Raw genomic sequence first — 55,822 nt, forward strand, 5'->3', positions numbered from 1 at the left:
GGGTGAGGTGTTCCAGGCGGTCCTGGATCCGGTCGATCGACGACAGCTCCTCGTAGCGGTGCTCCGCGCCGCCCTCCGCGGCCTGCGCTTCCAGGAACTCCAGCGCGGCGGCCTGCCCGGCCGCGAACTCCTCCTGGACGCGGCGCACTTCCTCCTCACGGCGGGCCAGCAGGATCTGCACCCCGACGTCGAGACCGACCGGCCGCAGGACCGAGGAGTCGGAGAACCGGGGCCGGAGCAGCCGCAGTTCGGTCAGCCGGTCGAGGGCGGCGCGCACCTCCCCCTCGGACCTGGCCAGATGGACGCCGATCTCCGCAACGCCCCAGTCCGGCTGGTCGAGCATCGTGCGGTAAACGGCCTCCGACGTCGTGTCGACGCCAAGCGCGGACAACACAGAATCCCCCGTTGCCATGTACGTGTCGCGCGCCCGACGGAGATTTTTCCACGTCGGGCAGGAAACTGCCCAGCCCCTTCCTGCCAGGCAGGACCCCTGCTGCGACACGTACCGCGCGGACAGGCTGACGGTCATGCGTATTCCCGTCGTGACCATCGCCGATCTCCGCCGCACCGTGCCGCCGCCCCGCGGGCTCACGGACATCCTGTGGGCGCTGTCCCGCCCGGCGGACGGCATCGAGCACATCCACGTCGCCGCCGCCCCGGGGAACGCGGTGATCACGTACTTCCTGCGCGCCCCCGACGACCGGTCGGCCGTCGCGACGGCCAGAAGAGTGACGGACCGGGCGATCAGCCAGGCCCCGTCCCTCCACGGCTGGCACCGCCTGTGACACGGCCGGCCGCGCCGTGGAATCCGCCCGGTACGGACGACACCCGCCCTCCCCCGGGCGCCACCCTCGTGACCGGCCCCGTGACCGCCCTCAGTCGAGGCAGAACTCGTTGCCCTCCGGATCGGTCATCGTGATGTGGCCCACCTCCAGGCCGCCCGGCTCGATCCGGTACAGCCGCTTCGCCCCCAGCGCCTCCAGTCTGCCGGCCTCCGCCTCCAGCGCGGCCATCCGCTCGTCGCCGGTCAGGCCGGGTGCCGCGCGCACGTCCAGGTGCACACGGTTCTTCGCCGTCTTCCCCTCCGGCACCCGCTGGAAGAACACCCGCGGCCCCTTGCCGTCCGGATCGACGAGGGCCGACCGGCTGTCGTGCAGCTCCGGCGGCACCCCCCACGCCGTCAGCGCAGCCTCCCAGTCCGCGAAGCCCCCGGGCGGCGGCTGCACGACGTACCCCAGCGCCTGAGCCCAGAACTCCGCCTGCGCCGCCGGGTCCGCGCAGTCGTACGTCACCTGGAATTCCTTGGACATGCTCTCGCCTCCGATCACTCGAAACCGTCACACGCACCGGCCCGGGCCACCCCCCACCCGTCTCCCGGACCGCACCACCATCGTCACACCCCCCTCTGACAATCCACCGCCGACAGCGCCACGGGGCAGCAGAACCACAGGTCAGAAGGGGTACGGTGGCGGGCAGCGTGCCCCTTCCCTCAAGGACCCCGTCATGACCGACAGCATTGCGCGCCTCCTCGACATCGCCCCGGCACCCGGCGCTCCCCGGCCAAAGGACTGGGGCGAGATCGAATGCGGCCTGGGGTGCGGACTTCCCACCGACTACAAGAAGTTCATCCACCTCTACGGAGGAGGCCACTGGGACGAATACCTGTACGTCCTGGAGCCCGGCTGTCCCAACGTGCACTACGACCTCGTCACATGGGCGAGGTGCCAGGCCGAAGACCTGCAAGACCTCTGGGAGTTCGAGAGGAAGCCGGTGGAGCTGGAGGCCGAGGGGGCCCGGGTCGTCCCTTGGGCCACCACGGACAACGGCGAATGCCTCTACTGGCTCGTCCATCCGGGTCTCCATCCGGATCACTGGACGGTGATGGTGAACGAGGCGCGGGGCGAACGGTGGGAGCATTTCCCCGTCTCCTGCACCCGGTTCCTCGCGTCCTGCCTCGACGGAGAACTGCGCTCGGGACTCCTTTCCTCCTCGTTCCCGCTTGCCGTGCACGAGTTCCGTGGGTTGGGTGCGGCGTGACAATGCGAGGCGGCGTCACTGACCTCGTCCACACCTCCCGAAGGGAACCGGCAGTACGTACAGGCGGTTTGGACAGCACTTCCAAGGGCGCCCGACGTGGCATGGTCATCCGCTGCGCGCGGTTCTGCATCGTCTCCGTCTGCTTCTCGCCGCTTCTGAGCGCAGCCGTACGATGATGAGCGGAACGGGCGGGCGCCCGGCTGCGAGGAGCTCTGCCACCATGCCTCTGAACTGGGTCGACTTGCTGGTGGATCCGAGAGACCTGCAAGCGCTCTATGGAGCCTTGCCGCCGTCGGGGCCCCTCGTCGTCCGGTCCGTCCACCTGAGTCGATACGGGCCCGCGCTCACGCTGCGGGCCGACTTGCCCACTTTTCCTCCGCATCCTCTTCCGGAGTGGGAGGAAGCGGGCTTCGACCGCATTCAGTGCCATCTCCAGTTCCTCGCGGTCGAGCGTCTGGAGATGCGGGGGTGGGCCTCTTCGGCCACGACCGACCTCCGCATCGAGGAATCGGGCGTGCGCAGAATCCGGGTGACTGCGGAGTCGTCCTCGTTCGCCCTTTCCTTCGAGGCTTCCGATGACGTTCTCATCGGTCATCTGAGTGCCTTCTCCGTGGGGTCGGACGAAAGGGACAGCGGGCCCCGGGGGTTCTTCCGGAAGGTCGACTCCCGAAGGTTCGACACCCTGCCTGATCTCAGTGAAAAGACCTTCTATGAGCGGCTCTGAATGGGTCGGCCTGTTGGCCGGCAACGACGGTGTCCGGGAGAGGTTCGGGGCCCTTCCCGGTCTTGACGCGTGCGACCTCTTCCACTGCCTCATCGACGAGCGGGGTGTCAGCGTCACGCTCGGGTTCGACGTGCGCCCCGCGCCTCCCGCCCTCCTTGAGGAATGGAGGGAGAAGAAGGAGGCCAACGCCTTCGAGTTCTTCCTCACCTTCACGTCGGTCACCGATCTGTACGTCTCAGGGTGGGGAGGAAGCATGAGGCGATCGGTTCAGATCCTCCGCGCACCAGAAGACGGAGGGATCGCGGTGACGGTCGAGAGCCCGACGGAGCGTCTCGCGTTCCGCGCTCAGGAGGCGGCGATCTCCCGTGCCAGGACTTATCTCGCCTCCTCAGCGTCCATCGCCGAGGCGGCTTTTCGAGGGGGGAGTTGAGGTGGTGTCGGGGAAGGTCGTCATCGAGATGATCCCGGCCGGGGAACGGCTGGAGCTGGTGCCTCTGGAGGTGGGGCACGCCGAGGAGATGACCGTAGTGCTGGGAGATTCTGCTCTGCATGCGTTCATCGGGGGTACGCCGGAAAGCTTCGAGGAGTTGCGGGCCCGGTATGTGCGATGGGCCGCCGGGGCGCCCGAGGCCGGCACCACCTGGTGCAACTGGGTGATCCGGGCGCGGGACGAGGGGCGGCTCGTCGGGACCGTGCAGGCGACCGTCGCGGACGGCGTCGCCGAGGTCGCCTGGGTCGTCGGAGTCGCCTGGCAGGGTCGCGGGTACGCCTCCGAGGCGGCTCGCGCGCTCGTCGGGTGGCTGCGGCCCCGGGTCCGTACCGTCGTCGCGTGCATCCATCCCGACCACGCCGCCTCCGCCGCCGTCGCCCGCGCCGCCGGGCTCGTACCCACGCATGAGGTGTGCGACGGGGAGGTGCGGTGGGTGTCGGTGACCACGAGCGCAGCGGTGGACAGCGTGGCTTCCTGCGGCCGTGGGCCCTCCGGGGCGGGCCGTGCATCCCCTTGGTGAATCCCGTGCCGTCCGTGGGGCGGCCCGCGCTCAGCGGGCGAAACAGGCGCGGACGGAACCCTCTGGGGCATGAGGCCGCGGCCACCGGCGCCGGCAAGGCGGAGCCCGTTCGACGGGTCCTCGCCCTGCTTCTGGACTCCTCGCCCGGGGCACAGATGGGCAGCGGAGCGTTTCCCGTCTTCGACAGCGGACTTCCACAGTCCGCGGACGCCGTCCATGCACTCGTGGGGCCAGGCGGTGACGGCTGTCAGGCCCACGGGATCGTCAGCCACGGACTGGTCGGGTCCGTCATCAGGACGCGATGGGTGCGGAGGCTCTCCTCGTACCAGTCGCCGAACTCCTCCTCGTCGAACTGGAGACACCGGCCCAGTGCATACGACGCGGAGAAATCCGCCCACGAGCGGTAGTTGACCTGAACGAGGCGGCCGGCGCGGATGACGGCCGACTCGGCCTCCGCCACGCTGCCCAGCCGGGTGGCCACGCCCCACCGCGCCATCGCCGAGGCCCGGCCGTAGTCCCACGCGTCGACGCTGCGGATGTACGCGCCCTCCGCCAGGAGTCCGTCCGCGCGGAACCGCGCCTCGTAGCGGGTGATGCGGCCGATGAGCCGCTGGACACCCGCCACCTCGGATTCGAGCGTGGCGGTGGAGGTGACGCGGCCCTGCGTCACTCCGTCGGGCATGAGCCGCGGCTGCGCGGCCTCCTCGGCACGCGCGCGTATCACGCGCTCGGCCGCCTCCCGCCAGTGGTCGGTCGAGACCGGCCCCGCGAAGTCCCGCGCCATGGCGTGACGCAGTTGCAGGACGAACTCCCAGACGCTGCTGACCATGTCCGCCCGCAGCAGCCGTTCCAGCGCGTCGAGCCATTCCGCACGGTCGGTGATGCCCCACCACCGGTCCAGCGCCTTCTTCTCCTTCACATACCCCCCGCCGTGGTTCGCCAGCGAGTTCCAGAACTGGCCGTTCTGGACGAAGAGTTGCGCGCCGACTCCCAGCCCGAAGGCCACCTGCCCCTGCCGTGGTCCACCCACCTCCAACGTGTGAACGGCGTACTGGGCCAGCCCGTGGGTCCTTTGGCCCCTCGCGTCGTGGTGCCACCGCCACAAGGCAAGGCCTTCCGGGCTCGCCGGTATGACGCCCTCGCACGGGCTGCCCGGATTCACGACGAGGTACGGCGGCTTGGTGGGTCCCCACCTCTCTGCGAGCCACCCCAGGTCGCAGGTGTCGAAAACCGGATCCGGAACGGGTGCGGGCAGCATTCCGGCGGTGTAGACGGCCAGGCAGTCCGAACGTGTCCCGGGATTCCACGTGGGGTGCCAGTAGAACGTGTCGGGTTCGGCGTCCGACAAGGTGCGGGACTGCACCACGTACAGGTCAGCCTGCGCCACCAGGTCGTAGTAGGCGGGCCAGTCGCCGCGCACGCGCGCCTCGTACAGCCCGCGTTCGATGGCGCTGGGCGCCTGCCAGCCCTGCAGCGCGGGCTGCTGTCCCGGTCCAAGACTAGCTGTAGCGTCCATGAACCAGATGCTACGAGCCAGGGCCGAGCACCCGCGCCGCCGTTCTCGGTCAGGAGGCGAGGTGACCGTGTCCTCCGTCGGACCGCCCGCGCTGCCGGGGCCGTACCCCACCCACGGACGGGGGCCCGGAACCGTGCGTACGGTTCCGGGCCCTCGTTCACGCGTCCGTCAGGGTCAGCGCGCCGCGTCCGGGTGCACCGACTCCGTGATCGGGCGGTCTTCCGGCTTCGCGGCCGGCTTCTCGACCGGCTTGCGGAGCTGGATGTTCAGTTCGCGGAGGCGGGACTCCTCCAGCTCGGTGGGGGCGCCCATCATGAGGTCCTGGGCGTTGCCGTTGAGCGGGAAGGCGATGGTCTCGCGGATGTTGGGCTCGTCGGCGAGGAGCATGACGATGCGGTCGACGCCGGGGGCGATGCCGCCGTGCGGCGGGGCGCCGTACTGGAAGGCGCGGAGCATGCCGGCGAACTCGGTCTCGACGGTCTCGCGGCTGTAGCCGGCGATCTCGAAGGCCTTGAACATGATCTCGGGCTCGTGGTTCCGGATGGCGCCGGAGGAGAGCTCGATGCCGTTGCAGACGATGTCGTACTGCCAGCCGAGGACGTCCAGCGGGTCCTGGGTCTCCAGGGCTTCGAGGCCGCCCTGCGGCATGGAGAAGGGGTTGTGCGAGAAGTCGATCTTGCCGGTCTCCTCGTCCTTCTCGTACATCGGGAAGTCGACGATCCACGCGAAGCGGAAGACGTTCTCCTCGAAGCGGCCGGCGCGCTTGGCGGCCTCGACGCGGACCGGGCCCATGATCTTGGAGACCTCGTCGAACTCGCCGGCGCCGAAGAAGACGGCGTGGCCGGGCTTGAGGCCCAGGCGCTCGGTGAGGACCTCGACGTTCTCCTCGGTGAGGAACTTGGCGATGGGGCCGGTGAGGGCGCCCGCCTCGCCGACGCGGATCCAGGCCAGGCCCTTGGCGCCGAGCGAGACCGCGTAGTCGCCGAGGGAGTCGAAGAACTTGCGGGGCTGGTCGCCGGTGTCCGGGACGGCGAGCGCGCGGACGTGCTTGCCGGCGAAGGCCTTGAACTCGGAGTTCTCGAAGACGTCGGTGAGGTCGACGAGCTCCAGGTCGGTACGGAGGTCCGGCTTGTCGTTGCCGTACTTCAGCATCGACTCGCGGAAGGGGATCCGCGGGAAGGGGGAGGTGACGTGGCGGCCGCCGCCGAACTCCTCGAAGAGCTCCGTCATGAGCTTCTCGATCGGCTGGAAGACGTCCTCCTGCTCGACGAAGCTCATCTCGACGTCGAGCTGGTAGAACTCGCCGGGCGAGCGGTCGGCGCGGGCGTCCTCGTCGCGGAAGCAGGGCGCGATCTGGAAGTAGCGGTCGAAGCCCGAGATCATGAACAGCTGCTTGAACTGCTGCGGGGCCTGCGGGAGCGCGTAGAACTTGCCCGGGTTGAGGCGGGAGGGGACGACGAAGTCACGGGCGCCCTCGGGAGAGGTCGCGGTGAGGATCGGGGTCGCCATCTCGTTGAAGCCGAGGGCCGTCATCTTGGAGCGGATGGCGGCGATGACGGCGGAGCGCAGCATGATGTTGCGGTGCATGCGCTCGCGGCGCAGGTCGAGGAAGCGGTACTCCAGGCGCCGCTCCTCGTTGACGCCGTCGTCGGCGTTGATGGTGAAGGGGATCTGCTTGGCGGCGCCGAGGACCTCGACCTCGCCGACCTCGACCTCGACCTCGCCGGTGGGCAGCTCGGGGTTGACGTTCTCCGCGCCGCGCGAGACGACCTTGCCGTCGACGCGGACGACGGACTCCTTCGTCAGCTTGTCGAGGGCCTCGTAGGCGGGGGTGCCGGGGCGGGCGACGAGCTGCGTGATGCCGTAGTGGTCGCGCAGATCGATGAAGAGGATGCCGCCCAGGTCGCGCCGATTGTGCAGCCAGCCGCTCAGCCGGACGTCGGTGCCGACGTCAGAGGCGCGGAGCTCGCCGCAGGTGTGGGACCTGTACCGATGCATCGTCGTTCATCCAGTCTTCGGGATCGAGAGGGAAGTCTCGGCCCGGACAGTGCCAGGGCCGCCCCCAGCCTACCGGCCACCCAAAGATCGCGATTCGAATACTCTCGGTGGCGACCCCGAGTCCGATATTCATAAAGTAGGGCAATGCGCACCGAGGACGTCCTGGCCGCGATCGCCACCGGCCTGTGGCGCTGGGACAACGCCTCCGGGATCGTCTCGCTCGACGCCGAGGCCGCCCGGCTGCTCGGGCTGCCCGCCGAGCCGGTGCGGCTCACCGAGGCGGCGGTGCGGTCCCGTTTCCATCCGGTGGACTGGAACGAGATCGACGGCGTGATCAGCCTGGCGGTGGCCGAGGGGACGCTCGCCGAGTCCCGGCTGCGGGTCATGGACGGGCAGGGCCGGGTGCTCCGTACGGTACGGAGCCGGTCCAAGCCCCTGATCGAGGGAAACGACTACCGGCTGGTCGGCACGCTCCAGGAGGTGGCGGGCCCGCAGCCGGGGACGGCCGGGCCGCACACGCCGATCACGGGCGACTGGCGGCGCTCGCGCGAGGCGTTCCTGCTCGACGCGGGGCGGGCCCTCGCGGAGGCGCGGTCGACGGCGGAGGTGCTGCGGGTGGCGGCCTCGCTGTCGATGCCGGGGTTCTCGCCGGACGGGCTCGCCGTCTTCGGGATGTCGGGCGACCGGCTCACGGTGATCGGGCACCACGGGCAGCGGGACGGCGACGAGGGCCCCTTCACCTCGATGTCGCTGGCGACGGACTACCCGGCGGCGGAGGTGGTGCGGACCGGGCGGGCGGTCTACCTGCCGTCCCCGGAGGAGTACCGGCGCCGCTTCCCGACGACGTGGCCGCTGGCGGAGCGCTTCGAGCGGCAGTCGTGGGCGTTCGTGCCGCTGGTGGTGGCGGGGCGGACGATGGGCGCCTGGATGGCGGCCTTCAAGCACCCGGTGGCGTTCACGCCGGACGAGCGGTCGGTGCTGACGACGGTGGCGCGGATGCTGGCGCAGGCGCTGGCCCGGGCCGGGGTGGCGGAGTCCGAGCGGGAGCTGTCGCTGGGGCTCCAGCGGACGATGATGCCGGTGCTCGGGCCGGGAATCCCGGGGATCCGGGTGGCCGCGCGGTACGTGCCGACCGGCGGCGGGCTCCAGGTCGGCGGCGACTGGTACGACATGATCCGGCTGCCCGGCGGGACGGGCGGCGGCACGACCGGCACCCCCGGCCGGATCGCGCTGGTCATCGGCGACGTCCAGGGGCACGACGTGCGGGCGGCGGCGCTGATGGGGCAGCTGCGGATCGCGCTGCGGGCGTACGCCTCCGAGGGGCACCGGCCGGACGCGGTGCTCTCGCGGGCCTCGCGGTTCCTGTACGGGGTGAACGACGGGTACGAGGGCGAGGAGGGGGCCGCGCCGGGCGGCGGGCCCCGCTTCGCGACCTGCCTGTACCTGGAGGTGGACCTGGCGACGGGGACGGTGGACATCGCCCGCGCGGGCCACCCGGACCCGGCGGTCCGCATGATCGACGGAACGGTTCTGCTGAGGCCGACGGCCGGCGGCCTGCCGCTCGGCATCGACCCCGACACCGACTACCCGACCACCCGGCTCACCCTGGACCCCGGCGAGACCCTGATGATCTGCACCGACGGCCTCCTGGAGACCGGCGGGCACGACCTCGACAGCGGCTGGGAGCGGGTCAGACAGCTCCTGGAGCAGCACCGGGGCGACGACCTGGAGGAGCTGGCCGACACCCTCGTGGAGGCCGTCCACGGCCCCGGCTCCCACCACAACACCGGCCCGCTCGCCGACCGCCGCGAGGACGACATCGCCGTCCTGCTGCTCTCCCGTCTGCCGGCGACGACGGTACGGGAGACCCCGCGCCGCACCCTGATGACGATCGCCCAGGCGGAGCCGGAGCGGATCGCGGAGGCCCGCGAGCAGGTCCGGCAGCTGCTGCACGACTGGACCGACGGCGACCAGCTCGACGCGGCCGTCCTGATGGTCTCCGAGATGGTCACCAACGTCCTCGTCCACACGGACGGCGACGCCCTGCTGACCGCCGAGGTCGCCTGCGGCGAGAAGGCCCGCCGGCTGCGCGTCGAGGTCTCCGACACCAGCGACGAGCTGCCGCACAGGCGCCACCCCGGCGAGATGGCCTCCAGCGGCCGCGGCCTGGTCCTGATGGAGATGCTGGCGGAGGCGTGGGGCGTGGAGCCGCGCGGCGAGGGCAAGACGATCTGGTTCGAGCTGACGGAGCCCACGGGGCCGGAGGGGTGCTGCGGGTAGGGACGCGCCTTGCGGAGCTCGTACGGCCTCCGGGGCCGCGCTCGTACGGAGGTGATACTTGCCCCTCCGGAGCCGCGTCCGCACGGAGGTGGTACGGCCTCCGGAGCCGCGTCCACACGGAGGACGTACGGCTCCCCGCCCCGTCCGTACGGCTCCCGCCGACTCCGTACCGCTCCCGTACGCGCGCGCGTGCGTCCTCCGCCGCGCGGTCCCGCCGCCCGCGGCGGAGACTGGTGTCGTACGGCCGCCGGGGGGGACCACGGAGCTCGCCATGGACACCCACAAGGTCGGCGGTGACACCACCGTCCTGGCCGACAGCCTGGACATACCAGGAATCGGACATGTCCCCGTCAACGCGTACGTCCTGACAGCCGCCGAGCCCGTCGTCGTCGACACCGGCCTGTCGGTCGAGGACCGGGACTTCGTCGCCACGCTCGCCGGGGTGATCGACCCGGCGGACGTGCGCTGGATCTGGCTCACCCACCCGGACCGGGACCACACGGGCGGGATCTTCGCCCTCCTGGAAGCCGCCCCACGCGCGCGCGTGGTGACCACTTTCCTCGGCTTCGGCATCATGTCCACCGAGCGGCCGCTGCCGATGGACCGGGTGTACTTCCTCAATCCGGGGCAGTCCCTGGACGTCGGGGACCGCGCGCTGCACGCCTTCCGGCCGCCGCTCTTCGACAACCCGGCGACCGTCGGCTTCTACGACGACCGGACCCGGATCTGCTTCAGCTCGGACTGCTTCGGCGGCCCGATGCCGACCGCCGAACTCGCCGAGAGCGGGCACGCCAACGACCTGAAGCCCGAGGAGCTGCGGGGAGCGCAGCTGCTGTGGGCGACGATCGACAGCCCGTGGGTGCACGTGGTGGATCCGGAGAAGTACCGGGCGACCCTGGCGCCGCTGCGGGAGCTCGCCCCGGAGATCGTGCTGTGCACCCATCTGCCGCCGGCCGTGCGGATGTCCGACCGGATGCTGGGGACGCTGGCGATGGCGCCGGACTCCGACCCGTTCGTGGGCCCCGACCAGGCGGCTCTGGAGGCCATGCTGAGGTCCTTCGAACCGGGCGGCGCGCCGGTCTAGGCCGTCTCCTCCGGCGCCGCGCCGGAGCCGTACCGGGCCCGGAGTTCGCCGAGGATGCCGGTGGCGGCGGCGGTGAGGGGGACGGCGAGGAGCATGCCGAGGATGCCGGCGACGGAGGCGCCGGCGGTGAGGGCGAGCAGGACGGCGGCCGGGTGCATCTGGACGGTGCGGCTCTGGACCATCGGCTGGAGGACGTTGCCCTCGATGGCCTGGACGGCGAGGACCACGCCGAAGGTCCACAGGGCGATGACGAAGCCCCGGTCGGCGAGGGCGACGAGGACGGCGACCGCGCCGGAGAGGAAGGCGCCGAGGTACGGGATGTAGGCGGTGACGAAGACGAGCGCGGCGAGCCCGACCGCCCCGGGCACCCGGAGGACGAGCAGGCCGATGCCGATGAGGACGGCGTCGACGAAGGCGACGAGGGTGGTGCCGCGCATGAAGCCCTCGACGGCCTCGAAGGCGCGGCGGGCCATGGCCTCGGCGGTGTCGCCGGTGCCGGCGGGGACGAGGGAGCGCAGGGAGCCGACGGCCCGGTCGGAGTCGCGGAGGAAGAAGAAGATCAGGAGGAGGGCGAGGACGGCGGTGGCGAGCATCTGCCCGACCACGCTGAGCCCGGAGATCACCCCGGAGGCGGCGGTCCCGCCGAACTTCTCCAGGAGCCGCCTGGCGTTCTTCGCCAGGTCCTCCAGCGAGGTCCCGGCGGCGCCGAAGTGCTCGGCGATGTCGACGGCGGCCCGCCGCAGCGAGGCGACGATCTGGTCGCCGGTCTCGATGAGCGCGGCGACGACGATGTACGTGGCGCCGCCGACGACCACGAGGACGGCGGCGACCGTGATCGCCGCCGCGAGCGACTTCCGCACCTTCACCCGCAGCAGCCGCCGGTAGAGCGGCCTGAGCAGCGCCGTCCCCAGGATGGCGAGCAGCACGGGCGTCACGGCCGTCTTGAAGACCACGCACAGCCAGACGAACACGGCGGCGACCCCCGCGACGAGCAGCACCACGACGCACCAGGCCCCGAGCCTGCGGGCGGGCTCGGGAAGCAGGGGCTCGGGAGGGAGCGGCGCTCGGCTCGTCTGCACCCGTCCACCGGACCACGCCCGCCGGCGTGTCGTCGCGCGCTGACGGGCCGCTCGGGTGATGTCCCGTCAGTGGCACCCCATGGTGGCAATACGAGGAAGCCCGACTCTGAGGGGGTTGGGCGCCCAGGGCCACGGCACGGGGACAGGAGCGGGAGCGGCGCCCTGATCCCCGTACCGGCACGTCGTCTACTCGCCCATGCATGCACGGCATGGAGGCAGCTCCTGTCTGAGGTGGGTCTTCGGTCGTTCCTCGCAGATGCTGCTACGCCGCTTCCGGCGCCCTGCCGACACATCCTGGAGAGCAGCCCATTCCCGGACCTGTACGAGATGGGCCTCCTGAAGGCCGACGTACGGGTCCGGCTGGACGAGCAGTGTGGGGTGGCCGTGTGCGATCCGCTCGGCGGCCCAGGCGTGGTCGAGGTCGGTGAAGTCGTCGTCGACCCAGGCGACTGCCGACCCGTCGAGCCACGGTTCGACGTGATCCCGCTTCCAGAGATAGCCGTTGGGGTGACTGGTGGTGGTCTGGAGGCGCGGGAGATCAAGGTGCGGGAACTCCGGTAGTCCAAGGAGTGGCCCGACGAGGGTGGTGGCGTCCTTACGCCAGCTGGTGCACCACACCGGGCTGACGAGCCCGTCGGCCAGGAAGCCAGTGAGCAGCGGGCCGTGGGCAGGGTCGAGCCAGATGGGCACCGGGTTGTCCGGGTCTCGGCCCGTGGGCAGGACGGTATGGCGGACGTGTGCGGGCGGTGTCCTGCCGTCGGCTGCCGGGAACGGTATGAGGACGCCGTCGATGTCCAGGAAGAGGTAGGGCAGGGGCATCAATACCTCCGTCGATGGGCCAGCGTCTGCGGGCGGTGATCAGGAGGGTGGTGGGCCACGGGTCGAGTCGCGGGTGCCGTAGCTCGATGGCGTAGGTGATCCGCAGACCGGCCCGAGAGAGGTGGGCAGCCCAGCGGCGGGTATCGAACTCCCAGCGGCAGATGGGCAGTCGGGCGCGGTCGGGCATGGTGACGTAGTCTTCGCGCGGACGGTCGTCCGTTGAAGGATGTCTTCCGGCCCGTGCCGGGCGGGGTACGGAGAAGGCCAGTACACCGCCGGGCTTCAGGCGCCGCGAGAGCGCGGTGAGCAGGAGTTCCGGGGCGACCAGGCAGACAGCGCCAAAGACCGAGTAGATCGCGTCGAAGGTCCGGGCTTTGCCCTATTCCGTGGACGGCCGGGATGGTGCCGAGGCGGCCCGCCTGGAAGTCCTCGAAGGCCTGGCGGAGTTCGGCCTGGGTGTTCATGACGAAGGGGCCGTAGTGGGCCATGGGCTCGCGGATCGGACGGCCGCCGAGGAGGACGACCTCCAGGTCCGGGGTGTGCGCGTCCTGCTTCTCGTCCGCGCGGACGGTGAGCGAGGAGCCGGTGCCGAAGACGGCGGCCCGGCCGAGGTGGTTCCGGCGGGGTGCACAACGGTGATTTCGTGGCCGCGATGGCCGCCGGCGGCGCCTTCCGCGAGATCGTGAACGTTGGCGCGCGGACGCGGACCGCATACGACGACGTCTACGGATCCGGCTGTCCGGGCACCATCGTCCGAGTAGTCGACCCGGCCGGCCTGTCGGAGGTCCTGCCCGACCCCGCACACCGTGCGACGGCCGAGATCGCGATGCGCTGTGTCCATGAACTCGTCAAGGAGCGAAAGACTCGATGAACGACAGGCCGATGTCCTCGGTAAGCGACGACGTCGTCGAGCTGCGCCCCCACACGCCGACGAGCCTCGAACCGCTGCTGCGCTGGAAGAACGACATCGAGATCCAGCGGCTGAGCGACGACGAGATCCACGCCTACAGCCGCGAACAGGTCGCCGCGATGCTGGAGCGGTGGATGCGGCCGAGCGAGGACATCGTCCATCTTGCGATCGCTCTCACCGGCCGCACGGAGCCCATCGGGTTCCTGCACCTGGCGCTCATCGAGCGGGCCCATCAGCGGTGCCGGCTGGGCATCGTCATCGGTGAGAAGGAGCTGTGGGGGCGCGGTTACGGACATCAGGCGGTGGTGCAGGCGGTCGGCCACGCCTTCAACGTGCTCGGCCTCGAACGGATCACGGCCGAGGTCTTCGCGGACAACCCGCGTTCCGCACGCCTGCTCGAAGGTGCCGGTTTCGTCCAGGAGGGTGTGATGCGCGAGAGCATCCACCGCGACGGGCGGCGCGTCAACGAGCTGGTGTACGGACTTCTACGGCACGAGTGGCGCAAGGGGCGCACGTGACGAGGACGGAGACGGCGTGCGGGATCCCGTTCCGGCGTGGCGGAGATCCACCTCGCGGGATACGTGAAGGCCGAATTCGCGGGCCGGACCATGTATCTGGACCAGCACCTCGCCGACATCCCGCCCGAGGAGTTCCGACTGCTCGCCCAGGTCGTCGAACTCCGCGGACCGGAACGACCGCTGGACATCTGCCTGGAGATGGAGCCGCGCGAGCCGGGCGCCTTCGTCTCCGCCGTCGACAACATCCGCACCGCCCTCGCCGGCGCCCTCTGACCGCCCGGCCGGGCCCGCCCACGGAAGCGGGCCCGGGGCGCCGCCTCGCGTCGCGGCGTGTCGGCGAACCCTCGGGCTCCTTCTCCCGGGTATGGCCGGGCTCGTGCCCGGGTAGCCGCGACGAGCCCTACTGTCCGCCCTCGCCCATCCCGTGGACCGCCGGGATCGTCCCCAGCCGGCCCGCCTGGAAGTCCTCGAAGGCCTGGCGGAGTTCGGCCTGGGTGTTCATGACGAAGGGGCCGTAGTGGGCCATGGGCTCGCGGATCGGGCGGCCGCCGAGGAGGACGACCTCCAGGTCCGGGGTGTGCGCGTCCTGCTTCTCGTCCGCGCGGACGGTGAGCGAGGAACCGGTGCCGAAGACGGCGGTCTGGCCGAGGTGGATCGGGCGGCGCTCGGCGCCGACGGTGCCGCGGCCCGCCATGACGTACGCGAGGCCGTTGAAGTCCTCGCGCCAGGGCAGGGTGATCTCGGCGCCGGGGCGCAGGGTGGCGTGGATCATCGTGATCGGGGTGTGGGTGATGCCGGGGCCCTCGTGCCCGTCGAGCTCGCCGGCGATGACGCGCAGGAGCGCGCCGCCGTCGGGGGAGGTGAGGAGCTGGACCTGGCCGCCGCGGATGTCCTGGTAGCGGGGGGCCATCATCTTGTCGGAGGCGGGCAGGTTGACCCACAGCTGGAGGCCGTGGAAGAGGCCGCCGCTGACGACGAGGGACTCCGGCGGGGCCTCGATGTGGAGGAGGCCGGAGCCGGCGGTCATCCACTGGGTGTCGCCGTTGGTGATGGTGCCGCCGCCGCCGTTGGAGTCCTGGTGGTCGAAGGTGCCGTCGACGATGTAGGTGACGGTCTCGAAGCCTCGGTGGGGGTGCCAGGGGGTGCCCTTGGGCTCGCCGGGCGCGTACTCCACCTCGCCCATCTGGTCCATCATGATGAACGGGTCCAGGTACTGGTAGTTGATCCCCGCGAAGGCCCGGCGCACCGGGAAGCCCTCGCCCTCGAAGCCCTGGGGGGCCGTGGTGACGGCGAGCACGGGGCGGGCGGCGGCGTCGGCCGGGGCGGCGACGCGCGGCAGGGTGAGCGGGTTCTCGACGGTCACGGCGGGCATGGTGGACCTCCTGAAGCGGCCTGAGGGATGCGGCCCGAGGGCTCGGTGGCCTTCGTGGCCCGTCCTCGTACCCTCACTTTAGTTGAATGCTGAACTTCCTGCCACCCGGAACGCGGAACGCCCGGGAGGAATTCCCCCCGGGCGCCCCTGCGTACCTCCCGCGTCGGTCAGCCGTACATCCGCCGCATCGCGAAGTCCACCATCTGCTCCACGGCCTTCGCGTCGAAGACGATCCGGTGGTCGCCCTCCATGTCGAGGACGAAGCCGTAGCCGGTCGGGAGCAGGTCGATCACCTCGGCGCCCGTGATCACGAAGTACTTCGACTCCTTGCCCGCGTACCGCCGCAGCTCCTTCAGCGAGGTGAACATCGGGATCACCGGCTGCTGGGTGTTGTGCAGCGCCAGGAAGCCGGGGTTGTCGCCGCGCGGGCAGTAGACCTTGGAGGTCGCGAAGATCTGCTGGAAGTCCTCGGCGGAGAGGTTGCCGGTGGTGAAGGCGCGTACGGCGTCGGCGAGGGAGGGCGGCGAGGGCTCGGGGTAGAGGGGAGCCTGCGGCTGCTGCTGCCCGTACCCCCCGGGCACGCCCCCCTGCATGCCCTGCATCCCGGGCATCCCGGGCGCGCCCCCCTGCATCCCGTACTGCTGCTGCGCACCCGGATTCTGCTCGTAGCCGTACATGGACCATGAGCCTACTGCGTCACACCCGGCCCCGGATCGGCCGAGAGGGGTTGCTCTTATTACCGGTGGGTAGCATCATCGTAGAGAGAGTGCGCTACTCATGAGTAGCGCACGGCGGCAGCGCGCGGGCAGAGCAGTACGCGCCGCTGCCGGGCAGTACCGGTACGAGGAATCCCTCCCCGATCTATACGGAGCCGTCGCCATGGGGCACTACAAGTCGAATCTCCGCGACATCGAGTTCAACCTCTTCGAGGTGCTCGGCCGCGACAAGGTGTACGGCACCGGTCCGTTCGAGGAGATGGACGTCGACACCGCCAAGAGCATCCTCGACGAGATCCGCCGCCTCGCCGAGAACGAGCTCGCGGAGTCCTTCGCCGACGCCGACCGCAACCCGCCGGTCTTCGACCCGGAGACCAACACGGCCCCGGTCCCGGCCACCTTCAAGGCGTCGTACAACGCCTTCATGGAGTCCGAGTACTGGCGCCTCGGCATCCCCGAGGAGATCGGCGGCACCGTCTCCCCGCGCTCCCTGATCTGGGCCTACGCGGAGCTGCTGCTCGGCTCGAACCCGGCCATCTGGATGTACTCCTCCGGCCCGGCCTTCGCCGGCATCCTCTACACCGAGGGCAACGAGGCGCAGAAGAAGGTCGCGAAGATCGCCGTCGAGAAGCGCTGGGGCTCCACCATGGTCCTCACCGAGCCCGACGCGGGCTCGGACGTCGGCGCCGGCCGCACCAAGGCCATCCAGCAGGAGGACGGCTCCTGGCACATCGAGGGCGTCAAGCGCTTCATCACCTCCGGTGAGCACGACATGGAGGAGAACATCCTCCACTACGTCCTCGCCCGCCCCGAGGGTGCCGGTCCCGGCACCAAGGGCCTCTCCCTCTTCCTCGTCCCCAAGTACGAGTTCGACTGGGAGACCGGCGAGCTGGGCGCCCGCAACGGCGTCTACGCCACCAACGTCGAGCACAAGATGGGCCTCAAGGCCTCCAACACGTGCGAGATGACCTTCGGCGACAAGCACCCCGCCAAGGGCTGGCTGATCGGCGACAAGCACGACGGCATCCGCCAGATGTTCCTCATCATCGAGTTCGCCCGCATGATGGTCGGAACGAAGGCGATCTCCACCCTCTCCACGGGCTACCTCAACGCCCTGGAGTACGCCAAGGAGCGCGTCCAGGGCACCGACCTGGCGAACTTCATGGACAAGGCCGCGCCGAAGGTCACCATCACGCACCACCCCGACGTCCGCCGCTCGCTGATGACGCAGAAGGCGTACGCCGAGGGCATGCGCTCCCTCGTCCTCTACACCGCCACGGTCCAGGACGAGATCCAGCTCAAGGAGGCCGCCGGCGAGGACGCCAAGGCGCTCCACGGCCTCAACGACCTGCTCCTGCCGATCGTGAAGGGCTACGGCTCCGAGAAGGGCTACGAGCAGCTCGCCCAGTCGCTCCAGACCTTCGGCGGCTCCGGCTTCCTCCAGGAGTACCCGATCGAGCAGTACATCCGGGACTCCAAGATCGACACCCTCTACGAGGGCACCACCGCCATCCAGGGCCAGGACTTCTTCTTCCGGAAGATCGTCCGCGACCAGGGCGCCTCCCTGAACACGCTGTCCGAGGAGATCAAGAAGTTCCTCGCGACCGGCACCGGCGGCGAGGAGCTGGCCGGCGCCCGCGACGCGCTCGCCAAGGCGGCCGTCGACCTGGAGGCGATCGTCGGCAGGATGATCACCGACCTCACCGCCACCGGCGAGGACGTCAAGAACATCTACAAGGTCGGCCTCAACACCACCCGCCTGCTCATGGCCTCCGGTGACGTCGTCGTCGGCTACCTGCTGCTGCGCGGTGCGGCCGTCGCCGCCGAGAAGCTCGCGGCGGGCGCCTCCGGCAAGGACGTCGCCTTCTACCAGGGCAAGATCGCGGCCGCGAAGTTCTTCGCCGCCAACGTCCTGCCCGGCGTCTCCACCGAGCGCCTCCTCGCCGAGGGCGTGGACGGCGGCCTGATGGACCTGGACGAGGCCGCGTTCTAAGAACGCGCCTGGTCCTGCGAGAACGGCCCGTCCCCGGGGAGGGGGGCGGGCCGTTCTGTTCTTTCAGGGGTACGGCTGCTTTCCGGGGGTACGGCTGCTTTCCGGGGGTACGGCTGCTTTCCGGGGGTACGGCTGCTTTTCAGAGGTACGGCTCCGAGGGCGAAGCCCCGGGGGGTCGCACGGGCCCGGCGGCCACGGGCCCGGCGGTCCCTCGGCCACCGGTCCGGTGGGGGGTGGCCGAGGGGCCGGACGGTCATCGGCCACCAGCCCGGACGGTCATCGGCCACCGGGCCGGTGGTCACCGGTCACCGGCCCGCCGGTGGGCCGCATCGCCCCCCGTAGGGTGGGCGCATGAGCAGCGCAGCTTACCGACCGGCGACCGCACCCTTCGGCCCCGGTCACACCGATGACCTGATGTCCTTCCTCTCGGCCTCCCCGTCGCCGTACCACGCGGTGGCCAACGCCGCCGAGCGGCTGGAGAAGGCGGGCTTCCGCCGGGTCGAGGAGACCGCGGCCTGGGACGGGACGAGCGGCGGGAAGTTCGTCACCCGGGGCGGCGCGATCATCTCCTGGTACGTGCCCGAGGGCGCCGCCCCGCACACCCCGTACCGGATCGTCGGCGCCCACACCGACTCCCCCAACCTGCGGGTCAAGCCCCAGCCCGACATGGGCGCCCAGGGCTGGCGGCAGATCGCCGTGGAGGTCTACGGCGGCACCCTCCTCAACACCTGGCTCGACCGCGACCTCGGCCTCGCCGGCCGACTCACCCTCCGCGACGGCAGCCACCGGCTCGTCAACGTCGACCGGCCGCTGCTGCGCGTCCCGCAGCTCGCCATCCACCTCGACCGCTCCGCCAACGACGGGCTCAAGCTCGACCGCCAGCGCCACATGCAGCCCGTGTGGGGCACCGGCGAGGTCCACGAGGGCGACCTCGTCGGGTTCGTCGCGGGCGAGGCCGGCGTCGACGCCGAGGACGTGGCCGGCTGGGACCTGATGGTCCACGCCGTCGACGCCCCCGCCTACCTCGGCCGCGACCGCGAACTCGTCGCCGGACCGCGCATGGACAACCTGATCTCCGTCCACGCCGGCGTCGCCGCGCTCGCCTCCCTCGCGGGCCGCGACGACCTCCCGTACATCCCGGTCCTCGCCGCCTTCGACCACGAGGAGAACGGCTCCGAGGCCGACACCGGCGCCCAGGGCCCGCTGCTCGGCACGGTCCTGGAGCGCTCCGTGTACGCGCGCGGCGGCGCCTACGAGGACCGGGCCCGCGCCTTCGCCGGCACCGTCTGCCTCTCCTCCGACACCGGCCACGCCGTCCACCCCAACTACGCGGAGCGGCACGACCCGACCCACCACCCCCGCGTCAACGGCGGCCCGATCCTCAAGGTCAACGTCAACCAGCGCTACGCCACCGACGGCACCGGCCGCGCCGTCTTCGCCGCCGCCTGCGAGAAGGCGGGCGTGCCGTGGCAGTCGTTCGTCTCCAACAACGACATGCCCTGCGGCACCACGATCGGCCCCATCACGGCCGCCCGCCACGGCATCACGACGGTCGACATCGGCGTCGCGATCCTCTCCATGCACAGCGCCCGCGAACTCTGCGGCGCCCAGGACCCCTACCTGCTCGCCAACGCGCTGGTCGCGTTCCTGGAGGGCTGACGCCTACGCGTCGAGTCCCGCGAGGATCAGCGGGAGACGGTTCGCGCCGTCTCCCGTGATCCGCACCGGAACCCCCCAGTCCTGCTGGTGGACGTGACAGGCCGGGTATTCGTTGGCGGGGTCGTCGTCGCAGGACGCGGCCATCGCCGAGACGTGCAGGACGCCTTCGGTGAGGGCCGGGTTCAGCTCCAGGTCGCGGAAGAGGTCCGTGCCCGTGCCCTCGCCGGAGAGCAGCAGCTCCGGCGGGGTCGAGGAGACCAGGAGGCGGGTCGAGGGGCCGTACCGCTCGTCCAGCTTCTGGCCGGTCGGGGCCTGGAAGACGACGTCCAGGCGGAAGGCGCCGGGGGCGACCTCGGTGGCCTCCCGCCGGGTGCGGTGGGCGACCGCCTCCACCCGCACGGCCTCCTCCGGGAGCCGGAGCCGGGTGAGCCGGTGCCGGGCCGACTCCACGACGACGATCTCCTCGCCGTCCAGGACCGCGTCGCTGGGCTCGCGCAGGTCGGTGGCGAGGGTGGTGACCTCGCCGGTGGCCGGGTCGTAGCGGCGCAGGGCGTGGTTGTACGTGTCGGAGACCGCGACCGAGCCGTCGGGCAGGGCCGTCACGCCCAGCGGGTGCTGGAAGAGTGCCTGGCCGGCGGCGCCGTCCCGGTGCCCGAAGTCGAAGAGGCCGGTGCCGACGGCGGTGTGGACGACCCCGTCCGTATCGATGAAGCGCAGGGCGCTGGTCTCCGAGTCCGCGATCCAGAGCCGGTCCCCGGTGGCCGCGAGGCCCGAGGGCTGGGCGAACCAGGCCTCGGCGCCGGGCCCGTCGACGAGCCCCTCGTTCGTCGTCCCGGCCGCCACCTCGACGGTCCCGCTCTCGGGGTCGTACGTCCAGATCTGGTGCACACCGGCCATCGCGATCCACACCTTCCCCCGCCACCAGGCGACGTCCCACGGCGAGGACAGGTCCACGTCGAGCGCCGGGCCGGAGGTCGGGGACCCCTGCCACCACTGCTTCCCGGTGCCCGCGATCCGCTCCACCGCGCCCGTCGCCGGGTCGAACCGCTGGAGCGCGTGGTGCACGGTGTCCGCGACGACGACCGTCCCGTCCGGCAGCAGCGCCAGCCCCTGCGGCTCCCGGAAGACCCCCTCGCCGCCGATCCGCCGCACCACGGTCTCCCCGTCGGCGGCGAGCTCGACCAGCTGGTGCCGGGTGGTGTCCGAGACGAGGAGGTTCCCGCCGTCGAGCCTGACCGCCTTCCCGGGGAACCGCAGATCGGTCGCGACCGGCTCCGGCGGCACGTACGGCCCGTCGCCGCGCCGCAGCGTCCCCTTCGCCTCGTGCTCGGCCTCCAGCTCCTCCACCAGCGTCCGGATCGCGTTGGCGTGCCCCTCGCCGGCGTGCTGCGCGACGACGTACCCCTCCGGGTCGATCACGACGAGCGTCGGCCAGGCCCGCACGGCGTACTGCTTCCAGGTCGCCAGCTCCGGGTCGTCGAGCACCGGGTGGTGCACCTCGTACCGCTCCACGGCGTCCACGACGGCCTGGTGCTCCGCCTCGTGCACGAACTTCGGCGAGTGGACGCCGACGATGACGAGCGTGTCCCGGTGCTTCTCCTCCAGCTCGCGCAGCTCGTCGAGGACGTGGAGGCAGTTGATGCAGCAGAAGGTCCAGAAGTCGAGCAGAACGATCTTTCCTCGCAGGTCGGCGAGGGTGAGATCGTCACCGCCCGTGTTGAGCCAGCCGCCCTTGCCGATCAGCTCGGGGGCACGGACTCGGGCGCGGGAACGGGGGGCGGGCGCGGGGGTGGGCGCCGGGGCGGCATCGTTCATGGTTCAAGCTTGCCATCCGTACGCCAACGGCCGGTCACGGGCGTACGGGTGGATCGGTGGGGCCGGGTGGGGGGTGTCGGCGTGTCCCCGGCGGGTGCGTCGGCGGGGCGGGCGGTGGCATGGGGGCATGACGTGTGCGGGCGGATCATCGGACTACTCCGGCGATCGGGTGAGGGCGCGGGCGGCGCTCCTTGTCGGGGTCCTCGTGCTGCCGTGTCTTCTGGTCGTCGGGAACGGCGGCGTGGCGCGGGCGGGCGGGGTCGGGGACAAGGCGCTGCGGATGACCGTCTCCGTCAACGGCCTGGGGAGCGGTGGGCAACGGCCGGTCGCCGTGCGGGCCGGGGGCGAGGTCGTGAAGCGGTACCGCCTTGAGAACCGGGGCGAGGCCGATCTGTACGGGATCCGGGTGCGGGATCCCGGTGTCCCGGCGGGTGCGGTCCGCTGCCCCCGGCGGGTGCTCGGCGCGCTCGGGACCATGGAGTGCGTGGCCCGGTTCCGGGCCCTCCCCGGTGACCGCCGGGCCGCCGTGCGGGCCGAGGGGGACGTGCCCTCGCTCGGGCGGACGCTCGCCGCCACGGCCAGTGCCGGGTACGTGGGCGTCTCCGGGGCCCTGGCGCTGACCGAGCGCGCCGCCCCGGGTCCCCGCTCGGACACCGCCGTCGTCGCCTACACCGTCACCAACCACGGCAACCGGCCCCTGCACGACGTACGGCTCGCCGACCCGGGACTCAAGCTGGCCGGACGGGACGTGGCCTGCGGCGCCCGCGCCGGGATCGTCCCCCGGCTCGCCCCCGGCGCCTCCGCCCGCTGCACCGCGACCGTACGCCGCCCGCCGGGCGTCCACCGCAGCACCGGCGTCGCCACGGGGACGGACCGCGTGGCCACCTACGCCCCCGACGGACGGCTGGTCCCCGCTCCCTTGCTCACCGCGCGGGCCTCCGCCTCCTTCACCGTGCCGGAGGAGGAGAGGAAGAGGGAGCGGGGGGTTGTGGGCGGTGGGGGTGGTGGGGCTTCTGGTGCTGGGGGGACCGGTGGGACCGGTGGGACCAGTGGGACTGGTGGGGCTCCCGGAGCTGCCGGGGCTCCCGGTGCCCCTGGAACTGCTGCCGCGCCTCCGCTCGCCTCCGGGGTGTTTCCCGTCGGGCCGCCCGCGCCCGATCCCGTACCGGAGGGCGAGGAAGGAGGTGCCCCGGCCGCACCACCGGACGGTACCGGGGGCCGGGAGGTCGAGGCTGCCGCCCCGGAGGCCGTACCACCGGTCGTACGAGAAGGGAGCGCCGTCCCCGCCACCCCACCCGCGAAGGCCCTGCCCACAGAGGTCCCGCCCCCGGAGGTCCCGCCCACAGAGGCCCCGCAGCAGGCCACCGGCGTCGTCGGCGACGAGGGGTTTCTCGGGCGGTTGCGGCGGCGGGGGCGGGAGGCGGACGAGATGGGGGTCGTCGTGATGCTGCTGCTCCTCCTCGTGCCGGCGGCCCTCGCCGCCGCGCTGCTCGGGAACCGGAGGTCCTGACCCGTGGCCCTGCTCGAAACGCTCGTCGTCGTCTTCGGGGTCGCGCTGCTCGGCGCGGTCGCCGTCGTCGTCAAGACCCGGCTCTTCCCCACCTCCGAGGACGAGGGGCCGCGCGAGGACGTCGCCGAGTACATCGCCATGATGGTCTCGGTCCTCTACGCGATCGTCCTCGGCCTCTGCCTGGTCTCCGTCTGGGAGACCAGGACCGACGCCGCCGAACACTCCCAGGCCGAGGCGAGCGCCCTGCACCAGACGTACCTGCTGGCGGACGCCCTCCCCGAGGACCGGCGCGAACCGCTGCGGGCGGCGGCCCGTGCGTACGCCGACCACGTCGTGGAGGTCGAGTGGCCGATGATGGCCGACCGTCAGCCGCTCGACCCGTCCGGCTGGCGGCTGCTCGAACGGCTCCGGCAGGCCGGCGAGATCGGCGACACCGCCACCGTCTCGCAGCAGATCGCGGCGCAGGAGGTGCTCGCCCAGCTCGGGTACGTGGACGACGCCCGGCGCAACCGGGAGGCTGCCTCGCAGGAGCGGCTGTCACCGGTGCTGTGGGCGGGGCTGATCATTGGCGGGTTCCTGACCCTCGCCTTCATGTTCATCTTCGGCATCCATCACACCCGGACCCATGTGGTGATGGTGATGGGCCTCGCTGGCTTCATCGCCTTCACCGCCCTGCTGGTCCATCAACTGGACGCCCCGTTCGGGGAGACGCTCGGCACCGGTCCTGACGCCTTCACCCGCTACTTCCTCTGAGGCCGTTGTTTCACGTGAAACACCGACAGGGGAGACATCCCGCATGAAATACCTCGTACGAGACAAGATCTTCGCGATCGGCGACGACTACTGGATCGAGGACGAGAGCGGCCGGCACGCCTTCCTCGTCGACGGCAAGGCCCTGCGCCTGCGGGACACCCTGGAACTGAAGGCCCCCGACGGGCAGGTGCTCGTCACCCTGCGCCAGAAGCTCTTCAGCCTGCGGGACACGATGACGATCGAGCGGGACGAACGCCCGCTCGCGACCGTGCGCCGCAAGCGCCTCTCCCTCCTGCGCAACCACTACCGGGTCACGCTCGTCGACGGCACCGAACTGGACGTCAGCGGCCGCGTCCTGGACCGCGAGTTCGCCGTCGAGTACGACGGCGAACTCCTCGCCCACATCTCCCGCCGCTGGCTCCGCGTCCGGGACACCTACGGAGTCGACGTGGTCCGCGAGGACGCCGACGCGGCCCTGCTGATCGCGGTGGCGGTGTGCGTGATCCGGATGGCCGAGCGGGAGGACTAGAGGGCCTTCGCCAGGGCTTGGTCCAGGTCCCCCCACAGGTCCTCGACGTGCTCGATGCCGACCGAGAGGCGGACCGTGCCCGGGCCGATGCCGGCCGCCTCCAGGGCGGCGGCGTCGAGCTGGCGGTGCGAGGTGGAGGCCGGGTGCATGACCAGCGTCTTCACGTCACCGAGGGAGACCGAGAGGGAGGCCAGCCGGACCGCCTCGACGAAGGCCCGGCCGGCGTCCCGGCCACCCGCGAGGTCCAGCGAGATCACCCCGCCCGCCCCGTCCGGCAGCAGCCGCTCGGCGATCTCCCGGTCCGGGTGGCCCGGCAGCCCGGGGTAGCGGACGGCCGCGACCGCCGGGTGCCCGGAGAGCCGGGCGGCGAGTTCGGCGGCGGAGGCGCAGTGGCGCTCCATCCGCAGCGACAGGGTCTGCATGCCGCGCAGGGTCAGCCAGGCGGCGAACGGGTCGGTGGAGGCGCCCATCTCGACGGCGAAGTGACGCAGCCGTCCGAGGAGTTCGGGGTCGTCACCGACGACGATCCCGCCCAGGATGTCCGCGTGCCCGCCGAGGAACTTGGTGGCCGAGTGGATGACCAGGTCGGCGCCGAGCGCGAGCGGGCGGCAGAGCAGCGGGGAGGCGAAGGTGTTGTCGACGGCGACCGGGACGCCCGCCTCGCGGGCGACGGCGGCGAGGGCCGGGATGTCGGAGAGGCGGGTGGTGGGGTTGGCGATGGTCTCCAGGTAGAGAAGGCGGGTGGCGGGCCGCAGCGCGGCGGCGACCTCCGCCGGGTCCGTGCCGGAGACGTACGTGACCTCGACGCCCCAGCGCTTCGCGAGGTCGGTGAGCACCGCGTACGTACCGCCGTACAGACAGCGCTGGGCGACGACGTGCCCGCCGCCGGAGAGCAGTCCGAACAGGACCGCGTTGATGGCGCCCATCCCGGAGGCGAAGGAGAGCGCGCCGGCACCGCCCTCCAGCCGGGCGACCGCGTCCTCCAGGGTGCGGACGGTGGGGTTGCCCATGCGGCTGTAGAGGAAGGAGTCGGCGGAGTGGAAGGAGTCGGCGAGGGCGTCGGCGGACTCGAAGGCGAAGACGTGCCCCTGGTGCAGGGGGACGCCGAGCGGCACGCTGCCGGTGACCTCCACCCGGGGCGGGTGGACGGCGAGCGTCTCGGGCCGGAGAGCGGGATCGATGGAGGCGTGGGTGCGTTCGCTGCTCGTCATGGGCCCAGTCTCGGGGTGGTCCCGCTGTCCCTCCCAGGGCCAATCACGCGGAACTGGCTCGTCGGGACGGAGCGACCCGGCCGGGACCTGCCCGTCCGTCATGCGATCGTCGTACGACGTGCGTTCGATACCGGAGGCCCCTGGGAGACCGTCATGCACACCACCGTCACGCCCTTCGCGCTGCGCCCGTGGCGGGAGGGGAGGGGGTACGGGCGGCGGACCGGCTGGCGCGGTACGTCGGCCGAGTTCGGCGAGGTCACCGTGGAGGCGCCGCTGCGGCGGACCCTGCCGGAGGTGATCGGCTCGGAGCTGCGGGGCGGGCTGCTCCCGGAGGCCTCGTACGAGGCGCGGGGCGTCCACACGGACCTGGTCGGGCTGCCGACGCTGAACAGGGCGACGCTCCGCCTCGGCGGCGCCCTCGTCGCCATGGAGCGGAACCGCCTCGGCGTCACCGCCCGGCAGCGGGGGCTCCGGTTGCGGTACGGGGGCGACGACTACCGGCTGTGGGCGGAGAACCGGCGGTCCTGGACGCTCGCCCGGGAGGCGGATGCCGAGGATCCGGGCGTACGCGTGCGTGTGCGCGGGGCGGGGCGCGGCGGGCGGCGGCGTCTCGAGGTCACGGTGACGGGCCGGGCGGTCGGGGCGGACCTGTCCCTGGCGCTGGTCTTCGCGGGCGTGGACCGCGCGGCGCTCACCCGGGGCGGGGCGGTCCGCGCGGCCTTCTCCCGGCTCACCCGGCTGTGGGCCGAGGCGCAGTACTAGGGGCTTTCCAGGCTTCGTACTCGGCCGGGCCCGCCGGGTCCCCGTGCGTGGGGCCCGGTCAGACGCGGGGGCGCTGCGGGGCGGGGACGCCGAGGACGCGGTCCTTGAGGGCGGGGAACTCCTCGCGGATCGTGGCCGGCTTCGACGGGTCCAGGGTGACGCGCAGGATCTCCTCGTCGGGGCCCGCTTCCGCGAGGACCTCGCCCCAGGGGTCGACGACCAGGGAGTGGCCGGCCTGTTCGACGCCCGCGTGGGTGCCTGCCGTGCCGCAGGCGAGGACGTACGCCTGGTTCTCCACGGCCCGGGCGCGGGCGAGGAGCCTCCAGTGGGCGCGGCGGCGGGCGGGCCAGCCGGCGGGGAGGACGAAGGCTTCGGCGCCGGCGTCGACGAGGCCGCGGAAGAGTTCGGGGAAGCGCAGGTCGTAGCAGGTGCCGACGCCGACGGTGAGGTGCGGCAGGTCGAAGGTGACCAGGTCCTCCCCGGCCGCCATGAGGACGGCCTCGCCCTTGTCGAAGCCGAAGCGGTGGATCTTCCGGTAGGAGGCGACGAGCTCGCCGTCGGGCGAGAAGACGAGCGAGGTGTTGTAGAGGGCGCCGCCGGCCGCCTCGACGAAGGAACCGGCGTGCAGCCACACCTCGGCGCCCTGGGCGGCAGCGGCCATCGACTTGTAGGTGGGGCCGTGGAGGGGCTCGGACTCGGACGCGAAGAGGTCGGCGGCGAAGGCGCCCACGGGCCACAGTTCGGGGAGGACGACGAGGTCCGCGGCCCCGCGCTCCTCCCGTACGAGGCGGGCCGCGCGGGCCCGCCGGTCGGCGACCGGTTCGTCCGGGTCTACCGCGATCTGGATCAGCGAGGCGCGCACACTACCACCGTCCTGGCGTTGAAGCCGTCAACACCGGCCTACGATCGTCACACGAAAGCACTGCCGGGGTGCTTCCGGGGAGCGTAACTTAGCGTCCGAGCCTCCCATTCCGCTGTCGCCCAGTCGTGTTTTCAGCCCACGCGAAGAACACCGCAGACCACCGAACAACACCGCAGAACGCCGAAGAACGTCGAGGGGTCCCGTGACCGTCCATCCCAGCCTCCAGAACTACGCCGACGCCTGGACCCATTCCATCGAAGCGATAGCCCAGCTGGTGCAGCCCCTCGTGGAGGGCGAATGGAACCGGGCGACGCCGTGCCCGGGCTGGTCGGTGCGCGACGTCGTCTCCCATGTGATCGGCATGGAGACGGAGATGCTCGGCGACCCGCGGCCGATCCACTCCCTCCCCCGCGACCTGTACCACGTGCGCAGCGACTTCGCCCGCTACATGGAGGTGCAGGTCGACGTCCGCCGGCACCACACGGCGCCGGAGATGACCTCGGAGCTGGAGTACGTCCTGATCCGGCGGGCCCGCCGGCTCCGCAACGAGAACCGCTCCCCCGACCACGTCATCCGGGCCCCGCTCGGCGCGGAGCAGACCCTGGAGACCGGTTACCGGATGCGGGCCTTCGACACCTGGGTGCACGAGCAGGACCTGCGGGCCGCGCTCGGGGTGCCGGGGAACCTGGACTCGCCGGGCGCGTTCGTGGTGCGGGACCTGCTCCTGGAGGCGCTGCCGAAGGTGGTCGCGAAGGACGCGGGCGCGCCGGCGAACTCGGCGGTCGTGGTGGACGTGACGGGCCCGGTGGAGTTCCTGCGGACGGTGCGGGTCGACGCGGAGGGCCGGGGCACGATCGACGGGGCGCCGTCGCTGGGCCCCGCGGTGACGCTGGCGACGGACTGGGAGACCTACGTACGCCTTGCCTGCGGCCGGGCCCGGCCGGCCGAGGTGGCCGACCGGCTCAAGGTCGAGGGCGACCCGGACCTGGCCGCCGCGATCCTCGACCACTTCGCGGTGACGCCGAACTGAGCCCTCAGACCGGCACGTGAACGGCCTCCACGCGGCTGGCGACGAGCCGTTCGCGCTCGCGCCGGTGGGTGCGGGACTTCAGGCGGAGGATCTGGGCGACGCCGAGGGCTTCGAGGACGAAGACCGAGGAGAACGCGATCCGGTAGTCGTCGCCGGTCGCGTCGAGCAGCACGCCGACGGCGAGCAGGGTCGTCATGGAGGCGATGAAACCACCCATGTTGACGATGCCGGAGGCGGTGCCCTGACGCTCCGGCGGGTTGGCCGGGCGGGCGAAGTCGAAGCCGATCATCGAGGCGGGGCCGCAGGCGCCGAGCACCAGGCAGAGGGTGACGAGCAGCCACATCGGGGCGTGGCCGCCGGGGTACGCGAGCGTGGCCGCCCACAGCAGGGCGGTGGCGGCGACCGTGGCGAGGGCGAGCGGGGCGCGGGCGCCGCCGTGCCGGGCGATGATCTGCCCGTAGGCGAGGCCGACGGCCATGTTGGAGAGCACGACGAGGGTGAGCAGCTCCCCGGCGGTCCCCCGGTCGAGCCCCTGCGCCTCGACGAGGAACGGCAGTCCCCACAGCAGCAGGAACACCATCGCGGGGAACTGGGTGGTGAAGTGCACCCACAGCCCGAGCCGGGTACCGGGCTCGCGCCAGGACGCGGCGATCTGGCGGCGGACGTAGGCGGCGCCCGCGTGCGGGACGGGAGCGGGCTCGTACCCCTCCGGATGATCCTTGAGAAGAACCAGCAGCAGCACCAGAACCAGGACACCGGCGAGCGAACTGCCGACGAAGGTGGTCGTCCACCCGAGACCGTGCAGGGCACGGGAGAGGACGACGGTCGAAACGAGGTTGCCGGCCATTCCGATGAGCCCGGCGAGCTGGGCGATCAGCGGCCCCCGGCGGGCCGGGAACCAGCGTCCGCCGAGCCGCAGGACGCTGATGAAGGTCATGGCGTCACCGCATCCGAGAAGAACGCGAGCGGCAAGGGCCATGGGATACGAGGGGGAGAGCGCGAACCCCAACTGCCCCAGGGTGAACAGAACGACGCCGAGGGCGAGGACCTTCTTCGTGCCGAGCCGGTCGACCATGAGGCCGACGGGTATCTGCATGCCCGCGTAGACCAGCAGCTGGAGTATGGAGAAGGTGGAGAGCGCGGAGGCCCCCACGTGGAAGCGCTGGGCGGCATCGAGCCCGGCGACGCCGAGCGAGGTCCGGAAGATGACGGCGACGAAGTAGACGCTGACGCCGACGCCCCAGACGAGGGCGGCGCGACGACCGCCCGGCGGATCACCGGGAAGGGACGGCCTCACCGACCCTCCCCCCGCACCAGCGCACCGACCCGCCCGAGGTGCCCGCGGACGGCGGCGGCGGCCCCCTCCGCGTCCCCGGCCTTGAGCCGGTCGAGGATCTCGGCGTGCTCGGCGATGTTCTGCGCGACCCGGTCGGGATGCGCCTGCATCACGGCGACGCCCATGCGGAGCTGCCGGTCACGGAGCTGGTCGTAGAGCCGGGCGAGGATCTGGTTCCCGGCGTGCCGGACGATCTCGGCGTGGAAACACCGGTCGGTGACGGCCACCTCGCCGAGGTCCCCGCCCTCCGCCTCCCTCCGCTGCCGCTCAAGGAGATCTTCGAGCCGGCCGAGCAGCACGGGCGGCGCGGGCACGGCCCGCCGCACGGCGAACTCCTCGACGAGCAGCCGGGTCTCGACGACGTCGGCGATCTCCTGCGCGGAGACGGCGAGGACGAGCGCGCCCTTCTTCGGATAGAGCTTGAGCAGCCCCTCCATCTCCAACTTGAGCAGCGCCTCCCGCACAGGCGTCCGCGACACCCCCACGGCCTGCGCCAGCTCCCCCTCGGTGAGCAGCGTCCCGCCCTCGTAACGCCGGTCCAGAACGGCCTGTTTGACGTGGCTGTAGACGCGGTCGGCGGCGGGCGGGCGCCGGGTGGCTCGCGGAGCCGGGGCGGAGGGGGCTGAGGGCATGCGCACAGGATAGATACAACAGGGACGCAAGAAACAGGCCCGTCCGCATCGCGGACGGGAAGCCTCGGAAACAGGTGATCTGGAAGAGGGAGACGGGGGCGGGGCCGAGGGCGCAGGCGCGGGTCGGCGCCACGCGGACCACGCCAGAGGTGCGCGACGAGAACACCCGGCCGGGGGCGGTGCCCCCGGCCGGGTGTTTCACGTGAAACGTCGCAACTGGGGCGTCATGCCCAGGTGATCAGTCGCTTCGGCTGTTCCAGGATCGCGGCGACGTCCGCCAGGAACTTGGAGCCGAGTTCGCCGTCGACCAGGCGGTGGTCGAAGGAGAGGGCCAGGGTGGTGACCTGACGGGGCTTCACCTTGCCCTTGTGGACCCAGGGCTGGAGCTTGATCGCGCCGACCGCGAGGATCGCGGACTCGCCCGGGTTGAGGATCGGCGTACCGGTGTCGACGCCGAAGACGCCGACGTTGGTGATGGTGAAGGTGCCGCCCTGCATCGCCGCCGGGGTCGTCTTGCCCTCGCGGGCGGTGGCGACCAGGTCGCTCAGGGAGCGGGACAGCTCCGGGAGGGTCTGGGCGTGCGCGTCCTTGATGTTCGGCACGATCAGGCCCCGCGGGGTGGCCGCGGCGATGCCCAGGTTCACGTAGTGCTTGAGGACGATCTCCTGCGCCGCCTCGTCCCAGGCCGCGTTGATGTCCGGGTTGCGCTTGACCGCGACCAGGACGGCCTTGGCGATGAGGAGGAGCGGGTTGACCCGCAGGCCCGCCATGTCCTTGTCGGACTTGAGCTCCTCGACCAGCTTCATCGTGCGCGTGATGTCGAAGGTCACGAACTCGGTGACGTGCGGGGCGGTGAAGGCCGAGCCGACCATCGCCGCCGCCGTGGCCTTCCGTACGCCCTTGATGGGGATACGGGTCTCCCGGGCGCCGGCCTCGACGACCGGGGCCGGAGCCGCGACGGGGGCGGGAGCGGCCGCGACCGGGGCGGGGGCCGGGGCCTCCACCGGAGCCGGGGCCGCCGCGCGGTGCACGTCCTCGCGGGTGATGATCCCGTCCGGGCCGGTCGGGGTGACCGTCGCCAGGTCCACGCCGAGGTCCTTGGCGAGCTTGCGCACCGGCGGCTTGGCCAGCGGCCGGTCGGCGGCCGGCGCGTGGCCGTTGAGCTGCTCCGGGACCGAGGGCGCGGAGACGGGCGCGGTCTTGCGGGCCCGGCGCTTGGTGGAGGCGGCGGCCACGCCGTAGCCGACGAGGACCGGCTGGCGGCCCTCCGGCTCGGGCTCCTCGGCCACCGGCTCCTGCACCGGGGCGGCAGCCGGGGTCTCGGCGGGGGCTTCGCCGCCCACATTCACCGAGATGATGACCTGGCCGACGTCGACCGTGGTGCCCTCGGGGAAGACCAGCTCGTGGACGGTGCCGTCGAAGGGGATCGGCAGCTCCACGGCGGCCTTGGCCGTCTCCACCTCGCAGACGACCTGCCCGTCGGTGACGGTGTCACCGGGCTGGACGTACCACTTGAGGATCTCGGCCTCGGTCAGGCCCTCGCCCACGTCGGGCATCTTGAATTCGCGGATCGTCATGGCGGTGCTCTCCTCAGTACGCCAGCGAGCGGTCGACGGCGTCGAGCACGCGGTCCAGGCCCGGCAGGTACTCCTCCTCCAGGCGCGCCGGCGGGTACGGCGCGTGGTAGCCGCCGACCCGCAGGACGGGGGCCTCCAGGTGGTAGAAGCAGCGCTCGGTGATCCGGGCGGCGATCTCCGCGCCGGAGCCGAAGAACACCGGCGCCTCGTGGACGACGACCAGGCGGCGGGTCTTCTCGACCGAGGCCTGGAGGGTGTCGAAGTCGATCGGGGAGATCGAGCGCAGGTCCACGACCTCGACCGACTTGCCCTCCTCGGCGGCGGCCGCGGCGGCCTCCAGGCAGGTCTTCACCATCGGGCCGTAGGCGGCGAGGGTGAGGTCCGTGCCCTCGCGGGCGACCCGGGCCTTGTGGAGCTCGCCGGGGATGGCGTCGACGTCGACCTCGCCCTTGTCCCAGTAGCGGCGCTTGGGCTCGAAGAAGATGACCGGGTCGTCGCTCTGGATGGCCTGCTGGAGCATCCAGTAGGCGTCGGAGGAGTTCGCAGGGGTGACCACCTTGAGGCCCGCGACGTGCGCGAAGAGCGACTCGGGGGACTCGGAGTGGTGCTCGACGGCGCCGATGCCGCCGCCGTACGGGATGCGGATGACGACCGGCATCTTCACGGTGCCGAGCGAGCGGGCCCGCATCTTCGCCAGCTGGGTGACGATCTGGTCGTACGCCGGGAAGACGAAGCCGTCGAACTGGATCTCCACGACCGGGCGGTAGCCGCGCAGGGCGAGGCCGATCGCGGTGCCGACGATGCCGGACTCGGCGAGCGGGGTGTCGACGACCCGGTCCTCGCCGAAGTCCTTCTGGAGGCCGTCGGTGATGCGGAAGACGCCGCCGAGCTTGCCGACGTCCAGGCCCATGACGACGACCTTGGGGTCGGTCTCCAGGGCCTTGCGCAGCGACTCGTTGAGCGCCTTGGCCAGGGGAAGCTTCTGAACAGCCATGATTACTCGGCCTCTCCGCCCTCGAAGGACGCCTGGTAGGCGGCGAACTGGGCGCGCTCCTCGTCGACGAGCGCGTGCCCGTCCGCGTACGTGTGGTCGAACATCGCCATGTGGTCGGGGACGGGCATGGCGCGGACGACCTCGCGGACGTGCTTGCCGAGCGCCTCGCTCTCGGCCTCCAGCTCCTCGAAGAAGGCCGCGTCGGCGTGGCCCTCGTTCTCCAGGTACGCCTTCAGGCGCAGGATCGGGTCCTTGGCCTCCCACGCCTCGCGCTCCGCGTCGCGGCGGTAGCGGGTCGGGTCGTCGGAGGTGGTGTGGGCGGCCATCCGGTAGGTGAAGGCCTCGATCAGCGTCGGGCCCTCGCCGCGGCGGGCGCGCTCCAGGGCGTCCCGGGTCACGGCCAGGCACGCGAGGACGTCGTTGCCGTCGACGCGGACGCCGGGGAAGCCGAAGCCGCGGGCGCGCTGGTAGAGCGGGACGCGGGTCTGCTTCTCGGTGGGCTCGGAGATCGCCCACTGGTTGTTCTGGCAGAAGAACACGACCGGGGCGTTGTAGACCGAGGAGAAGACGAACGACTCGTTGACGTCGCCCTGGCTGGAGGCGCCGTCGCCGAAGTAGGCGAGCACGGCCGAGTCCGCGCCGTCCTTGGCGATGCCCATGGCGTAGCCGGTGGCGTGCAGGGTCTGCGAGCCGAGGACGATCGTGTACAGGTGGAAGTTGTTGCTGTTGGGGTCCCAGCCGCCGTTGTTCACGCCCCGGAACATGCCGAGCAGGTTCGTCGGGTCCACGCCGCGGCACCAGGCCACGCCGTGTTCGCGGTAGGTCGGGAAGACGTAGTCGTCGTCCCGCAGCGCCCGTCCTGAGCCGATCTGCGCGGCCTCCTGGCCGAGCAGCGAGGCCCACAGGCCCAGCTCGCCCTGGCGCTGCAGGGCGGTCGCCTCGGCGTCGAAGCGGCGGGTGAGGACCATGTCGCGGTAGAGACCGCGCAGCTCCTCGGCGCTCAGGTCGATGTCGTAGTCGGGGTGCTGGACGCGTTCGCCCTCGGGCGTCAGCAGCTGAACGAGCTCGGGCTCCCCGGCCGGGGCGGCCTGGGCGGCCTTCTTTGCGCCGGTGCTGGCGCCGGTGGTGCGCTTGGCGCCGCTGCTGCGTCGCGTCGTCTTGCGCGCGGCAGTGCTCTCCACGGTCACGTGCGTGCTCCTCCGTCGGTCCGGCCCCCGGGTTCGCCGGGAAGGCCAGTGCGGCTCTCCGCCTTATCCGTACCCTGCGCACGGGGTGGGTGCGACGCGGCCGGGGTCGGGCGTGACAGGTGTCCCGGCGAGCGCCGTCATAGGCACGTTACCCAGTGTGCGGCATTCCCGCGAAACCCCACTTGACCTGCAATTTTGCTTGGATTTCCAAGTAAATCGAGAAAAGCGGGAACTCGCCCTGGTCAGGGCGTGGGCAGCGGCCCGACACCGTCGTCGGAACATCCGGAACCGTAACCTGCGCACCCCGGGCACCGGAAGAGCCAATATGTGAGACTGCCCGTGTGCGCGAAGAAGGAAAAATCCGGGTATTCCTGCTGGACGATCACGAAGTGGTCCGGCGCGGCGTCCGCGAGTTGCTTTCCGTCGAGGACGACATCGAGGTCGTCGGCGAGGCCGGAACCGCCGAAGACGCCCTGGTCAGGATCCCCGCCACCCGTCCGGACGTGGCGGTGCTCGACGTCCGGCTGCCCGACGGCAGCGGGGTCGAGGTCTGTCGCGAGGTCCGCTCCCAGGACGAGTCGGTCAAGTGCCTGATGCTCACCTCGTACGCGGACGACGAGGCGCTGTTCGACGCGATCATGGCCGGGGCCTCGGGGTACGTCCTCAAGGCCATCCGGGGCAACGAGCTCCTGAACGCGGTCCGGGACGTGGCGGCCGGCCGGTCGCTGCTCGACCCGGTGGCGACGGCGCGGGTCCTGGAGCGGCTGCGGGACGGCACCACCCCGAAGGGTGACGACCGGCTCGCCCACCTCACCGAGCAGGAGCGCAGGATCCTCGACCTGATCGGCGAGGGGCTGACCAACCGGGCCATCGGCGAGCGTCTCCATCTCGCGGAGAAGACCATCAAGAACTACGTCTCCAGCCTGCTGTCCAAGCTCGGCATGGAGCGCCGCTCGCAGGCCGCCGCGTACGTGGCGCGGTTGCAGGCCGAGCGGCACTGAGCGGGGCCCGCGCCGGGGTTCTCACCCGGAGGGAGCAGTCCGGGTGCCCCGGCCGGGATTCAGGACCTACGTCCCGTCGGTACGGGGCCGGCGCCCCTTTTCCGGCGGGGTGCCGGTGGCGGACGGTGGAGCCATGTCCTCCGAGGAGAGCCGCGCCATCGAACTGCTCGGCCGCGTGGCGTACGGCCGGGTCGCCACGAGCATGCGGGCGATGCCCTTCGTCGTGCCCGCCCGGCACATCGTGTCCGGCGGCGGCGTCCTGATCCGCCTGCACGAGGGGCTCGGCCACCACCAGGCGTGCAGTGGCAGCGTCGTCGCCTACGGGGCGGACGACTTCGGGTCCGGGAGCGGCTCGCCGTGGTCCGTGCAGTTCACCGGCACCGCCGGGCTCGTCGAGCCGACCGCGGCGGAGCTCGCCGCCTTCGGCCCGGAACCGGCGCGCGTGGACGGCGAGCCCTTCGTCCCCGTCTTCCTGCGCATCGAACCCCAGTTCGTCACCGTGCACCGGCTCACCTACGCCTCCTCGGCCGATTCCGCACCGCCCCGCCTCCACCACGCAGCGTGATCTAACATCTGCGGGGTGCCGCGCTCATATGACCGCTCTGTCGACCACTCCGCTCCTCCGGTCGGCGCCCTGCTGCGCCGCCACCCGCACGCCGGTGAGCCCCTGTCCTGCGTCCCCGTCACCGAGGGCCTGCTCAACCGCGGCTACCGGCTCTCCACCACCCGCGGCCACTACTTCCTCAAGCAACACCTCGACGCCCCCACCGCCGACCGGGCCACCATCACCCGCCAGCACCGCGCCACCCAGCGGCTGCACGCCCTCGGCCTGCCGGTGGCCCCGCCGCTGCCCGACAGCCGCGGCCGCACGGTCGCCGTCATCGGCGGCCGCTGCTACGCCCTGCACCCCTGGATCGAGGGCCGGCACCGCGACGGCGCCCAGCTGTCCACCGGCGGCTCCCGCCGCCTCGGCGCCCTTCTCGGCCGCGTCCACACCTGCCTGGACCGGATCATGGAACCCCCGCCGCCCGGCGAGCGGCACGACAGCGCCCGCCCCGAGGACACCTTCGCGGACATCGCCGAACTGCTCCGCCTCGCCCGCGCCCACCGCCCCCACAGCGGCTTCGACGCCCTCGCCGAGCACCGGCTGCGGGAACGGCGCCGGCTGATCGCCCAGCACGCCCACCGCCGCCCTCCGACGCCCGCCACGGCCGGCTGGGTGCACGGCGACTTCCACCCCCTGAACCTGCTCTACCGGGGCGCCGAACCGGCCGCGATCGTCGACTGGGACCGCCTCGGCGTCCGCCCCCGGGCCGAGGAGGCCGTCCGGGCCGCCGCGATCTTCTTCGTACGGCCGGGGGGCGAGCTGGCCCTGGAGAAAGTACGGGCCTACGCGCGCGCGTACCGGCGGGCCACCGGCGCCGACGGCGCGGAACTGGCCGCGGCGGTGCACCGCGTGTGGTGGGAGCGGCTGAACGACTTCTGGACGCTGCGCTGGCGCTACCAGCTGAACGACCGCAGGGCCGACCCGCAGTTCCCCGCGATGTCGGCCCTGGCCGTGTGGTGGACCCGGGAGTACGACGCCGTCCGCGACGCCTTCTGCGCCTGACGGCCGCCTGACGGGCCGCCCGGTGGGGCCGGCCTAGCCGGCCGTGGCGCCGGTGTCCCCGGTGTCGCCGCCGCCGGGCGGCGGCGTGTTCGGGTCGCCGTTGCTGCCGCCGGTCGTGTCGGTCTGGCCGCCGCTGTCGCCGCCGTCCGTGGGCTGGGTCGTCGGCTCCGTGGTGGGTTCCTCGGTGCGCGTCGGCTCGCCGGTCTCCGTCGGTTCCGTGGTGGGTTCCTCGGTGTGCGTCGGCTCGGTGGTGGGCGGCGCCGTCGTCGGCGGGGCCGTCGTCGTGTTGGTCGGCGGGGTCCACGGCCGGTGGGTGCGGCCTCCGTCGCCGCCGCCGGTCGTGTCGCTCGGCCACTCCTGGGACGGCTCCTCCGACGGCTCCTCGGACGGGGCGGGCTCCTCCGAGGCCGTCGACGGCGAGTTCGACACCGTCGTCGGCGTCGTGACGGGGGTCTTCGCGTTCCCGTCACCCGACATCTTCACCGCGTAGACGATGCCGGCGACGACCGCGACCAGCGCCAGCGCCGCGAACAGCACCATCCTGGCGCGCTTGCCCCGGCCGTCGTCCTGACCGCCGGGGCCGCCCTGGCCGTAGCCCCCGGTGCCGCCCGTGCCGTCGTCGTAGCCGCCGTAGCCGCCCCCGTACGGGGTGTAGGCGCCGTCCTCCGGATTGGGCGGCGGCAGGATCGGGCGCTGGGCGGTCTCGCCGTGCGGCGGGTGGCCCATGGGCGTCGTCGCCGTCATGCCGTGGACGGGGGTGTGCCCGCCGTCGTGCACGGTCACCGGGCCGGTGCCCCAGGTGCCGGTGTGCCCGCCCTGCTGCTGGAGCATCTCCAGGCTGTACTGGATGAGCCCGCGCATCTCCTCGGCGCTCTGGAACCGGTCGTCCGGCTCCTTCGCCAGCGAGCGCATCACCAGGCCGTCGAGCTCCGGCGGCGTCGAACCGCGGACCTCGGACGGCGGGACCGGCGTGTCCTGGACGTGCTGGTAGACCACCGACAGCGGCGTCTCACCGGTGAACGGGGGCCGCAGCGCGAGCAGCTCGTAGAGCAGGCAGCCCGTCGCGTACAGGTCGGAGCGGTGGTCGACGGCCTTGCCGAGCGCCTGCTCCGGGGAAAGATACTGCGGCGTGCCCATGACCATGCCGGTCTGCGTCATCGTCGCCTGCGCCCCGTGCAGCGCGCGGGCGATGCCGAAGTCCATGACCTTGACGGCGCCGGAATCGGTGATGATCACGTTGGCCGGCTTGATGTCGCGGTGCACGATGCCGTGCTGGTGCGAGTACGCCAGCGCCTCCAGGACCCCGGAGACGATCACGAGCGCCTGCTCGGGCCCCGGCGCCTCCGCGCTGACCAGCAGGTCACGGATGGTGCGGCCCTCGACGAGCTCCATCACGATGTACGGCACCGGGCGGCCGTCCACCACGTCCTCGCCCGAGTCGTACACCGCCACGATCGCGTGGTGGTTGAGCCCGGCGACCGACTGCGCCTCGCGCGTGAACCGGGCCTTGGAGACCGGGTCCTCGGCGAGATCGGAGCGCAGCAGCTTCACCGCGACCGTACGGCCCAGACGCACGTCCTCGGCGGCGAAGACCTCGGCCATGCCGCCGCGTCCCAGACGGTGCGTCAGGCGGTACCGGCCGTCGCCGACGACGCGGCCGACTCCCCACGATTCCCCGGCAGCGCCCGGCACACCGCCACCTGCCTCGGATCCGGGTTCCATGAGTCCTCGCCGTCGTCTGTCCGTGCCACGTGTCCAGTCGTCACGCTACAGGCTCCGCACGACATCCCGGTGCGCGATGGCCGGCCGTCCGTCCCTTCCCGTGTACGCCTGTGCAAATTCCGTGAGTTTCGCCCGACGTCCGCGTGACACCGGCGGCGCGAAGGGTCGCGGAGGGTCACGGAACGGGCACGCGGCTTGACGTGTCAGGGGCCTCGGGCAGACTTGGCGCAGAATCGGCCGGACATCGAGGCCTGGCGGAGACGACGGACCGACGCCGCGGGGCGCAGGGGGACAGCACACATGAGCCACGACGGCGCCCAGGGCGGCCGCTACGCGGGCGGTTCGGTCGCGAACGGCCGCTACCAGCTGCGCGAGCTCCTCGGCGAGGGCGGCATGGCCTCCGTCCACCTCGCGTACGACAGCGCGCTCGACCGCCAGGTGGCCGTCAAGACCCTCCACACCGAGCTGGGCCGCGAGCAGTCCTTCCGCGAGCGGTTCCGCCGCGAGGCGCAGGCCGTGGCCAAGCTCTCGCACACCAACATCGTCTCCGTCTTCGACACCGGCGAGGACACCCTCGACGGCGGCCTCATGCCGTACATCGTCATGGAGTACGTGGAGGGGCAGCCGCTCGGCTCGGTCCTCGCCGCCGACGTCCGCCAGTACGGGGCGATGCCCGCCGACAAGGCCCTGAAGGTGACGGCGGACGTGCTCGCCGCCCTGGAGGCCAGCCACGAGATGGGCCTGGTCCACCGCGACATCAAGCCCGGCAACGTGATGATGACCAAGCGCGGCGTCGTGAAGGTCATGGACTTCGGCATCGCCCGCGCCATGCAGTCCGGGGTCACCTCCATGACCCAGACCGGCATGGTCGTCGGCACCCCCCAGTACCTCTCCCCCGAGCAGGCCCTCGGCCGGCCCGTGGACGCCCGCTCCGACCTTTATTCGGTCGGCATCATGCTCTTCCAGCTGCTGACGGGCCGTCTCCCCTTCGACGCGGACTCCCCGCTCGCCATCGCCTACGCGCACGTGCAGGAGGAGCCGGTCGCCCCGTCGTCCGTCAACCGCTCGGTGACGCCCGCGATGGACGCGCTGGTCGCCCGCGCGCTGCGGAAGAACCCGAACGAGCGGTTCCCGAGCGCCGCCGCCATGCGCGACGAGTGCCTGCGGGTGCTCGCCGCCGGGCAGACCGCCGCCCCCGTGATCGTCGCCGGCGGCCCGGTCAACAGCGGTTCCGGCGTCGGCTCGGCCGTCTTCCCGCCGGTCGGCCAGACCCCGCCCCCGCACGCCGCCCCGCACGGGGTGCAGCAGCCCGGGGTGCAGCAGCCCTACCAGCCGCCGACCCCGCAGCCCGGCCCGTACGGCCCGCCGACCCCCGCCCCGACTCCGGCGCCCGGCCCCGGGTACGGCTACCCCCAGCAGGCGCCGACGCCCGCTCCCGGCTACCAGACCCCGCCGCCGGTCTCCTACGCCCCCGCTCCCGCGCCCGTCCCGGTCGCCGCCCCGCGCCGCAACATGCCGGTGATCGTCGGCGCGATCGTCGTCGCCCTGCTCGCGGTCGGCGGCACGGTCGCCGTGCTCAACATGGGGGACGACGACAACGGCAAGGGGGGCGACGCCGCCGCTCCCGGGACCGGCGGCACCCAGCAGACCCAGACCGAGACCCCCGGCCACAAGGGCCCGGACCTGTCGAAGACCATCGACACGAAGAAGTGCACCCAGCCGAGGGAGTCGAGCGACGACCCCGACAAGTTCGAGGCGCCCGACTTCACCTACAAGAACCTCACCTCGGTGAAGGACTGCGTCAACGCCGCCGGCTGGAAGATCAAGAAGCAGACTCCGGTGGACGAGGCCACCTACGGCGAGGACACGGTCCTGGAGCAGTACCCGCCGGCCGGTACGGAGATCAGCCCCGAGGACGCCGAGTTCACGCTGCAGATCTCCACCGGCAACCCCCCGAGGTAGCCGCCCGGATGCCGGGAACGTCCCGTCATGTGACGCTGAGTCGGACACCTCGGCGACACGGCAGGGGAGGGTTTCCCGGTGACTCCCACACACGGCGGGACCGACGGCGGCAGACGCGGCGGCGGTGGCGGTAGCGGCGGGCGCCGTCGCGTACGGGCGCGGACGCGGACACAGGCGCGACCACGCGCGCGTGCCCGCCGCTCCGGGCCCGTTCTCCGGAGGACGGCGCTCGCCCCCGCCCTGGCCTGTGCTTTCACTTTGTACGGGATCTCCGGCGCGCCCCTCGCCCGGGCCGCCGAGACCCCCGTCGGCCCCCCCTCCGGGTCCCCCGCACGGGCCCCCGGCGCCCCCGCCGGGACCCCCACAGGGCGCGCCGCCCCCGCCCCCGCCCACGGCCCCACCGCCGGCCCCGCCTCGCCCGCCGTCTCCGCCTCCGCGCCCACGCCCACGCCCACCGGCGCCCCCACGACCGGCGGCCCGAGCGCCACCCCCCGGACCGGTACGCCCCCGGCTCCGGCCGCCACCACGGCGACCGGCCTCCCGGCCACCCCCACGGCCCCCTCCACCGGCCCCACCGCCCCCGTTTCCCCCACCGCTTCCTCCGCCCCCCGCCACGGCAAGCCCGCCGCCCCCACCAGCGACGCCCCCGAGCCCACCGGCTCCCCCTCGCTCGCCGGGCGGCCCGCGGGCGAGGGGCGCTCCCGGCCCGGGCGCCCCGAGACGACCGCGCCCACGGAGGACGAGGCCCCCGCCACCCCCTCTCGTGACAGAACCGCTACAGAATCCGAGGCCCCCGACGGCCTCCCGGAGGAGGAGACCGAGGCACCGGAGGAGGAGGACGCCGCCCTCCCCGGGACGGCCCGCCCCACCCGCCCCGCGGCCGCCCCCGGCCTCACCGCGCAGAACGCCGTCACCCCCTCCGACCAGCAGGTTCCCCTCCTCACCCTCGGCGTAGGGCTGATCCTGATGGGGCTCGGCCTCGGCTTCCTCGGGCTGCGGCTGCGCCGCCGCTGACCCCGGCCGCGACCACCCGGGTCCCCCCTGAGGGGGACCCTCCGCCTCCCCCTCAGGACGGTTTGCCGCCCTCGGCATACCCGGTATACATACCCGGTATGTCGATCCGCCACGGGCTCCTCGCCCTCCTCGAACACGGCCCCCGCTACGGCTCCCAGCTGCGCACCGAGTTCGAATCCCGCACCGGCTCCACCTGGCCCCTCAACGTCGGCCAGGTCTACACGACCCTGGGCCGCCTCGAACGGGACGGCCTCGTCACCCAGAACGGCGAGGACGGCGCGGGCCACGCGCTCTACGCGGTCACCGACGCCGGCCGCACCGCTCTGCGCACCTGGTTCGAGCAGCCCGTGGACCGCACCAGCCCCGCCCGCGACGAGCTCGCCATCAAGCTCGCCATGGCCGTCGGGGCGCCCGGCGTCGACATCCGCGAGGTCATCCAGTCCCAGCGCCGCCACACCGTGAAGGCGATGCAGGACTACACCCGGCTCAAGGCCCAGGCCCTCGCCGCCCTGGAGGACGACGGCTCGCGCGAGCGCGACGACGTGGCCTGGCTCCTCGTCCTGGAGCAGCTGATCTTCCAGACCGAGGCCGAGGCCCGCTGGCTCGACCACTGCGAGGCCCGGCTGATCCGGCTCTCCGCCGCCGCGCCCGCCGCCGCCCCGGAGCCGGGTGCCGGGGAGGGGGCCCGGCCCGGGCCCGGGGCGGGGGCGGGGGTCGGGGTTTCCGGGGCGGGGGCGGGGCGGGCGGAGGCGGGCGGGGGCGCGCGTCGGGGGCTCTGATCCGGGGCCTGGTGCCCCGTACCGCTCACTGGTTTTCACCCGTACCGCTCACTGGTTTCTGCTTTCTTCTTTTCCGTTCACCGTGCGTGGTTCCGCGCACCCTAGGGGGATCATCCGATGTCCACACCGCTCACCGCGCAGCCCGTGCTGCGGCTGCAGAACCTGACCCGGGTCCACGGGTCGGGCGCCACCGAGGTGCACGCCCTGCGCGGGATCCATCTCGACGTGCACCCGGGCGAACTCGTCGCCGTCATGGGGCCGTCCGGCTCCGGCAAGTCCACGCTGCTCACCATCGCCGGCGGGCTCGACACCCCGACCTCCGGGCAGGTGCTCGTCGAGGGCACCGACATCACCGGCGCCGGGCTCAAGGAGCTCGCCGCGCTGCGCCGCCGCAGCATCGGTTACGTCTTCCAGGACTACAACCTCATCCCGGCGCTGACCGCCGCCGAGAACGTCTCCCTGCCGCGCGAGCTCGACGGGATGTCGGCGCGCAAGGCGCGGGTCGAGGCCCTTGCCGCACTTGAGGAGATGGGGCTCGGCCATCTCGCCGACCGGTTCCCCGACGAGATGTCCGGCGGCCAGCAGCAGCGCGTCGCCATCGCCCGCGCCCTCGTCGGCGACCGCCGCCTCGTCCTCGCCGACGAGCCCACCGGCGCCCTCGACTCCGAGACCGGCGAGTCCGTCCTCGCCCTGCTCCGCTCCCGCTGCGACGCGGGCGCCGCCGGCGTCCTCGTCACCCACGAGCCGCGCTTCGCCGCCTGGGCCGACCGGGTCGTCTTCCTCCGCGACGGCGCCATCGTCGACCAGACCGTGCGCAGCGAGGCCGACTCCCTCCTCACGGGCCGGGTGGCGGACGCGTGAAGAACTGGTTCCACTCCTGGCGGGCGGCCGTCCGCATCGCCCGCCGCGACGCCTGGCGCGCCAAGGGCCGCAGCTCGCTCGTCCTCGCGATGATCGCCCTCCCCATCGTCGGCGTCAGCGCCATCGACCTCACCTACCGCAGCTCCGAACTCTCCGTCACCGAACGACTGGAGCGGACCCTCGGCGCCGCCGACGCCTCCTTCCGCGACCCCGGTTTCGGCGGCACGCCGATCCACCAGAGCCCCGACGGCGACAACTACACCCCCGCGCAGAACCTCGACGACCTCAAGGTCTGGCCCACCGGCTCCGCCGACGTCACCAAGGCCATACCGGCCGACGCCCGCTGGATCACCGACACCCAGGGCGGCGCCAAGCTGACCACCAAGCACGGCCTGCTCCAGAGCGACGTCCGGGAGCTGAAGACGGACGACCCGATGGCCCGGGGGATCGTCACCCTCCTCGACGGCCGCCATCCGCGGAAGGCGGACGAGGTGATCGCCACCTCCGCGTTCCTGGAGCAGAGCGGCCTCTCCGTCGGCTCCACCGTTTCCGCTCGCAATTTCGACCGGCCGTACCGGATCGTGGGCTCCTACGAGCTCCCCAGCGACCTGAAGACCGCCCAGGTCATCGCGCTTCCGGGGGCTTTCCTCGCCCCCTACGAGAAGGCCGCGGAGAAGGCCGGCGCGCTCGCCCCCGGCTCCTCCACCACGTATCTGGTGCAGCGCCCCGGTGGTTTCACGTGGAACGACGTGAAGGAGATCAACGCCAAGGGCGTCGCCGTCGTCTCCCGGGCCGTCAGCCTCGACCCGCCCGCCGACTCCGAGGTGCCGCTCTACCAGCGGACCGACATGGGCGGCTTCGGCTCCGGCCAGGTCGACCGCGCCCTGCTCATCGCCTCCGTCGGCACCGTCGTCGGCCTGGCGATGCTGGAGATCTGCCTGCTCGCGGGCCCCGCCTTCGCGGTCGGCGCCCGCCGCTCCCGCCGCCAGCTCGGCCTCGTCGGCGCCAACGGCGGCTCCCGCAGCCACATCCGCGCCATCGTCCTGAGCGGCGGCCTCGTCATCGGCGTCACCGCCGCCGTCGTCGGCACGGCGCTCGCCCTGGTCCTCACCCTGGCCCTCCAGCCCTTCCTGGAGGAGTACATCGGGAAGCGGTTCGGCGCCTTCGACATCCGGCCCCTGGAACTCCTCGGGATCGCGCTGCTCGCCGTCCTCACCGGACTGCTCGCCGCCGTCGTCCCGGCGATCACCGCCTCCCGGCAGACCGTGCTCGCCTCGCTCACCGGCCGCCGCGGCGTCCGCTCCACCAGCAGGGTCCTGCCCGTCGTCGGCCTGGTCGCGCTGCTCCTCGGCGCGGCGATCGCCCTGTACGGCTCCGTCGTCACCGACCAGTTCATCATCGTCGCCGGCGGCTCCGCCATCGCCGAGCTGGGCGTGGTCGCCATGACCCCCGCTCTGGTCGGCCTCTTCGGGCGCACCGGCCGCTGGCTGCCGCTCTCGCCGCGGCTCGCGCTCCGCGACGCCGTCCGCAACCGGGGCCGTACGGCCCCCGCGGTCGCCGCCGTCCTCGCCGCCGTCGCCGGCTCGGTCGCCGTCGCCACGTACACGTCGAGCACCGACGCCCAGAACCGGGCCGAGTACACCCCCCGCCTGCCGCACGGCGCCGTCTCCTTCTTCCAGATGGAGGAGAACGGCCGGGACGTCCCCGCCGTCGCCGACGCCGTCCAGCGCTTCCTGCCGGTCGAGACCCGCGCCGACGTCTCCCGCGTGGCCGTCGGCAAGCCCGGCTGCCCGCCCTGGGGCGGCGGCGAGGGCTGCGGCCGGTACGAGGTCCTCGTGCCGCCCGCCCACCAGTGCCCGATCTGGGCCCCGCAGGCCGACGGCAGCGACCCCTACGAGAAGTTCACCGCCGAGCAGCGGCGCACCATGCTCCGCGACGACTGGCGGTGCGCGCAGGACGGAGGCGACGGCCTCTACGTCGACGGCGGGCTCCTGGTCGGCGACGACCGGCTCCTGAAGGTCCTCGGCATCACCGACGCCGGCGCCGCCAAGGCCCTCGCGGAGGGCAAGGCCCTCGCCTTCAGCAGGCCGCTGGTCGACAAGGACGGCACCGTCGGGATCAAGCAGATCACCGACCTGAAGGCCGCCGACGAGGCGTCCATGAACAACAAGCCCGTCCCCGGCAAGGTCACCGCCGTCCCCGCCCACCTGGTGCAGGGCGAGAAGACCTACGGCCTCCAGGTGCTGATGACCCCCGCGACCGCCAAGGCCGCCGGTCTCACCGTCGTCCCCGTCGGCGCCTACTTCAGCACCGACGGGCTCCCCGACGGCGAGCAGCGCCAGAAGCTCGACGCCGAACTGGCCGGGATCGGCGCCGGCGTCGACCTCGTCGTCGAGGAGGGGTACGTCTCCGACGACAGCGTCTTCCTGCTCGCGCTGACCGTCTTCGCCGGCCTGATCACCATCGGTGCCGCCGGAATCGCCACCGGCCTCGCCCAGGCCGACGCCGAGGCCGACCTGAAGACGCTGGCCGCCGTCGGCGCCCCGCCGCGCGTCCGCCGCACCCTCAGCGGCTTCCAGTGCGGGGTGGTCGCCGTCATGGGCGTCGCCCTCGGCTCGGTCGCGGGCCTGCTCCCGGCCGTGGGCCTCCGGCTCACCGAGGCACGCGAACGGCTCCGCTTCCACGAGGAGAACATCGCGCAGGGCTGGGGCGGCGACCCCACCCCGCCGTACGTGCCGATCGTGGTGCCCTGGGAGACGCTGGCGGCCCTGCTGGTCGCCGTCCCGCTCGGCGCGGCCCTGCTCGCCGCCCTGGTGACCCGTTCGAAGGGAGCGGTGGCCCGGCGCGCGGCGACCTGACGGACGACTTGAGCGACGTCCGGCCCCGGGAGGAGGGTGGATCACCCTCCTCCCGGGGCACACCTCGTGTTGAAGCGTGTGTGCGAGAGAATGGCGGCATGGAGATGCCGAGGAATGACAGGTCGCCGGAGAGCCCCCAGGTCCTCATCGTGGGACAGGACGGGATGGCACTCGGCGGCGCCCAGGGCGACGACGAATCCCGCGAGGTCCCGGTGACGGAAATGGTCGAGCAGCCTGCGAAGGTCATGCGGATCGGCAGCATGATCAAGCAGCTTCTGGAGGAAGTTCGGGCGGCACCTCTCGACGAGGCCAGCCGGGTCCGGCTCAAGGAGATCCACGCCGGCTCCGTGAAGGAGCTGGAGGACGGCCTCGCGCCGGAGCTGGTCGAGGAGCTGGAGCGCCTGTCCCTCCCGTTCACCGACGACGCCATTCCCTCCGAGGCGGAACTTCGCATCGCCCAGGCCCAGTTGGTGGGGTGGCTGGAGGGCCTCTTCCACGGCATCCAGACGGCGCTGTTCGCCCAGCAGATGGCGGCCCGCGCCCAACTGGAGCAGATGCGGCGGGCCTTGCCTCCCGGCGCCCCGCACGACGGCGACGACGAGGACGGACACGGGCACGGGCACGGCCGGGGGCGGGCGACCGGCTCGGGGCCGTATCTGTAAGGCGGTTGTACGGAGACGGGCCCGGCGCATCTCGTGTGCGCCGGGCCCGTCTCCGTATCCGTCAGGGTGCGAGCAGCAGCACCTTGCCGACGTGGGCGCCGGACTCCAGGACACGGTGGGCCTTGGCGGCCTCCGGCATCGGCAGCGTCCGGTCGACGACCGGGCGGACCGTGCCCGCCTCCACCAGCGGCCAGACGTGCTCGCGGACGGCCGCGACGATCGCCGCCTTCTCCTGGAGCGGGCGGGCGCGCAGGGTCGTCGCCATCACGGCGGCCCGCTTGGCGAGCAGCGCGCCGAGGTTCAACTCGCCCTTGACGCCGCCCTGGAGGCCGATGACGACGAGCCGGCCGTTCACGGCGAGGGCCTGGACGTTCCGGTCCAGGTACTTGGCGCCCATGATGTCCAGGATCACGTCCGCGCCCGCCCCGTCGGTGGCCTCGCGGAGTTCCCCGACGAAGTCCTGGGCGCGGTAGTCGATCAGGACGTCCGCGCCGAGCTCGGCGCAGCGGGCCAGCTTCTCCGGGCTGCCCGCGGTGACCGCGACCCTCGCGCCGACCGCCTTGCCCAGCTGGATCGCCATGGTGCCGATGCCGCTGCCCCCGCCGTGCACCAGCAGCGTCTCGCCGGGCCGCAGGAGGGCGCTCATGAAGATGTTCGACCAGACCGTGCAGGCGACCTCGGGGAGCGCCGCGGCCGTGGCCAGGTCGACGCCCTTCGGGACCGGCAGCAGCTGACCTGCGGGGACGGCGACCCGCTGGGCGTAACCCCCGCCGACGAGCAGCGCGCAGACCTCGTCGCCGACGGACCAGCCGGAGACCCCGGGGCCGAGGGCGGCGATCCGGCCGGCGCACTCCAGGCCGGGGTAGGGCGAGCTGCCGGGCGGCGGGTTGTAGAAGCCCTGCCGCTGGAGGACGTCGGCGCGGTTGACGGCGCTCGCCACCACCTCGACGAGGACCTCGCCCTCGCCGGGCACGGGATCGGGCACCTCGGCCCAGACCAGCGCCTCGGGGCCGCCGGGTTCCGGAATCGTGATCGCATGCATGGCGGCGAGGCTACTCCCGGCGCTGTCCGCGCGCTGCCCGTGCTCTGTCCGTGCGCTGTCCGTGCGCTGTCCGTGCGCTGTCCGTGCGCTGTCCGTGTGCTGTCCGTGTGCTGTCCGTGTGCTCAGTCCTCCGGAGGGGTGGTGAGGGGCGTGAGGGGGGCGGCCCGGACGATGGTGATGAGCCGGTCCGTGAGCTGGAGGGGGCTGGCCGCCGGGTCGTCGTAGCCGAGCAGCCGGTGGCCGCGCAGCACGCTCACCACCAGGTCTTCGGTCTCCCGGACGCTCCGGCCCGCCTCGGCCTTGGTCACCGGGCGCTCGACCAGGTCGAGGCCGGTGCCCTGCTGGATCAGGTCCTCCATGACCGTGCCCGCGCTGGGGCTGAGCACGGAGAGGCCGAGCAGCCGGCCGGCGGCGGAGGCGCTGGTGATGACCGCGTCGGCACCGGACTGGCGGAGCAGCGGCGCGTTCTCCTCCTCCCGGACGGCGGCGACGATCTTCGCGCCCCGGTTGAGCTGGCGGGCCGTCAAAGTGACCAGAACGGCGGTGTCGTCGCGCTGGGTGGCGATGACGACCTGGCGGGCCCGCTGCACCTCCGCCCGGAGCAGGACATCGCTCCGGGTGCCGTCGCCGACGATGCCGACGAAGCCGTCGAGGTTGGCCGCCTCGATGACCTTGCCGGAGGGGTCGACGATGACGATCTGGTCCTTGCGGAGGCCGGTGGCGCAGAGGGTCTGGATCGCGGACCGCCCCTTGGTCCCGAAGCCGACGATCACGGTGTGGTCGCGCAAGTGGGACCTCCACTTCTTGAGGCGGAACTCCTCCCGGGTCCTTTCGGTGAGGACTTCGAGGGTGGTACCGACCAGGATGATCAGGAACAGCACGCGCAGTGGCGTGATCACCAGGACGTTGACGAGCCGCGCCGCGTCGCTGGCCGGGACGATGTCGCCGTATCCGGTGGTGGAGAGGGTGACGGTCGCGTAGTAGAGGCAGTCGAGGAAGTCGACGGTGCCGTCGACGCTGTCGCGGTAGCCCTCGCGGTCGGCGTAGACGATGAGGACCGTCAGGAACAGGACCCCGAGTGCCATGAGGAGGCGCCGGCCGACCTGGCGGAGCGGGTCCACGGTCTGGCGGGGCAGATGGATCCGCGAGCCGTCGACCTTCTCGGCGGCGTGGCGGGCCATGACGTCACGGCTGGGGAGTTTCACGTGAAACACGCTCCTTCGCGTCCTGGCAGGGGCACGGGCGGCGTCGCAGTCGGCGTCGTGGCCGCCCAGGGGAGGGCGAGGATCTCCAGCCGTCGGCCCGGTTCCGCTCCGCCGGGCGGGACGACGGCCATGCCGTCGGCGGCGGCGATGCCCCGCAGCATGGCCGGCCCGTTGTAGTGCAGCGGCACGAGGAGCCCGTCCCGGTGGACGACGGGGACGAGCCGGGTGTCGTGCGGGTGGCCCTGGACGCCGTCACGGAGGGGGGCGGAGGCGGGCTCCACGGGGGTCCCGGCTCCCGCTCCCGCGAGGGCGGCCAGGAGGGGAGCGGCGAGGGTGAGGAGGCCGGAGACGGCGGCGAGGGGGTTGCCGGGCAGGCCGACGAGGTGGCGCCCGGCGTCCAGGCGGGCGAGCAGCATGGGGTGGCCGGGACGGACCTCCACCCCGTCGACCAGGAGGGCGGCCCCTGCCTTGTCGAGGACCCGGTGGACGTGGTCGACCGGCCCGGCGGCGGTGCCGCCGGTGGTGACGACGAGTTCGGCGGCGGAACCGGTGACGGCCGCGTACAGGGCCTCGGCGTCGTCGCCGATCCGGCGGGTCGCCAGGACCTCGGCGCCGAGCGCCGTCAGCCAGGGCCCGAGCATCGGACCGAGCGCGTCCCGGATCAGGCCGTCGTGGGGGAGCCCGGACGTCAGCAGTTCGTCCCCGAGGACGAGGACCTCCACGCGGGGGCGGGGCAGCACGGCGGCCTCGTCGTAGCCTGCGGCGGCGGCGAGACCGAGGACGGCGGGGGTGACGGGGCACCCGACGGGCAGCAGCTCGTCGCCGGTACGGCACTCCTGGCCGCGGGGACGGATGTCCTGGCCGGTCACGACCTCGCGGAGGGGGTGCAGCAGAACCGTTCCAGCCGAGCCGGGGTCACCGACGCGTGCGTGTTCGGAGCGGAGGACGGCGGTGGCACCGGCGGGGACGCGGGCGCCGGTGGCGATGCGTACCGCTTCCCCCGGGGCGAGGGGACCGGCCCCGGCGTGCCCGGCGAGGACGGCCTCCTCGCGCACCGTCCAGGGGCCCGGTCCCGCGACCGCCCAGCCGTCCATCGCGGAGCTGTCGAAGGAGGGCAGGTCGGTGAGGGCCCGCAGCGGTTCGGCGAGGGTGCGGCCGAGCGCCTGCCCGAGCGGGACGCGGACGGGCGGGCGTTCCGCGGCCGCCGCCCGCGCCCCGGCCCCGGCGCGGGCGGCGAGGGCGCGCGCCTGGGGCCAGGGGGTGGCGGCGGGGGCGGGTCGTCCGGGGGTCATCCCGTCTCGCCCTGTTCAGCCTGTTCGGCCTGTTCTGACTGTTCGGCCTGTTCTGACTGTTCGGCTGCCCAGCGCTGGGCGAGGGCGGCGGCCTTGCGGGATGCCTCGGCGACCGCCTCGGCCGGGGCCGTACCGCCCTCGGCGGCCTTCGCCGCGGCGTAGCCGACGAGGAAGGTCGTCAGGGGCGCGGCGGGGCGGGCGACGCCGTGAGCGGCGTCCCTGGCCAGATCGAGCAGGACGCCGGTGTCGACGTCCAGGTCGATTCCCAGTTCGGTCTTGGCTGCGGTGATCCATTCGTCCAACACGGCTCCATGGTCCCTGATGCGGGCGCGGGCCGTGGCGATGTCCTCCCAGGTGTCGCAGTCGAAGGAGGCCAGGGGCTCGTCGGGGCCTGCCGGGACCCGTACGACGCGGAGCCCTTCGACGAGGAACCGCAGGGGGAGGTGGTCGAGGCCCTGGTGGGCCTGGAGCAGCTCGTCGAGCCGACGGCGCAGGGGGCCGGTCCGGTAGGCGGCGACGAGCGGCTGGTCGCGGCCGTCGGCGTCGGTCAGGAGCGCGGCCTCGGCCTCCGGCGCGGCGTCGAGCGCGGCGAGGAGCCGGAGGACGGTCGGCTCCCCGAGGAAGGGCAGGTCGGCGGAGAGCGCGAGCAGGACCCCGGGGGCGGTGTCCGTCTCCGGGGCGGGGGAACGGAGTGCGGCGGCGCCCGCGTCCAGGGCGGCCACGGGTCCCGTGCCGATCGGTTCCTCGCGAGTCCAGCGGACCGGCCGGACGGTGGGGCGCGGGTCGCCGACGACGACGGTCCCGCGGGCTCCGGCGCAGGCGGCGAGCACCCGGTCGAGCAGGGACCGCCCGCCGACCCGTACCCCCGGCTTGTCCACGCCCCCGAGGCGCCGCGCGGCGCCCCCGGCGAGTACGACGGCGTCATGTGCGGTGGTCACCCCAGCAGTATGGTCCGCCGCCGTACGGCTCCGAGCACCCGGGGCTCGGAACCGTACGGGCACGACTGCCGCCGGCCGGGTCGTACGGGCGCGGCACCCGCGCGGTCAGACCGTACGGGCGCGGCTCCCACCGGCCGGGTCGTACGGGCGCGGTCTCCGCCGGTCAGACCGTGCGGAGCAGGACCGCGGGCTGCTCGACGCAGTCCGCGACGTACCGCAGGAAGCCGCCGGCCGTGCCGCCGTCGCAGACCCGGTGGTCGAAGGTGAGCGAGAGCTGCACCACCTGACGGACGGCCAGTTCGCCCTGGTGGACCCAGGGTTTGGGGATGATCCGGCCGACGCCGAGCATCGCCGCCTCGGGGTGGTTGACGATCGGCGTGGAGCCGTCCACCCCGAACACGCCGTAGTTGTTGAGCGTGAACGTGCCGCCGGTGAGGTCGGCCGGGGTGAGGGTGCCCTGCCGGGCCGACTCGGTGAGCCGGGCGAACTCCTCGGTCAGCGACTCGGTGGTGCGCGTACCGGCGTCCCGGACCACGGGGACGACGAGTCCGCGCGGGGTCTGGGCGGCGAAGCCGAGGTGCACGCCGGGCAGCCGGACGATCTCACGGGCGGCCGTGTCCACGGTGGAGTTCAGCTCGGGGAAGCGGGACAGGGCGTGGACGCAGATCCGGGCGAGGAGCGCGAGGAGCGAGATCTTCGGCCCGCCCGCCGCGTTCATCGCCGCCCGCGCGGCCATGAGTTCGGTGGCGTCGGCGTCCACCCAGCAGGTCGCGTCGGGGATCTCGGTGCGGCTGCGGGAGAGCTTGTCGGCGACGGCTCCGCGCAGTCCGCGCAGCGGGATCCGCTCCCCGGCGGCGGCGACCGCAGGCGCCGCGGCGGGTGCGACCGCAGGGGCGACCGCCGCGACCGCCGGCGCGACCGCCGCGGGCGTCTCGCGGGCGGTGAGGGCCCGCTCGACGTCGGCCCGCAGGATCAGGCCCTCGGGGCCCGAGCCGCGCACCTCCCGCAGGTCGAGGCCCCGGTCACGGGCCAGCTTCCGCACCAGCGGGGAGATGACCGGCACCGGCCCGGTCGGCGAGGGCGCGGCGGGGGCCGCCTGGACCGCCGCCGGGGCCGTCGGGGTGGGACCGGCCGTCGTGGTCGGCGTGGGATGGACGACGGCCGGGGACTGGGGGCGGATCCGGCGGCGCCGGGCCGCGGGGCCCGCCGTGCCGTAGCCGACGAGGACGTTGCCCGAGTACTCGGAGGAGACGGCCGAACCTGAACCCTCCGCAGCGGTGGGCGCGGGCGCGGAACCCGCCGGGGCCGTGCCGGGGCCGGCGGCGGCGCCGACGGCGACCGTCAGGAGCGGGGCTCCGACGGGAAGCTCGGTGCCCTCCTCGCCGAAGCGGGCGGTGACCACACCCCCGTACGGGCAGGGCACCTCGACCATCGCCTTGGCGGTCTCGACCTCGACGACCGGCTGGTCGATCGCGACGACGTCGCCGACGTCCACCAGCCAGCGGACGATCTCCGCCTCGGTGAGTCCCTCACCGAGGTCGGGGAGCTTGAACTCCAGGACCTGGGCCATCAGTTCCCCGCCTCCCACTGGAGCCGCGCGACCGCGTCCAGGACCCGGTCGACGCCCGGCAGGTGGTGCCGCTCCAGCATCGGCGGCGGGTAGGGGATGTCGAAGCCCGCGACCCGCAGCACCGGCGCCTCCAGGTGGTGGAAGCAGCGCTCGGTGATCCGGGCGGCGATCTCCGCGCCCGGTCCCGCGAAGCCGCCCGACTCGTGGACCACGACCGCGCGGCCGGTGCGCCGCACCGACGCGGCGACGGTCTCCTCGTCGAAGGGCACGAGCGAGCGCAGGTCCACGACCTCCAGGTCCCAGCCCTCGGCGGTCGCCGCCTCGGCCGCCTCCAGGCAGACCGGCAGCGAGGGGCCGTAGGTGATCAGGGTGGCGCTGGTGCCGGACCGGCGGACCACGGCCTTGCCGATCGGCTCCACGCGCGCGGGTGCCTCGGGCGACCAGTCGGACTTCGACCAGTAGAGCCGCTTGGGCTCCAGGAAGACGACCGGGTCGTCGGAGGCGATGGCCGCCCGCAGCAGCCCGTAGGCGTCCTCGACGGTCGCCGGGGTGACCACGTGCAGGCCGGGGGTGACCATGTAGTAGATCTCGGAGGAGTCGCTGTGGTGCTCGACGCCGCCGATCCCGCCGCCGTACGGCACCCGGATCACCATCGGCATCGGCATCGCGCCGCGCGTCCGGTTCCGCATCCGCGCCACGTGCGAGACGAGCTGCTCGAACGCCGGGTAGGCGAAGGCGTCGAACTGCATCTCCACCACCGGCCGCAGGCCGTACATGGCCATGCCGACGGCCGTGCCGAGGATGCCCGCCTCGGCCAGCGGCGTGTCCGTGCAGCGGTCCTCGCCGAACTCCTTGGCGAGCCCGTCGGTGACCCGGAAGACCCCGCCGAGGGTGCCGACGTCCTCGCCCATCACATGGACGGTCGGGTCCTCGGCCATCGCGTCGCGCATGGCGCGCTGGAGCGCCTGCGCCATGGTGGCCGGCTTGGGCCGGCCCGCCGCCTTGGCGGCCGCCGCGCCGGTCGTCGCCGTCGTCATCGGCTCTCGTCCTCCGCTTCGAGTTCGGCCCGCAGCTGTGCCGCCTGCTCGCGCAGCTGCGCGGTCTGCTCGGCGTAGACGTGGGTGAAGAGGTCCATCGGGTCGAGCACCGGGTCGGCGTTCATCCGCTCGCGCAGCTCGGCGGCCATCGTCTCGGCGGCCTCGGCCGCCGCGCGCCGGCCCTCCTCGTCGAGCAGGCCGCGCGCGGTCAGCTCCCTTTCGAGGAGGAGCACCGGGTCGTGGGCCCGCCAGGCCTCGACCTCGCCGTCCGCGCGGTAGCGGGTGGCGTCGTCGGCGTTGGTGTGGGCGTCGATCCGGTAGGTGATCGCCTCCACGAGGGTCGGGCCGCCGCCGCGCCGGGCGCGGGCCACGGCCTCGGTGAGGACCTGGTGGACCGCGACCGCGTCGTTGCCGTCGACCAGGCGGCCCGGCATGCCGTAGCCGACGGCCTTGTGGGCGAGCGAGGGGGCGGCGGTCTGCTTGGCGAGCGGCACGGAGATCGCGAAGCCGTTGTTCTGCACGAGGAAGACCACCGGCGCCTGCCAGACGGCGGCGAAGTTCAGCGCCTCGTGGAAGTCGCCCTCGCTGGTGCCGCCGTCGCCGACCATGGCGAGCGCGACCACGTCGTCGCCCTTCAGGCGGGCCGCGTGGGCGAGGCCCACGGCGTGCGGCAGCTGGGTGGCGAGCGGGGTGCACAGCGGCGCGATGCGGTGCTCGCGCGGGTCGTAGCCGGTGTGCCAGTCGCCGCGCAGCAGGGTCAGCGCCTGCACCGGGTCGAGGCCGCGGGCCACCGCCGCCAGGGTGTCCCGGTACGAGGGGAAGAGCCAGTCCCGCTCCTCCAGGGCGAGGGCGGCGGCGATCTCGCACGCCTCCTGGCCCGTGGTGGACGGGTAGACGGCGAGCCGGCCCTGCTTGGTGAGGGCGGTCGCCTGGGCGTTGTACCGGCGGCCTCGGACCAGCTCCGCGTAGAGGCGGCGCAGCAGCGCGGGGTCGGCGTCGGCCACGGCGTCCGTGCCGAGCACGCGCAGCGGCTCGGCGTCGGGCAGCAGCGGGGCGGGGTCGGTCCGCGGCCGCCAGGACGGCGGCGGCGTGGGCCGGTAGGCCGAGCCGGCGAGCGGCTCCTGGACTGTCGAACTGCGCTGTTGCAACGAGTCCACCTCCTCGTGGGAGCGGGCATAACACCCGAAGGCGGGTGGCGCGGATGTGGCGCGCCTCACCTACCGATTGTTCGGTCGTGGAGGCATTTTGGCTACAGGCACCTCCAGCCTGTGGACAAACGGTTCTCCACAGCCTGGGATAGAGGCAGGTCGTCCACCGGAGAGAGGCGGGGGGACATGGCGGATGAACAAATGGCCGCCGCCCGGGGCGGAGCCCCGGACGAAGCGGCGGGGGACACCCCGGGCGAGACGCTGAGCGCTCCCTCGGACGCGCCGGCGCACGCCGCCCCGGCACGCCCGCTGGACTCGATAGACCGGGACATCCTGCGACTGCTCCAGACGGACGGCCGCGCCTCCGTGCGGTCCGTCGCCGAGCGGGTGCACGTCTCCCGGGCCAACGCGTACGCCCGGATCAACCGGCTCATCGACGACGGGGTGATCCGCGGCTTCAGCGCCCGGGTCAACCACGAGCGGGCGGGCCACGGCGCCTCCGCCTACATCACCCTCAAGATCGTCCAGAACTCCTGGCGCACGGTCCGCGAACAGCTCAAGGCGCTCCCCGGCGCCGCACACATCGCCCTGGTCAGCGGCGACTTCGACGTCCTGCTGCTGGTCCACACCCCCGACAACCGCACCCTGCGCGAGCTGGTCCTCACCCGCCTCCAGGCGATCCCCGAGGTGCTCTCCACCCGCACCCTGCTGGTCTTCGACGAGATGGACCTGAACGCCGACCCGAGGCCCTGACGGCCCGCACGGACACGCGAAAGGGGGCCCGGAGGAAAAACCCCCGGGCCCCCTCCCCACCGCCTCAGCGCGCCTTCCGCAGCCCGTCGAAGGCCAGGTGGGCGACGGTCTCGGCGAGCTGGTCGCGCTCCGCCTGGTCCGGATGCGGCCGGTACCACTCCACCAGCGAGTTGATCATGCCGAAGAGGAGCCGGGTCGCGAGCCGGATGTCCACGTCGGACCGCAGGTCGCCGTCGGCCGCCGCCGCCCCGAGCAGCTCCGCCACCCGGTGGTCGAACTCCCGGCGGCGCTCCATCGCCCACCGCTCGGTCGCGGTGTTGCCCCGTACCCGCAGCAGCAGCGTCACGTACGGAAGCTCCGCGATCAGCACCTCGACGGTCCGCCGGGTCACGTACTCGACCCGCTCCACCGCCCGGCCGCGCTGCGCGCCCGGCTCGTCGAGGATCGCGAAGAGCC

General features: G+C 72.8%; 52 protein-coding genes and 2 pseudogenes (2 of these 54 only partly in view). 27 read left to right on the plus strand and 27 right to left on the minus strand.

Annotation, left to right across the window (positions count from 1 at the left end):
- Positions 1-394: the 5' portion of a helix-turn-helix transcriptional regulator gene (locus QK442_RS25360; RefSeq protein ID WP_282696367.1), read on the minus strand. The gene continues 614 nt to the left of window position 1, outside the view; the window shows 394 of its 1,008 coding nt (coding positions 1-394); its start codon is at positions 392-394; its stop codon lies off the left edge, out of view.
- Positions 395-527: 133 nt separating this feature from the next.
- Between QK442_RS25360 and QK442_RS25365 the strand changes: the two genes are divergently transcribed.
- Positions 528-785: a hypothetical protein gene (locus QK442_RS25365; RefSeq protein ID WP_282696368.1), complete on the plus strand. Its 258-nt coding sequence runs from the start codon at positions 528-530 to the stop codon at positions 783-785.
- Positions 786-875: 90 nt separating this feature from the next.
- Here QK442_RS25365 and QK442_RS25370 read toward each other — a convergent pair whose 3' ends face one another.
- Complete coding sequence (locus QK442_RS25370; protein WP_282696369.1) at positions 876-1,310, minus strand: VOC family protein; 435 nt, start codon at positions 1,308-1,310, stop codon at positions 876-878.
- A gap of 193 nt (positions 1,311-1,503) precedes the next feature.
- Here QK442_RS25370 and QK442_RS25375 point away from each other — a divergent pair, with 193 nt between their 5' ends.
- The 4 genes from QK442_RS25375 to QK442_RS25390 all read left to right on the plus strand — a co-directional run bounded on the left by QK442_RS25375 (position 1,504) and on the right by QK442_RS25390 (position 3,771).
- Positions 1,504-2,037 (plus strand): SMI1/KNR4 family protein, encoded by a 534-nt coding sequence (locus tag QK442_RS25375; protein ID WP_282696370.1) that lies wholly within the window; start codon positions 1,504-1,506, stop codon positions 2,035-2,037.
- A gap of 220 nt (positions 2,038-2,257) precedes the next feature.
- Complete coding sequence (locus tag QK442_RS25380) at positions 2,258-2,761, plus strand: Imm50 family immunity protein (RefSeq protein WP_282696371.1); 504 nt, start codon at positions 2,258-2,260, stop codon at positions 2,759-2,761.
- Positions 2,748-3,191, plus strand: coding sequence for an Imm50 family immunity protein (locus QK442_RS25385; RefSeq protein WP_282696372.1), 444 nt, complete (start codon positions 2,748-2,750; stop codon positions 3,189-3,191). Before QK442_RS25380 ends, QK442_RS25385 begins: the two co-directional genes overlap by 14 nt.
- A 28-nt stretch (positions 3,192-3,219) precedes the next feature.
- The gene (locus QK442_RS25390) at positions 3,220-3,771 is read left to right on the plus strand and encodes a GNAT family N-acetyltransferase (RefSeq protein WP_282696432.1); all 552 of its coding nucleotides are present in this window, start codon (positions 3,220-3,222) and stop codon (positions 3,769-3,771) included.
- Between the two features lie 247 nt (positions 3,772-4,018).
- On the opposite strand, the gene QK442_RS25395 is transcribed toward QK442_RS25390, so the two are convergent.
- Positions 4,019-5,287, minus strand: coding sequence for a DUF1266 domain-containing protein (locus tag QK442_RS25395; RefSeq protein ID WP_282696373.1), 1,269 nt, complete (start codon positions 5,285-5,287; stop codon positions 4,019-4,021).
- A gap of 174 nt (positions 5,288-5,461) precedes the next feature.
- Positions 5,462-7,285 (minus strand): aspartate--tRNA ligase, encoded by a 1,824-nt coding sequence (gene aspS, locus QK442_RS25400; RefSeq protein ID WP_282696374.1) that lies wholly within the window; start codon positions 7,283-7,285, stop codon positions 5,462-5,464.
- A gap of 144 nt (positions 7,286-7,429) precedes the next feature.
- On the opposite strand from aspS, the gene QK442_RS25405 reads away from it, so the two are divergent.
- On the plus strand, positions 7,430-9,565 hold the full coding sequence (locus QK442_RS25405) for a SpoIIE family protein phosphatase (RefSeq protein WP_282696375.1): 2,136 nt from the start codon (positions 7,430-7,432) through the stop codon (positions 9,563-9,565).
- Between the two features lie 271 nt (positions 9,566-9,836).
- Positions 9,837-10,649, plus strand: coding sequence for an MBL fold metallo-hydrolase (locus QK442_RS25410; RefSeq protein WP_282696376.1), 813 nt, complete (start codon positions 9,837-9,839; stop codon positions 10,647-10,649).
- Here the strand turns inward: QK442_RS25410 and QK442_RS25415 are convergent.
- The 4 genes and pseudogenes from QK442_RS25415 to QK442_RS25430 form a co-directional block, all read right to left on the minus strand.
- Positions 10,646-11,728, minus strand: coding sequence for an AI-2E family transporter (locus QK442_RS25415; RefSeq protein ID WP_282696377.1), 1,083 nt, complete (start codon positions 11,726-11,728; stop codon positions 10,646-10,648). The genes QK442_RS25410 and QK442_RS25415 overlap by 4 nt on opposite strands.
- 186 nt (positions 11,729-11,914) lie before the next feature.
- Positions 11,915-12,547 (minus strand): HAD domain-containing protein, encoded by a 633-nt coding sequence (locus QK442_RS25420; protein WP_282696378.1) that lies wholly within the window; start codon positions 12,545-12,547, stop codon positions 11,915-11,917.
- A 25-nt stretch (positions 12,548-12,572) separates the two neighbouring features.
- Positions 12,573-12,942, minus strand: a pseudogene (locus QK442_RS25425) (SAM-dependent methyltransferase); the annotation flags it as partial.
- Positions 12,928-13,161 (minus strand): annotated as a pseudogene (locus tag QK442_RS25430) (pirin-like C-terminal cupin domain-containing protein); the annotation flags it as partial. The pseudogenes QK442_RS25430 and QK442_RS25425, both read right to left, overlap by 15 nt.
- A 29-nt stretch (positions 13,162-13,190) precedes the next feature.
- Here QK442_RS25430 and QK442_RS25435 point away from each other — a divergent pair.
- From QK442_RS25435 to QK442_RS25445, 3 genes are read left to right on the plus strand one after another with little or no spacing between them, the layout of a single operon-like run.
- Positions 13,191-13,418, plus strand: a complete 228-nt coding sequence (locus tag QK442_RS25435; RefSeq protein WP_282696436.1) for a hypothetical protein — start codon at positions 13,191-13,193, stop codon at positions 13,416-13,418.
- On the plus strand, positions 13,415-13,975 hold the full coding sequence (locus tag QK442_RS25440) for a GNAT family protein (protein ID WP_282696379.1): 561 nt from the start codon (positions 13,415-13,417) through the stop codon (positions 13,973-13,975). Before QK442_RS25435 ends, QK442_RS25440 begins: the two co-directional genes overlap by 4 nt.
- A gap of 36 nt (positions 13,976-14,011) precedes the next feature.
- Entirely contained in the window at positions 14,012-14,248 is a 237-nt protein-coding gene (locus QK442_RS25445) for a hypothetical protein (RefSeq protein WP_282696380.1), read from the plus strand.
- 127 nt (positions 14,249-14,375) lie between these two features.
- On the opposite strand, the gene QK442_RS25450 is transcribed toward QK442_RS25445, so the two are convergent.
- Complete coding sequence (locus tag QK442_RS25450; protein WP_282696381.1) at positions 14,376-15,347, minus strand: pirin family protein; 972 nt, start codon at positions 15,345-15,347, stop codon at positions 14,376-14,378.
- 167 nt (positions 15,348-15,514) lie between these two features.
- Positions 15,515-16,024 (minus strand): SseB family protein, encoded by a 510-nt coding sequence (locus tag QK442_RS25455; RefSeq protein ID WP_282696382.1) that lies wholly within the window; start codon positions 16,022-16,024, stop codon positions 15,515-15,517.
- 202 nt (positions 16,025-16,226) lie between these two features.
- Here QK442_RS25455 and QK442_RS25460 point away from each other — a divergent pair, with 202 nt between their 5' ends.
- Positions 16,227-18,056 carry an acyl-CoA dehydrogenase gene (locus QK442_RS25460; protein ID WP_282696433.1) on the plus strand — a complete coding sequence of 610 codons (1,830 nt, stop codon included), beginning with the start codon at positions 16,227-16,229 and terminating at the stop codon, positions 18,054-18,056.
- Positions 18,057-18,407: 351 nt separating this feature from the next.
- Positions 18,408-19,715: a M18 family aminopeptidase gene (locus QK442_RS25465; protein WP_282696383.1), complete on the plus strand. Its 1,308-nt coding sequence runs from the start codon at positions 18,408-18,410 to the stop codon at positions 19,713-19,715.
- 3 nt (positions 19,716-19,718) lie between these two features.
- On the opposite strand, the gene QK442_RS25470 is transcribed toward QK442_RS25465, so the two are convergent.
- Entirely contained in the window at positions 19,719-21,530 is a 1,812-nt protein-coding gene (locus QK442_RS25470; protein WP_282696384.1) for an NHL domain-containing thioredoxin family protein, read from the minus strand.
- A 205-nt stretch (positions 21,531-21,735) separates the two neighbouring features.
- On the opposite strand from QK442_RS25470, the gene QK442_RS25475 reads away from it, so the two are divergent.
- From QK442_RS25475 to QK442_RS25485, 3 genes are read left to right on the plus strand one after another with little or no spacing between them, the layout of a single operon-like run.
- Entirely contained in the window at positions 21,736-23,040 is a 1,305-nt protein-coding gene (locus tag QK442_RS25475; RefSeq protein ID WP_282696385.1) for a hypothetical protein, read from the plus strand.
- Positions 23,041-23,043: 3 nt separating this feature from the next.
- A complete protein-coding gene (locus tag QK442_RS25480; protein WP_282696386.1) occupies positions 23,044-23,793 on the plus strand; it encodes a DUF4239 domain-containing protein in 750 nt (249 codons plus the stop codon).
- Between the two features lie 43 nt (positions 23,794-23,836).
- Positions 23,837-24,322 carry an LURP-one-related family protein gene (locus QK442_RS25485; RefSeq protein WP_282696387.1) on the plus strand — a complete coding sequence of 162 codons (486 nt, stop codon included), beginning with the start codon at positions 23,837-23,839 and terminating at the stop codon, positions 24,320-24,322.
- Here QK442_RS25485 and QK442_RS25490 read toward each other — a convergent pair.
- The gene (locus QK442_RS25490) at positions 24,319-25,533 is read right to left on the minus strand and encodes an aminotransferase class I/II-fold pyridoxal phosphate-dependent enzyme (RefSeq protein WP_282696388.1); all 1,215 of its coding nucleotides are present in this window, start codon (positions 25,531-25,533) and stop codon (positions 24,319-24,321) included. The two genes, QK442_RS25485 and QK442_RS25490, sit on opposite strands and share 4 nt — an antisense overlap.
- 153 nt (positions 25,534-25,686) lie before the next feature.
- Here QK442_RS25490 and QK442_RS25495 point away from each other — a divergent pair, with 153 nt between their 5' ends.
- Entirely contained in the window at positions 25,687-26,295 is a 609-nt protein-coding gene (locus QK442_RS25495; RefSeq protein WP_282696389.1) for a hypothetical protein, read from the plus strand.
- 58 nt (positions 26,296-26,353) lie between these two features.
- Here QK442_RS25495 and QK442_RS25500 read toward each other — a convergent pair whose 3' ends face one another.
- Entirely contained in the window at positions 26,354-27,157 is an 804-nt protein-coding gene (locus QK442_RS25500) for a carbon-nitrogen family hydrolase (RefSeq protein WP_282696390.1), read from the minus strand.
- Between the two features lie 202 nt (positions 27,158-27,359).
- Here QK442_RS25500 and QK442_RS25505 point away from each other — a divergent pair, with 202 nt between their 5' ends.
- Complete coding sequence (locus tag QK442_RS25505; RefSeq protein WP_282696391.1) at positions 27,360-28,187, plus strand: maleylpyruvate isomerase family mycothiol-dependent enzyme; 828 nt, start codon at positions 27,360-27,362, stop codon at positions 28,185-28,187.
- 4 nt (positions 28,188-28,191) lie between these two features.
- Here QK442_RS25505 and QK442_RS25510 read toward each other — a convergent pair whose 3' ends face one another.
- The 5 genes from QK442_RS25510 to pdhA (QK442_RS25530) form a co-directional block, all read right to left on the minus strand.
- Positions 28,192-29,484 (minus strand): MFS transporter, encoded by a 1,293-nt coding sequence (locus QK442_RS25510; protein WP_282696392.1) that lies wholly within the window; start codon positions 29,482-29,484, stop codon positions 28,192-28,194.
- Positions 29,481-30,155 (minus strand): GntR family transcriptional regulator, encoded by a 675-nt coding sequence (locus QK442_RS25515; protein WP_282696393.1) that lies wholly within the window; start codon positions 30,153-30,155, stop codon positions 29,481-29,483. Before QK442_RS25515 ends, QK442_RS25510 begins: the two co-directional genes overlap by 4 nt.
- 224 nt (positions 30,156-30,379) lie before the next feature.
- Complete coding sequence (locus QK442_RS25520) at positions 30,380-31,732, minus strand: dihydrolipoamide acetyltransferase family protein (RefSeq protein WP_282696394.1); 1,353 nt, start codon at positions 31,730-31,732, stop codon at positions 30,380-30,382.
- A 13-nt stretch (positions 31,733-31,745) separates the two neighbouring features.
- A complete protein-coding gene (locus QK442_RS25525; protein ID WP_282696395.1) occupies positions 31,746-32,726 on the minus strand; it encodes an alpha-ketoacid dehydrogenase subunit beta in 981 nt (326 codons plus the stop codon).
- Between the two features lie 2 nt (positions 32,727-32,728).
- Complete coding sequence (gene pdhA / locus QK442_RS25530) at positions 32,729-33,913, minus strand: pyruvate dehydrogenase (acetyl-transferring) E1 component subunit alpha (protein WP_282696396.1); 1,185 nt, start codon at positions 33,911-33,913, stop codon at positions 32,729-32,731.
- A gap of 341 nt (positions 33,914-34,254) precedes the next feature.
- On the opposite strand from pdhA (QK442_RS25530), the gene QK442_RS25535 reads away from it, so the two are divergent.
- The 3 genes from QK442_RS25535 (at position 34,255) to QK442_RS25545 (ending at position 36,523) form a co-directional block, all read left to right on the plus strand.
- Positions 34,255-34,914, plus strand: a complete 660-nt coding sequence (locus QK442_RS25535) for a response regulator transcription factor (RefSeq protein ID WP_282696397.1) — start codon at positions 34,255-34,257, stop codon at positions 34,912-34,914.
- Between the two features lie 133 nt (positions 34,915-35,047).
- Entirely contained in the window at positions 35,048-35,479 is a 432-nt protein-coding gene (locus QK442_RS25540) for a pyridoxamine 5'-phosphate oxidase family protein (protein WP_282696398.1), read from the plus strand.
- A 15-nt stretch (positions 35,480-35,494) separates the two neighbouring features.
- Positions 35,495-36,523, plus strand: coding sequence for a phosphotransferase (locus tag QK442_RS25545; RefSeq protein ID WP_282696399.1), 1,029 nt, complete (start codon positions 35,495-35,497; stop codon positions 36,521-36,523).
- A gap of 33 nt (positions 36,524-36,556) precedes the next feature.
- Here QK442_RS25545 and QK442_RS25550 read toward each other — a convergent pair whose 3' ends face one another.
- Entirely contained in the window at positions 36,557-38,245 is a 1,689-nt protein-coding gene (locus QK442_RS25550; RefSeq protein WP_282696400.1) for a protein kinase, read from the minus strand.
- A gap of 300 nt (positions 38,246-38,545) precedes the next feature.
- On the opposite strand from QK442_RS25550, the gene QK442_RS25555 reads away from it, so the two are divergent.
- The 6 genes from QK442_RS25555 (at position 38,546) to QK442_RS25580 (ending at position 46,381) form a co-directional block, all read left to right on the plus strand.
- Positions 38,546-40,207: a protein kinase gene (locus tag QK442_RS25555; RefSeq protein ID WP_282696401.1), complete on the plus strand. Its 1,662-nt coding sequence runs from the start codon at positions 38,546-38,548 to the stop codon at positions 40,205-40,207.
- 258 nt (positions 40,208-40,465) lie between these two features.
- A complete protein-coding gene (locus QK442_RS25560) occupies positions 40,466-41,221 on the plus strand; it encodes a hypothetical protein (protein WP_282696402.1) in 756 nt (251 codons plus the stop codon).
- A gap of 98 nt (positions 41,222-41,319) precedes the next feature.
- Positions 41,320-42,000 (plus strand): PadR family transcriptional regulator, encoded by a 681-nt coding sequence (locus QK442_RS25565; protein ID WP_282696403.1) that lies wholly within the window; start codon positions 41,320-41,322, stop codon positions 41,998-42,000.
- Positions 42,001-42,117: 117 nt separating this feature from the next.
- A complete protein-coding gene (locus tag QK442_RS25570) occupies positions 42,118-42,861 on the plus strand; it encodes an ABC transporter ATP-binding protein (protein ID WP_282696404.1) in 744 nt (247 codons plus the stop codon).
- Entirely contained in the window at positions 42,858-45,719 is a 2,862-nt protein-coding gene (locus tag QK442_RS25575) for an ABC transporter permease (RefSeq protein WP_282696405.1), read from the plus strand. Before QK442_RS25570 ends, QK442_RS25575 begins: the two co-directional genes overlap by 4 nt.
- Before the next feature lie 98 nt (positions 45,720-45,817).
- Complete coding sequence (locus tag QK442_RS25580) at positions 45,818-46,381, plus strand: bacterial proteasome activator family protein (RefSeq protein WP_282696406.1); 564 nt, start codon at positions 45,818-45,820, stop codon at positions 46,379-46,381.
- A gap of 61 nt (positions 46,382-46,442) precedes the next feature.
- Here the strand turns inward: QK442_RS25580 and QK442_RS25585 are convergent, their stop codons facing one another.
- The 7 genes from QK442_RS25585 to pdhA (QK442_RS25615) all read right to left on the minus strand — a co-directional run bounded on the left by QK442_RS25585 (position 46,443) and on the right by pdhA (QK442_RS25615) (position 54,622).
- A complete protein-coding gene (locus QK442_RS25585) occupies positions 46,443-47,423 on the minus strand; it encodes an NAD(P)H-quinone oxidoreductase (protein ID WP_282696407.1) in 981 nt (326 codons plus the stop codon).
- Positions 47,424-47,545: 122 nt separating this feature from the next.
- Positions 47,546-48,628 (minus strand): potassium channel family protein, encoded by a 1,083-nt coding sequence (locus tag QK442_RS25590; protein ID WP_282696408.1) that lies wholly within the window; start codon positions 48,626-48,628, stop codon positions 47,546-47,548.
- Positions 48,625-49,920, minus strand: coding sequence for a molybdopterin molybdotransferase MoeA (locus QK442_RS25595; protein ID WP_282696409.1), 1,296 nt, complete (start codon positions 49,918-49,920; stop codon positions 48,625-48,627). The genes QK442_RS25590 and QK442_RS25595 overlap by 4 nt, the downstream gene beginning before the upstream one ends.
- A complete protein-coding gene (locus tag QK442_RS25600; RefSeq protein WP_282696410.1) occupies positions 49,917-50,858 on the minus strand; it encodes a DUF6457 domain-containing protein in 942 nt (313 codons plus the stop codon). The genes QK442_RS25595 and QK442_RS25600 overlap by 4 nt, the downstream gene beginning before the upstream one ends.
- Positions 50,859-51,021: 163 nt before the next feature.
- Positions 51,022-52,428, minus strand: coding sequence for a dihydrolipoamide acetyltransferase family protein (locus QK442_RS25605; RefSeq protein ID WP_282696411.1), 1,407 nt, complete (start codon positions 52,426-52,428; stop codon positions 51,022-51,024).
- Complete coding sequence (locus QK442_RS25610) at positions 52,428-53,465, minus strand: alpha-ketoacid dehydrogenase subunit beta (RefSeq protein ID WP_282696412.1); 1,038 nt, start codon at positions 53,463-53,465, stop codon at positions 52,428-52,430. Before QK442_RS25610 ends, QK442_RS25605 begins: the two co-directional genes overlap by 1 nt.
- Positions 53,462-54,622, minus strand: a complete 1,161-nt coding sequence (gene pdhA, locus QK442_RS25615) for a pyruvate dehydrogenase (acetyl-transferring) E1 component subunit alpha (RefSeq protein ID WP_282696413.1) — start codon at positions 54,620-54,622, stop codon at positions 53,462-53,464. The genes QK442_RS25610 and pdhA (QK442_RS25615) overlap by 4 nt, the downstream gene beginning before the upstream one ends.
- Positions 54,623-54,799: 177 nt before the next feature.
- Here pdhA (QK442_RS25615) and QK442_RS25620 point away from each other — a divergent pair, with 177 nt between their 5' ends.
- Complete coding sequence (locus QK442_RS25620; protein ID WP_282696414.1) at positions 54,800-55,366, plus strand: Lrp/AsnC family transcriptional regulator; 567 nt, start codon at positions 54,800-54,802, stop codon at positions 55,364-55,366.
- A 64-nt stretch (positions 55,367-55,430) separates the two neighbouring features.
- Here the strand turns inward: QK442_RS25620 and QK442_RS25625 are convergent, their stop codons facing one another.
- Positions 55,431-55,822, minus strand: partial view of a TetR/AcrR family transcriptional regulator gene (locus QK442_RS25625; protein WP_282696415.1) — the 3' portion only. Its footprint extends 199 nt past the window's final position; 392 of the gene's 591 nt are visible here — the last part of the coding sequence; its start codon lies off the right edge, out of view; its stop codon occupies positions 55,431-55,433.

Origin of the sequence: Streptomyces sp. CC208A, from assembly GCF_030010625.1 — a bacterium.
GTDB lineage: Bacteria > Actinomycetota > Actinomycetes > Streptomycetales > Streptomycetaceae > Streptomyces.

What these genes read in the sequence shown, in the direction of transcription:
- QK442_RS25440 (WP_282696379.1), top strand. Translation starts at nt 13,415, where the DNA reads ATGAACGACAGGCCGATGTCCTCGGTAAGCGACGACGTCGTCGAGCTG.
- QK442_RS25515 (WP_282696393.1), bottom strand. Translation starts at nt 30,155, where the DNA reads ATGCCCTCAGCCCCCTCCGCCCCGGCTCCGCGAGCCACCCGGCGCCCG.
- QK442_RS25490 (WP_282696388.1), bottom strand. Translation starts at nt 25,533, where the DNA reads ATGACGAGCAGCGAACGCACCCACGCCTCCATCGATCCCGCTCTCCGG.
- QK442_RS25565 (WP_282696403.1), top strand. Translation starts at nt 41,320, where the DNA reads ATGTCGATCCGCCACGGGCTCCTCGCCCTCCTCGAACACGGCCCCCGC.
- QK442_RS25520 (WP_282696394.1), bottom strand. Translation starts at nt 31,732, where the DNA reads ATGACGATCCGCGAATTCAAGATGCCCGACGTGGGCGAGGGCCTGACC.
- QK442_RS25370 (WP_282696369.1), bottom strand. Translation starts at nt 1,310, where the DNA reads ATGTCCAAGGAATTCCAGGTGACGTACGACTGCGCGGACCCGGCGGCG.
- QK442_RS25610 (WP_282696412.1), bottom strand. Translation starts at nt 53,465, where the DNA reads ATGACGACGGCGACGACCGGCGCGGCGGCCGCCAAGGCGGCGGGCCGG.
- QK442_RS25540 (WP_282696398.1), top strand. Translation starts at nt 35,048, where the DNA reads ATGTCCTCCGAGGAGAGCCGCGCCATCGAACTGCTCGGCCGCGTGGCG.
- QK442_RS25595 (WP_282696409.1), bottom strand. Translation starts at nt 49,920, where the DNA reads ATGACCCCCGGACGACCCGCCCCCGCCGCCACCCCCTGGCCCCAGGCG.
- QK442_RS25365 (WP_282696368.1), top strand. Translation starts at nt 528, where the DNA reads ATGCGTATTCCCGTCGTGACCATCGCCGATCTCCGCCGCACCGTGCCG.
- QK442_RS25470 (WP_282696384.1), bottom strand. Translation starts at nt 21,530, where the DNA reads ATGAACGATGCCGCCCCGGCGCCCACCCCCGCGCCCGCCCCCCGTTCC.
- QK442_RS25380 (WP_282696371.1), top strand. Translation starts at nt 2,258, where the DNA reads ATGCCTCTGAACTGGGTCGACTTGCTGGTGGATCCGAGAGACCTGCAA.
- QK442_RS25620 (WP_282696414.1), top strand. Translation starts at nt 54,800, where the DNA reads ATGGCGGATGAACAAATGGCCGCCGCCCGGGGCGGAGCCCCGGACGAA.
- QK442_RS25585 (WP_282696407.1), bottom strand. Translation starts at nt 47,423, where the DNA reads ATGCATGCGATCACGATTCCGGAACCCGGCGGCCCCGAGGCGCTGGTC.
- QK442_RS25460 (WP_282696433.1), top strand. Translation starts at nt 16,227, where the DNA reads ATGGGGCACTACAAGTCGAATCTCCGCGACATCGAGTTCAACCTCTTC.
- QK442_RS25420 (WP_282696378.1), bottom strand. Translation starts at nt 12,547, where the DNA reads ATGCCCCTGCCCTACCTCTTCCTGGACATCGACGGCGTCCTCATACCG.
- QK442_RS25525 (WP_282696395.1), bottom strand. Translation starts at nt 32,726, where the DNA reads ATGGCTGTTCAGAAGCTTCCCCTGGCCAAGGCGCTCAACGAGTCGCTG.
- QK442_RS25385 (WP_282696372.1), top strand. Translation starts at nt 2,748, where the DNA reads ATGAGCGGCTCTGAATGGGTCGGCCTGTTGGCCGGCAACGACGGTGTC.
- QK442_RS25570 (WP_282696404.1), top strand. Translation starts at nt 42,118, where the DNA reads ATGTCCACACCGCTCACCGCGCAGCCCGTGCTGCGGCTGCAGAACCTG.
- QK442_RS25405 (WP_282696375.1), top strand. Translation starts at nt 7,430, where the DNA reads ATGCGCACCGAGGACGTCCTGGCCGCGATCGCCACCGGCCTGTGGCGC.
- QK442_RS25395 (WP_282696373.1), bottom strand. Translation starts at nt 5,287, where the DNA reads ATGGACGCTACAGCTAGTCTTGGACCGGGACAGCAGCCCGCGCTGCAG.
- QK442_RS25390 (WP_282696432.1), top strand. Translation starts at nt 3,220, where the DNA reads ATGATCCCGGCCGGGGAACGGCTGGAGCTGGTGCCTCTGGAGGTGGGG.
- QK442_RS25550 (WP_282696400.1), bottom strand. Translation starts at nt 38,245, where the DNA reads ATGGAACCCGGATCCGAGGCAGGTGGCGGTGTGCCGGGCGCTGCCGGG.
- QK442_RS25605 (WP_282696411.1), bottom strand. Translation starts at nt 52,428, where the DNA reads ATGGCCCAGGTCCTGGAGTTCAAGCTCCCCGACCTCGGTGAGGGACTC.
- QK442_RS25555 (WP_282696401.1), top strand. Translation starts at nt 38,546, where the DNA reads ATGAGCCACGACGGCGCCCAGGGCGGCCGCTACGCGGGCGGTTCGGTC.
- aspS (WP_282696374.1), bottom strand. Translation starts at nt 7,285, where the DNA reads ATGCATCGGTACAGGTCCCACACCTGCGGCGAGCTCCGCGCCTCTGAC.
- QK442_RS25410 (WP_282696376.1), top strand. Translation starts at nt 9,837, where the DNA reads ATGGACACCCACAAGGTCGGCGGTGACACCACCGTCCTGGCCGACAGC.
- QK442_RS25455 (WP_282696382.1), bottom strand. Translation starts at nt 16,024, where the DNA reads ATGTACGGCTACGAGCAGAATCCGGGTGCGCAGCAGCAGTACGGGATG.
- QK442_RS25580 (WP_282696406.1), top strand. Translation starts at nt 45,818, where the DNA reads ATGGAGATGCCGAGGAATGACAGGTCGCCGGAGAGCCCCCAGGTCCTC.
- QK442_RS25375 (WP_282696370.1), top strand. Translation starts at nt 1,504, where the DNA reads ATGACCGACAGCATTGCGCGCCTCCTCGACATCGCCCCGGCACCCGGC.
- QK442_RS25450 (WP_282696381.1), bottom strand. Translation starts at nt 15,347, where the DNA reads ATGCCCGCCGTGACCGTCGAGAACCCGCTCACCCTGCCGCGCGTCGCC.
- QK442_RS25465 (WP_282696383.1), top strand. Translation starts at nt 18,408, where the DNA reads ATGAGCAGCGCAGCTTACCGACCGGCGACCGCACCCTTCGGCCCCGGT.
- QK442_RS25485 (WP_282696387.1), top strand. Translation starts at nt 23,837, where the DNA reads ATGAAATACCTCGTACGAGACAAGATCTTCGCGATCGGCGACGACTAC.
- QK442_RS25495 (WP_282696389.1), top strand. Translation starts at nt 25,687, where the DNA reads ATGCACACCACCGTCACGCCCTTCGCGCTGCGCCCGTGGCGGGAGGGG.